The following is a 57,671-nucleotide window of genomic DNA, read 5'->3' on the forward strand; positions in this document are numbered from 1 at the left end:
GCTTGTGGCCAATGAAGAACATAGATAGAAGTAAGAATACAAGTTATCAAAGAATTATCCTGGCGGCGATAGTGCGGTGGAACCACCTGACACCATACCGAACTCAGAAGTGAAACGCTGTAATGCCGATGGTAGTGTGGGGTATCCCCATGTGAGAGTAGGGCACCGCCAGGTTACCAAATACATAAATAGAATAAAGCAGAGTAGAATAAAAGATAAGAACCCCAGTTGAAAAGCTGGGGTTTTTATTTTTGGGAATTTACTTATTATTTAAAGAAATAAGAGTCTAATTTTAGTTTTCAATAAATATATCTATGTATATCATTTAGAGTCTTGATTTCTTATATTTTTCAAATAGACTTTATATACTCATTTCTAATTTCCTCCATTATGCTTAAAAATTTAGATGAAATAACTTCAAGTATTATCGCTGACCCTCAAAATAAAGATTTTACAGATCGTGGAATTTTTCCTTTATTTTCGGCTCCTAAAACAGCTCGAATTAATATTGTAGGTCAAGCTCCGGGGTTAAAAGCTGAGCAATCTCGTTTATATTGGAATGATAAAAGCGGTGAGCGTTTGCGTGAATGGTTGGGAGTGGATTACGATTATTTTTATAATTCTGGGATGTTTGCGGTTCTTCCCATGGATTTCTATTATCCTGGAACAGGTAAATCTGGTGATTTACCACCTCGTCAAGGTTTTGCAGAAAAATGGCATCCGATGATTTTAGAACATCTCCCTAATATCCAGTTAACAATTCTTATTGGGCAATATGCACAGAAATATTATTTACCTGAAAATAAAGATAATGTAACTGACACGGTTAAAAATTATCGTCAATTCTTACCGCACTTTATTCCTCTCGTGCATCCTTCCCCTCGCAATCAGCTTTGGATAACAAAGAATCCTTGGTTTGAAGAACAAGTTATTCCTGAATTACAAATTTTAGTCAAACAGATAATTAATAAAGACTAAGTTTTTCATTTCTTATGCACACATAGTAATAACAATCTCTTTTACTTTATGGATATAATAAAGCCTGTATGTATAGGCTTTTTTATAACGATAATAATGTTTTAGGAGATTTGATGAAAAATTTCAAATATTTTGCTCAGAGTTATGTGGATTGGGTTATTCGTCTTGGGCGCCTTCGTTTTTCTCTTTTAGGCGTGATGATTCTCGCGGTTTTAGCACTTTGTACTCAGATTTTATTTAGTTTATTTATTGTTCATCAGATTTCTTGGGTAGATATTTTTCGTTCGGTAACTTTTGGCTTACTCACTGCGCCTTTTGTTATTTATTTTTTCACTTTATTGGTCGAAAAACTTGAACATTCTCGCCTTGATCTTTCTAGCTCGGTTAATCGATTGGAAAATGAGGTCGCCGAGCGAATTGCCGCTCAGAAAAAATTATCCCAAGCATTGGAAAAGTTGGAAAAAAATAGCCGTGATAAAAGTACCTTACTTGCCACAATAAGCCATGAATTGCGCACGCCATTGAATGGTATTGTGGGGCTTAGCCAGATTTTACTTGATGATGAATTAGATGATCGTCAACGTAATTATTTAAAAACTATCAACATAAGTGCGGTCAGCTTAGGCTATATTTTTAGTGATATTATTGATTTGGAAAAAATTGATGCCAGTCGAATTGAATTAAATCGACAGCCAACAGATTTCCCCGCCTTATTAAACGATATTTATAATTTTGCTAGTTTCCTTGCCAAACAAAAAAATCTTATTTTTTCTTTAGAGCTTGAGCCTAATTTGCCTAATTGGTTGAATCTTGATCGTGTGCGCTTGAGCCAAATTTTGTGGAACTTAATTAGTAATGCGGTGAAGTTTACGGATCAGGGAAATATTATTCTGAAAATTATTAGAAATCAGGATTGTTACCATTTTATTGTGAAAGATACAGGAATGGGGATTTCTCCTGAGGAACAAAAACATATTTTTGAAATGTATTATCAAGTGAAAGAAAGTCGCCAGCAAAGTGCGGGTAGCGGTATTGGGTTGGCTATTTCTAAAAATCTCGCTCAATTAATGGAGGGGGATTTAACAGTTGAAAGTGAGCGAGGAAAAGGCGCAACTTTCCATCTTACTCTCCACGCTCAAGAAATTTCTGAAAAAGAATCCGTTAAGAAAAATATTCCATCCTTGAACATTCTTTTAGTGGAAGATGTTGATCTTAATATAATGGTTGCAAAAACCATTTTGGAAAAACTTGGGCATCATGTTGATGTTGCGACAAATGGCAAGCAGGCGATCACTTTATTTGAGAAAAATATTTACGACATTTTATTGCTAGATATTAAATTACCAGATATGAGTGGTTTTGAAATTGCCCAATATTTGCGAGAGAACTATGAGAACGGTATTTATGATTTTTTACCGCCAATGATTGCTTTTACTGCCAATGTTATGCAAAGCGAGCAAGAATATTTAGAAATGGGCATGGATGGCGTATTACGCAAACCCATTTCAATTAAGGATTTACACCATTGTCTGCAGCAATTTTTTGCCGATGAAAGCGAATCTATTATAGAAATGAATGATGATAATGAGCTTTCAGAACAGTTTGATTTAGCGCTGATAGAAACGCTTGGAAAATCCCAAATTTTAGAAAATTTATCTTTATTCAAACAAACGATGCCAAATTATCTTACTCAATTATCAAAAGATAATATGAAAGAAACAGAAGATACTGCCCATAAAATTAAAGGGGCTGCGGCATCGGTAGGGTTAAATCATTTACGTCAATTAGCGGATGCTTTAGAAAGTGCGGCTAAAAATTCTGATGTTTTTAATTGTGGGGAATTGATTGATGAAATTGGAAATCAGTGGTTAGAAGATGTAGAAGACTTAGCTAAATTTTGTGAATACCAATGAATTTTTATTATGGACAAATAATAATTACATCCAGCAGTTTTTAGGAGCAATCTACTGGATGTAATTGTTGATAGATTAAACTTTTCCCCCAATACCTTTAAATTTTTCAACAAATGCGGATATTTTTTGGAAAACATTCTGCTTTTTAGTGAGGTATTGTGGATTAAGCGGGCTCATTTTAGGGAGAGCCTCATTTAAATCCGTACCTTGTTCACTTGCATATCCACGTTGTAATGACACATTAATATAACGTTTGGCATCTTCAATATTAAGTCCTTCGGTACTTATCAATTCATTGGCTTCTTGTTGTTGCTCTTTTTGGGCAAATTGGAAGAATGACTCAATAATGCCAGCTTTATCGGCAATGTTATCTAAATCAGTTTGATTAATAAAATCCACAATCAAACTTTCTTTCGCTCGATTTCCAAGGCTGGAGCGGATAATGGCACGAATTTCATCAATAAGCTCAGATTTGTTTTTAGTTTTTTTATTGTGCTCAAATATTAATTCTAAAATGTAATCTAAATTGATTTCTTGGGATTTTAATAAATCCACTTCAAACACCACATCGTCCCAATCAATGGTCGATTTTGCTTTTTCCTCGCCATCTTTTTGACGACGGAGCCAATCCCGAATATCGTTGTAAGTCGAACGGTAATTTTGAATACTACGTTCGCTTGGCATATTAATAGGTTGCATTTCAGCAAAAGCCTCATCCGTTAAATAATATTTTTCTTTAAAGGCTTCAACGGCTTTTGCATCACTGGTATCGAGCGATTGAAATGCTTGTAAAGCAGCGAACTCATCATAGTTTTGCAGAATGTTTTCAACTCGCAAATATTCACCAAATAATTTCACAAAATCTTTCTTGTCTTTTTCCGTTTGAATTACATCTGGATCCGAGAAGCGTTCTTGTAACTCTGCAATAACGTCTAAATACCCACGACGGGCCACGCCAGCATCGGTAAAGCCTTCCATATATTCTTGGTAACTTTTTTCCAAAACGACATTACGCGTATTGGATTTACCGAAAAGGGTAATCGCATCAATGGTATCTTGTTCCAAATCACGGAAAGTGACGATATTGCCAAAACTTTTGGTGCTGTTATAAATGCGGTTTGTGCGTGAATAAGCTTGAATCAAGCCATGGTAACGCAAGTTTTTATCCACAAATAACGTGTTTAAGGTTGGGGCATCAAAACCAGTTAAAAACATTCCAACAACAATCAGTAAATCCACCTCTTTGTTTTTAACGCGTTTAGCAAGATCACGATAGTAGTTTTGGAAGGATTTACCATCCACATCATAATTGGTGGCAAAATAGCCGTTGTAATCATCAATGGCAGATTTTAAAAATTCCTTGGCTGAGGAGTTCATCGCCTCCACTTCAAAACTTTCATCGATAATATCGCCAATCGCATCTTGTTCTTCATTTGCCGCAAAAGAGAAGATTGTTGCAATTTTAAGTGGATTTTTGACCGCACTTTGTAACTGTTTAAACGTTTGATAATAAGCTTTGGCTGCATCCACACTACTTACCGCAAACATGGCATTAAAGCCATTGTTACCGGCATTAAAGCGATGGGTCTTTTGTTTGAAATTATTTAAGACATATTGGGCAATTTGCTCAATACGTTTAGGCTGTAAAAAGGCTTGTTTCTTCTCAAGTGCGGTCAGTTTTTCAAGATTTTTTTCGGTTTCAATACTCTTAAATTGTGGGCGGACATCGTTGTAGTCCACTTTAAATTTCAGCACTTTTTCATCACGGATCGCATCGGTGATAATGTAAGAGTGGAGTTCGATGCCAAAAACGCTCGCAGTAGTTTCGGCACCTAATGCGTTAGTTGGAAAAATAGGCGTGCCGGTAAAACCAAATTGATAGTATTTTTTAAATTTTCTCGTTAGATTTTTTTGCGCTTCACCAAATTGAGAACGATGGCATTCATCAAAGATAAAAACAACCTGTTTATCGTAAATAGGTAGTTTATCTTCCGATTTCATTAGGTTATTGAGTTTTTGAATGGTGGTGACAATGATCTTATTGTCGTCTTTGTCGATATTGCGTTTTAATCCTGCCGTACTTTCTGAACCATTCACGCTATCCGGTGAAAAACGTTGGTATTCCTTCATGGTTTGATAATCCAAATCCTTTCTATCGACCACGAAGAATACTTTTTCAATAAAGTCTAATTCTGTTGCAAGGCGTGCGGCTTTAAAACTGGTGAGGGTTTTGCCTGAGCCTGTGGTATGCCAAATATAGCCTCCGCTTTCTTTATTGCTCCAATTTTTCGCCAGATATGAACTTTTAATTTTCCATAAAATACGCTCGGTGGCGGCAATTTGATACGGGCGCATAATCAGTAGGGTGTCGGAAACATCAAACACGCAGTAATTTACCAATACATTGAGCAGGGTATGCTTTTGCAAGAAGGTCGCTGTAAAATCTTTTAAATCTTTAATTAAGGTATTTTTTGCCGTTGCCCAATTCATTGTGAAGTCGTAGCTATTCTTATCGCGCTTGGTAGTGTTGGCAAAATAGCGGGTGTCTGTGCCATTAGAAATGACAAAAATCTGAATATATTTAAAGAGCGAATTTTCTTTATTGAAGCTTTCTTTGCTGTAGCGATGAATTTGATTAAAGGCTTCACGAATAGCCACGCCACGTTTCTTCAGTTCGATATGTACAAGGGGTAAACCATTCACCAAAATCGTCACATCATAACGATTATCATAGCTGCCGGTTTGCTCAAATTGATTGATGACTTGCAGGGCGTTATTGGCAAGATTTTTCTTATCTAACAAATAAATATTCTGAATACGTCCATTATCAAACACAAAATCATAAATATAGTCATCATGAACTTTGCGGGTTTTCTCAATCAGACTATCACTGGGTTTATCCAAATATTCCTCTAAAAAACGTCGCCATTCCGCATCAGAAAAAACTACGTTATTTAAACGTTGTAATTGTGTCCGTAAGTTTTTAACTAATGCATCATGGCTATTGAACCCTTGCAAATACTCATAGCCTTGAGCCTGTAAATCGCGGATAAATTCACGCTCAAGGCTTCCTTCCGTTTGATAACCCGCGTTAGGCTCTTCCACAAACTTTTTGTATTGATCTAAAACGATAAAATTATTGGATTCAGCGATGGTTTTGTATTGGGTCATGAATTTTCCTTAATTATTGATTTTTTTTGCTTTTTCAGATCTTTTTGCCATTTTTCTAAAATTTCTAAATCTTCATTATCAGCCTGTATGCGTTTTTGCTGTTTTCTGACTTGATCAAATAAGGCATATTGTTCTTTGGTAAAGGTTTCCATTTGTTTTGCAGTTCGAGTTCCATTGCCGATAAGCAACGGGAAACCGTTAAATTCAATTAAATTATCGACATTATTACGCCAGAAATTTAATGTCAGATCTTGACGGTTTTTAACACGTAATTCAGCACTTTCTAAAAAGATCATCACTAAACGATTCAAAGAATCTAATTCATCATGAGTTAAATAGTTTTTAGCGGTAATAATATCGCCTTTACGTACAACAGTACCTTTCCAAGAGGTGAGGCCCATATTAGGCAATTCAGCATTTGCACGAGTACAAATGAGTTCTGCAGCGGTTTGTTGTGTAATGGCATAGACCAACTTATTTTGTGTCTCGGCAAAAAACATTTGAGTGACTTTATCTGTTTTATCGTAGTCACTGGATAATTTAAATAACTCTCGTACTTTTTGATAAAACCGCAATTCACTGGCTCGAATTTCACGAATTTGCTCCAGTAATTCATCAAAATGATCAAATCGACCTTGCGGATTTTTCAACCGCTCTTTATCTAATAGAAAACCTTTATCTAAATAAGTACGTAATTGCGTATTCGCCCAACGACGAAACTGTACACCACGAGGGCTACGCACACGAAAGCCGATGGCGAGAATCATATCAAGGGAATAATGTTTTACTTGATATTGCTTGCCATCTTGGGCAGTTATCAAGTAATCCTTGATAACTGAATTTTCATCTAATTCATTGTCTTCTAATATATTTTTTATATGTAAGGCGATATTTTGTACAGAGGTGTCAAAAAGTTCCGCAAGCTGATTTTGGGTCAGCCAAGCCTCGTTTTCAACAACTAATAAAGCAACGTGAGATTTACCGTCGTCGGTGTTGTAGATGATTAAGTTGTTCATTCTTTCTTCTCAAATTTGTAGAGTGAGCTTTAACCCACCGTTTGTTGTGATTAATTGGTGGGCTGAAGCCCACCCTACGGGTTATGAAAATTTAATAACAATTCTCTATAATATTCATACCGCTTTTGGCTTTGCTCAATCGCTAAAGGCAATCCTTCGGTGATGGAATTGGTTAAGCTTTCAAATTTGTCCAAAATTTTTACGATTTTGGTTTGGATGGAGAGTGGGGGGATAGGAATCTTAATTTTTTCCATTTGGTGACTCATCAGCTTTGGGTTTCCCATGCCAGAATAAACATGTTTTTTAGCTTCTATTGAAAGCCAATAAAATAAAAATTTATAGTTGAGCTCAGGGTTATTTTTAATTTTTATTAATCCACACACGTTTGTGATTGAAAATTTCCCTGAGCGGTAGAATACAGTTCCAGCATTGGCACCGTCTGTTGTCCAGCTAACAAATTCACCATCGAAGTCGAATGAGTCTATTTTTCCAATTTCACCATTATCTACAGTTTGAGAACTATATACCGGATAATCCCCTACATTATCAGAGAGATACTCTTTTGATATAACTCGTCCTCTAGTTAAATCTGCTACTTGGGTTAAATATTTCCACTCAAACCCAACCTTTTCAAGCTCTTCTTCACTTAACAATTTTTCCCGATAGTATTCATACTGCTTCTGGCGTAGTATAAGCTCGCTGGTAAGCTCGCTGGTAAGCTCGCTGGTAAGCGCTGTCAATGCGTCCAAAATTTTTACGATTTCGGTTTGGACGGAGAGTGGGGGGATGGGGATTAGAAATTTTCTAAATCCATTCATATCAACGGAGGCAAAACTAGACATAGTGGTATTTTTCTGACACCAATCATCAAGCGTAAAACAATAATGGTATAGAAAATAAATATTAAATTTATCAATATATTCAGGTTTTAAAGATAAAACCGTAAATCTTTGATTTGCTAGAAATGGTATGGTTATTAAAGCGTGCTCACCAATAGTTGCAGAGGTTGCAATAATAATTGAATTTGCGGGAAAAAGTTTTCCACCTTTAACCGCACTTTCTGAAACCTTTTGTAATGCTGTATTTAAAACGCGTCCATTTTCTCGAATATCTTCCATTCTAAACCAAGGGATTGAGCCATTTTCCCAATATTCTTTTACTCCTTTTGATGGGGTATAGCCATTTCTTAAATGGAATATTTCGTCTAGCGTTTTCCACTCAACCTCAGCCCCATCTAATAATTTTTCTAAAAAAGTGCGGTTGTTTTTCATTGTGTTTTTTACCCCTCAATCTCCGCCACAATCTTGTCAATTTCTGCACGCAAGCGGTCAATATTAGCAACAGTTTGTTTAATTTCAGCATTGAGTTTATCGATATCAATGACTTCACGGGTGTCTTTTTGCTCCACATAAGAACTCACCGCAAGGTTGTATTCATTGTTAACGATGTCTTCAAAGGACACGGATTTAGCCAAATGTGGCACATCTTCTTTATCGGCAAACAGTTTGAGAATTTGCTCAATATGTTCCTCTTCCAAAATGTTGTTATTGGTGGCGGATTTAAATAAACCGCTGGCATCAATAAATTGGGTTTGGGTATTGGGTTTATGTTTGGAAAGCACTAGAATATTCACTGCAATACTGGTGCCAAAAAATAGATTTGGCGCTAAAGCAATAACCGTTTCCACGTAGTTATTATCCACCAAATATTGACGAATTTTTTGTTCCGCACCACCGCGATAAAAAATGCCAGGAAAGGAAACAATCGCCGCACGACCTTTTGCTGAAAGATAGCTCAAAGCGTGCAAAATAAAGGCGAAATCTGCTTTGGATTTCGGTGCAAGTACGCCAGCAGGGGCGAAACGTTCATCGTTAATCAGTGTGGGATCGTCTGAACCAATCCATTTCACAGAATAAGGCGGGTTAGAAACGATAGCATCGAAAGGTTTATCATCGCCAAATTGCGGATTCATTAAGGTGTTGCCTAAAGCAATATCAAACTTGTCGTAGTTGATGTTATGCAAAAACATATTCATACGGGCAAGGTTGTATGTGGTGTGGTTTATTTCCTGCCCGAAGAATCCTTCTTCAATGATGTGTTCGTCAAATTGTTTTTTCGCTTGCAATAATAAAGAACCGGAACCTGCAGCGGGGTCATAAATTTTGTTGACCTTGTCTTGTCCATACAAAGCCAGTCGAGCAATCAGCTTGGAAACGCATTGTGGTGTAAAGAACTCGCCACCTGATTTACCGGCATTAGCAGCATAATTGGAAATTAAAAATTCGTAAGCATCACCGAATAAATCAATATGATTATCTTCAAAGTCACCAAAATCTAACTCGGCAACGCCTTTTAATACTGCAGCTAGACGGCTGTTTTTATCGGCAACAGTATTGCCCAGACGGTTGCTGGTGGTATCAAAATCGGCAAATAAGCCTTTGATATCCTGTTCGGAAGGGTAACCAGTAGCGGAGTTTTCGATATCAGTAAAAATACTTTTTAGATCTATATTTAGATTCGGATTAGTATTGGCTGTCGCCACGACATTTTTAAATAGCTGGCTTGGGTAAATAAAATAGCCTTTTGCTTTGATGGTGTCTTCTTTGATCGCTGCAATAATAGGGTTGTCATCATTAAAAGTAGAATAATCAACGCTATCATCTCCACCTTTAATATAGTTGACAAAATTTTCACTGATAAAACGATAGAAAAGTGTACCCAAAACATACTGTTTAAAATCCCAACCATCGACGGAACCGCGTACATCATTAGCGATTTGCCAAATACGTCGTTGAAGTTCAGCGCGTTGTTGCATTGCTATTGTCATAAAATCCTCAGAATATTTTGTGTAATGAGTTGAATAGATATGTGAAAAATTATACAGGAAATTAGTCTATTCTGCGTGAATTTCTATGAGTTTATCTTGCGGCTATTTGTAAAAATAATATCTCGTTTGCAGGTTTTGTCTTGATAAAGTGCGGTTGAAATTTGCAATGTTTTTATGAAGGGCTTTTTTAGCGGAAAATATTTGAGAAAGGGCATGTCGTGCATGCCCTATAGTTTGACGTATTAGTTCATAATTCCTTTATGTCTTAACAACGCATCTAATTGCGGCTCACGGCCTCGGAAGCGTTTGAAGAGTTCCATTGGTTCTTCTGAGCCACCACGCGTGAGAATTTCATCTAAGAATGATTTGCCAGTGATTGGGTTGAAAATACCTTCTTCTTCAAAGCGTGAATAAGCATCAGCCGATAACACTTCTGCCCATAAATAGCTGTAATAACCTGCGGCGTAGCCCCCTGCAAAAATATGGCTGAAGCTGTGTGGAGTCCTTGCCCAATCTACACCTTTTATGACGGCAACTTGTGATTTCACTGCTTTAAGTGTTTCTAATATTTGATTGGTTTTTTCCGCATCAAAGGTGTGATGCAGACGGAAATCAAAAATCCCAAATTCAAGCTGACGTAAAATAAACATCGCCGCTTGGAAATTTTTCGCTTTTAACAATTGCGTGAGTTTTTCTTTTGGCAACGGCTCGCCTGTTTCGTAATGCCCTGAAATAAACGCCAAAGCCTCTTCTTCCCAGCACCAGTTTTCCATAAATTGACTTGGTAATTCCACTGCATCCCAAGGCACACCGTTAATACCCGCCACATCGGAGACATCAATTTGCGTGAGCATATGATGGATGCCGTGACCAAATTCGTGGAATAGCGTGGTGACTTCATCGTGCGTAAATAAGGCTGGTTTATTCCCTATAGGTGCATTGAAGTTGCAAGTTAAATAAGCCACGGGAGTTTGAATGCTGCCATCCAGTTTACGCTTGCGCCCAATACAATCATCCATCCACGCACCACCACGTTTGTGTTCGCGCGCATATAAATCAAGATAGAAACTGCCACGGAGTTGATCGTTTTCATCAATTAAATCAAAGAAGCGCACATCTTTATGCCAAGTGTCCACGCCTTTGCGTTCCACTGCACGAATATTGAAAATGCGTTTAATTAATTCAAACAACCCTGAAATCACGCGATTTTCAGGAAAATATGGGCGAAGATCTTCATCATTAATGGCGTATAAATGTTGTTTTTGTTTTTCGCTGTAAAAACCAATATCCCAAGGCGCAAGTTCAGTAACACCAAATTCTTTTTCGCAGTAATCTTTCAATTCTTGCAATTCTTTTTCGCCTTGTGGTTTAGCACGTTCGGCAAGATGATCTAAGAAATTAAGCACTTGTTGTGGGTTTTCTGCCATTTTGGTGGCAAGTGAAAGTTCGGTGTAAGTATTAAAACCGAGTAATTTCGCCAATTCCACGCGTAATGTAAGAATTTCTTCCATGACTTTACTGTTATCCCATTTGCCTGCGTTAGGGCCTTGCTCTGAGGCGCGTGTTGCATAAGCACGGTACATTTCTTCACGCAATGCACGATTTTCGCAATAAGTCATCACAGGCAAATAACTTGGGATTTCTAACGTAAAACGATAGCCTTTTAATCCTTTACTTTCGGCAGATTGTTGTGCTGCTTGCAGTGCGGATTCAGGTAAACCAGCAAGTTCTGCTTCGTTTTCAATGAGTTTTTCCCAACCCATTGTTGCATCTAATACGTTATTGCTAAATTGTGAATTTAATTCGGATAAGCGCGCCACAATTTCGCCATAACGTTGTTGTTTATCTTCTGAAAGCCCGATACCTGAAAGTTCAAAATCACGCAGTGAATTTTCAATGGCTTTCTTTTGCGCAATAGAATAATCGGCAAATTCAGCACTATTTTTTAACGCTAAATAGGCATTATAAAGCCCTTTATGCTGACCAACCCAAGTGCTGTATTCAGAAAGTAATGGCAAGCACGCTTGATAGGCTTCACGTAATTCAGTGCTATTTTTTACTGAGTTGAGATGAGAAACGGGTGACCAAGCACGATTTAAGCGATCATTGGTTTCCATTAAAGGTAAAATGAAATTTTCCCAAGTAAAGTGCGGTTGTTTTAACACTTGTTCTATCGTATCGCGACAATCTTGAATTAATTTTTCAACAGCCGGTTGAATATGTTCTGGCTTGATTTGTGAAAATGGCGGTAAGCCTTGAATGTTAAGTAATGGATTTGACATAGACATAAATGTTCCTTTTTTGAAAACTGTTCTTTATGTAACGGCAAATTCTATAATATCAAGGTTGAAAAATCTAAAAAATCAGTAATAATGGTTCGCATTTTCTTTTTATTAGGAACATTATGAAGTTTATTTACATTGTTTTAGGTTTTCTTTCTCTTGCACTTGGCATTATTGGAATTTTCCTTCCTATTTTACCTACCACGCCTTTTTTATTACTTACTTTATTTTTCTTTGCAAAAGGTTCAAAACGCTTAGAACAATGGTTTTTAGGCACAAGTATTTATCAAAAACATCTTAAGTCTTTTAATGAAAATCGATCATTAAAGAAAAATACCAAAATTTGCATTTTGAGTTTTGCGACAACCATGCTACTCATTGGCTTTTACTTTACGCCAAGCGTGGTGGGGAAAAGTATTATTGCGGTATTAATTTGCATTAAATTTTGGTTCTTTTTATTTTGGGTTAAAACCGAGAATGAATAATTTTCTAACTTTGTGCCAGCGAAGTGCGGTTATTTTTTCCATTATTTTTACTATGGTGGCTTGTGATAAATTGGATAATCCCAAGCCTGTTTCGCCACAAGTTGAAGCACCGAAAAATCCTCAATTAGAGCCCAACCGTGTTGAATTAAAACGTGGAGTTTATGGCGATCTTACTTTGCAACCTTGGCAAGCTAAAAACGAAGAACAAACGCAATTATTACGCGATCTTTTTGAAGGCTTAACGGCTTACGATGCACAAGGCAATCTTGTTCCTGCCGTAGCAGAAAGCTGGCAAACTAAAGATAATAAAACGTGGATTTTCACTTTGCGTGAAAATGCCAAATGGTCAAATGGTGAAGCGGTGACTGCCTCTGATTTTGTAAAATCTTGGCAAGCACTTTCCCAATCTGAAAGCCCGCTAAAAAATTATTTGGCTTTTATGAATTTGAAAAATGCGAAGGCAGTATTGAAAAAAACACTGTCTGTGGAATCACTTGGATTATTCGTTGAAAATGACCGCACTTTACGCATCGAATTAGATAAAGCATCACCATATTTACCTTCTATGCTGGCGCACGTCAGCCTCTTGCCTCGCTATACGAAATCGACTGAAACCCTTATCAGCAATGGAGCCTATCAATTACAAAGTCAGGCTGAAAATCAGCACATTTTAACTGCCAATCCTTATTATTGGGCAAAAGAAAAAGTAATATTTCAGCAAGTGAAGTATCAAAAAATTGCAGCAGATGCAGATTTGTCCGATTTTGATGTGGTATTGAATCCGAAAAAAGCTGATCAGAATATCCAAGATTATCCGCAGCTTTGTACTTACTTCTATGAGTTTAATTTTGCCGATTCTATGTTGCAAAAAAATACGGTAAGAAAAGCGATTGTTTCGATGATTTCAACCAAGAATTTGGTTGCAGATATTGCTCATCTTCATCCTAGCAATACTTTTCTGCCAAAATCTATGCTAGGTGAGCAAGAATCTATTTGGGAGCCTGTTGTTGCAGAACAGCTTCTTTCCCAAAATCAAATTAGTGAAACTCACCCGTTGAAATTACGTATTCGTTATGATGATTCGTCTCTGAATCAAACCATTGCAACGCGATTAAATCGCCAATTATCGCAATCAGATTTATTACGAGTTGAAAATCAAGGGATGAGTTGGCAAGAATTGCAAACAGCTCGCACAAAAGGTGATTTTCAATTAATTCGTTCTGGCTGGTGTGCTGATTTTAATGATCCCGTCGCTTTCTTAAATTTGTTCTATTCCAAAAGCCCTGATAACAAAAATGGCTATAAAAATGCTGAATTTGATCGTTTATTTGAAGCAGCAATGACGACGACATCCGAGAAAGGGCGGTTAGAAAATTACACGAAATTAAAAGGGATAATTCAACAAGAATATTTAGTATTACCTATTTTTCAATACAGTATGCCAGTTTATCTCGCGCCAAGTATAATGGGCGCACAAGTAAATTCTGTTGGAACCATTTATAGCAAAGATTTATGGCGAAAGGTTAAAAATTAGTAATCGCACTTGCAATCAAGGAAAGAATTCTTTAAGATTGGAGGTATTGGGGACAACTCCTACATCGTCCCCGTAGCGATTATCTTAGATAACTGTTCCGGAACAGCTAACTAAACAACAGATAATCAAGAAAATGAAAAAGAGCGTTTTTTTCATTTTACTTACTCCTGATAAGCCCCGATCTTTGGAATACGAGACGGGGTTTCTCGTTTTTAGCAATATGCTAAAAAATCTTTTGATTATTCCATGGCATAAAGTTTAAATAAAAAAGCCATACTGTTCAATACAACAGTATGGCTTTTTTAACATATATTATTTTATTAAATAATCTCTTCTTGGCAATGTGGACAGGTCATTAAATGTTGTTCATCATTGTTATGCACAATGTAATGACCCATTTTTTTCGCTTTTGTATCAAGATATTTTGTGTTGTAGCGGTTTTCGCCTACATTAAGCGGTACTCGTTCAACCACGTTGATACCTGCTTTTTTCATGGTTTCTACTTTTTCTGGGTTGTTGGTCATCAAGCGAACTTTTTTTACACCAAGTAGCTCAAACATATCGGCACAGACTTCAAAGTTGCGTTCATCTGCTTTGAAACCTAAAGCAAGATTGGCTTCAATCGTATCCATTCCTTTATCTTGTAAAGAATAAGCACGGATTTTATTAATTAAACCAATTCCGCGGCCTTCTTCACGATGATAAATTAAGACACCGCGACCTTCTTCTTTAATTTGTTTCAACGCTGTCGCCAGTTGGAACCCACAATCGCATTTTAAGCTGTGAAGCGCATCGCCAGTTAAACATTCAGAATGGATGCGTGCTAACACAGGTTCATCAGCATTAGAAATATCACCCATCACTAAGGCTACATGTTCTTTTTTGGTATCTGGGAATTCAAATCCCACCATTTTGAAAATGCCGTATTCAGTGGGTAAATTAGCTTGCGCAACTAGCTGAATTTTTGCCATAAAGTGATCCTTATTCGTAGTCATTTCTGTTAGAATGCGCGCGTTATTTTTTATTATTAAGGGGCGAGCATGTTTAAAAGGCTGTCATTATATACGTTATTACTTTGTCTTGTACCATTTTTTATTTGGGGTATTTCCTATCAGTGGCATGGCAATAGCCAATTAACTGAAGCTGATTATTGGCTTTATTTGCTCACTGAAACGGGTAGCGTACCTTATGCGTTGATCACCTGTGTGTTGTTTACGTTTTTGTTCGCATTTTTATTCAAAAATCCAAAACAATGGATATTAGGTGTAATTGTGATGGGGATTTCAGTTATTGCCACTCAAGCCGCAAAAACGGGGGCAAAAGCATTGTTTGAAGAGCCTCGTCCCTTCACCGTGTATCTAGCTGAACAAACTCATTCAACGCCTGAAAACTTTTATAAAAATGACCGCACTTTGCGTGCAGAAATGGCTAAGAATTTTTATTCGATAGATGCCATCACACCAGCTTGGTTAGTTCATCATTATGAAAATGAAACGGGGTATTCATTCCCCTCTGGACATACGATTTTTGCGGCAACGTGGCTTATGCTTGCTGTTGGCTTTACCCAATTATTGGGTAACCGTTCTTTTAAAGCAAAATTGCTGGTGGCGGGCATTGCGGTGTGGGGCTTATTGATGTTGATTAGCCGTGTGCGATTAGGCATGCATTACCCAATTGATTTATTGGTGGCGACATTACTGGCATGGTTGATTAATAGCATTATTTTTTCTTTTTTGAAGAAAAAGGCGATCTTCGTCATAAAATAATGATTTAAGTGCGGTTAAAATTTTGGCTAATTTTAACCGCACTTCTTTATATAGGAGCAGATTATGTATTATGGTTTAGATATTGGTGGCACGAAAATAGAGCTTGCTGTATTCAATGAAAAATTAGAAAAATTATATTCTGAACGGGTGCCAACACCTAAAACCGACTATGAAGAATGGCTTAACACGATTGTGGATTTAGTGAATCGTGCTGATGAAAAGTTTGGTGAAGTGGGCACCGTAGGTTTGGGCGTGCCTGGTTTTGTTAATCAACAAACTGGATTAGCCGAAATTACCAATATTCGTGTGGCAGATAATAAACCAATTTTACGCGATTTGTCTGCACGTTTAGGCCGTAAAGTGCGGGCAGAAAATGACGCAAATTGTTTCGCATTATCTGAAGCATGGGATGCCGAAAATCAGCAATATCCGACTGTACTTGGTTTAATTCTTGGAACTGGTTTTGGTGGCGGCTTTGTCTTAAATGGTAAAGTTCATTCAGGTCAAGTGGGAATGGCGGGAGAGCTTGGTCATTTACAACTAAATTATCATGCTTTGAAATTATTGGGGTGGGATAAAGCCCCGATTTATCAATGTGGTTGTGGCAACAAGGCTTGTTTGGATAATTATCTGTCAGGTCGCGGTTTTGAAATGCTTTATCGAGATTTGAAAGGTGAAACATTATCTGCTCGAGAAATTATTGATTTGTTCTATCAAGGCAATGAAAGTGCGGTAGATTTTGTGAATCTTTTTGTTGAATTGGCGGCGATTTCTATTGGCAATATCATTACGGCATTTGATCCGCATATGATTGTGCTAGGTGGTGGATTATCTAATTTTGATTACCTTTATGAGGCTTTACCAAAAGTATTACCACCTCACTTGATGCGGACAGCAAAAGTTCCACCAATTAAAAAAGCGAAACACGGCGATTCCGGTGGTGTGCGTGGTGCGGCGGCGTTGTTTTTAACCAAATAATTCAGCAAACTAACGGGCGTATTCGAATAATACGCCCTTTATTTTGAAAAATATTTAGAATATTCTAAATTTATTAGATTTTTTCTTGTTTGTATTTCTTTTCTTTAGAGAAATTTTTAAAAAATCTCGCCTTTTCATTAAAAAACCATACAATCAAATTATTTATCGTTTGAGGGATGATTATGGAATTTGAATTTTCAAAAATGTTAGAAGACGTGCTAACTTGGATAGTCGCACACCTTGATGGACCTTTATGGGATGCCACAATTATTATTTTGCTTGGGACGGGTCTATTTTTTACCATTACAACAGGATTTGTACAGTTCCGTTTATTCCCAGCAAGCCTTCGTGAAATGTGGTTTGGTCGTGCTGTGGAGGGAAGTTCGTTAACGCCTTTCCAAGCGTTTACGACAGGTCTGGCGAGCCGCGTTGGTGTGGGTAACATTGGTGGGGTTGCAACGGCAATTGCCTTAGGGGGCGAAGGCGCAGTGTTTTGGATGTGGGTAACGGCATTTATTGGTATGTCGAGTGCTTTCGCTGAATCCACTCTTGCTCAATTATTTAAAATTCAAGATAAAGATGGATCATTCCGTGGCGGCCCTGCTTATTATATTGTGCAAGGTTTAAAATCACGTTGTATGGCAGTGGCTTTTGCGCTTGCATTAATTTTTACATTTGGTTTTGCCTTTAATTCTGTACAGGCAAACTCCATTGTTGAAGCGACGAGCAATGCGTGGAATTGGAAAGGGGAATATGTCGGTATTTCATTAGTAATTTTGACCGCACTTATTATTTTCGGTGGCGTTAAGCGTATTGCGGTTATTTCGAGTAGTCTTGTGCCAATGATGGCACTTTTCTATTTGATTATGGCAGTGATTATTCTTGGCATGCATATTGATATGATTCCTTCCGTGATTCATCGTATCATTCAAAGTGCATTTAGTTTTGATGCCGCAGCTGGTGGAATGTTTGGTGCGCTGGTATCAAAAGCAATGATGATGGGGATTAAACGTGGACTATTCTCTAACGAGGCAGGAATGGGGTCTGCGCCTAATGCGGCAGCGGCTGCTCACGTTAAACATCCTGTTAGTCAAGGTTTAGTACAGATGTTGGGGGTGTTTGTTGATACCATGATTGTTTGTTCTTGTACTGCCGTGATTATTTTACTTTCAAATAATTATGGTAGCGAAACGCTAAAAAGTATTTCACTTACGCAAAATGCCTTGCAATATCACATAGGTGAATTTGGGGTGCATTTCCTGGCATTTATCTTATTGTTATTCGCTTATTCTTCCATTATTGGTAACTATGCTTATGCGGAAAGCAATATCCGTTTTATCAAGAATAAACCTTGGTTTGTATTTTTGTTCCGTTTAATGGTGCTATTTTTCGTGTATTTTGGTTCTGTTCGTTCAGGCAATGTGGTGTGGAATTTCGCAGATACGGTAATGGCAGTCATGGCAATCATTAACTTGATTGCAATTTTGATGTTGTCGCCAATCGTATGGAAATTGATGAAGGATTATCAACGTCAGCTTAAAGAAGGAAAAACACCAGAGTTTAAAATTGACGACCACCCTGAATTGCGTAAGAAAATATTTGATTCCCGCATTTGGAAATAAAGATAAAATGGCTAGAAAGAAATTTTTAGCCATTTTTAGTTTATTTATATATTGCGTTTTATCATTAATATCGTGATAAATTGAAAATAATCCCCGATAGCTATTGTTCTACGTGGGTAAAAAGGGTATATTCCGACCCAAATTTTTTCTTTTTTACAGAACGGAGTTTATTATGTTTGGTTTATCCCCTGCTCAAATGATTATCTTATTAGTGGTCATTTTATTGGTTTTCGGTACGAAAAAATTAAGAAATGCGGGTTCAGATCTTGGCGCAGCTGTGAAAGGCTTTAAGAAAGCAATGCAAGATGATGAAAAAGCAAAAGATGCAGAATTTAAGTCTATTGACAATAATGCAACATCTGCAAAAACTGAAACTACAAAAGAGAAAGAACAGGCTTAATCCGTGTTTGATATTGGTTTTTCAGAACTTGTTTTGTTAATGGTAGTTGGCCTAGTTGTGCTAGGGCCGAAGCGTTTACCTGTCGCTATTCGCACAGTGATGGGTTGGGTGAAAACGATTCGTGGTTTAGCTGCCAATGTGCAAAATGAGTTGAAACAAGAACTAAAATTGCAAGAATTACAGGATAGTATCAAAAAAGCTGAATCTTTGAACTTGCAAACCCTTTCACCAGAATTGAGTAAAACGGTGGAGGAATTAAAAGCTCAAGCAGATAAAATGAAAGCAGAGCTAGAAGATAAAGCGGCTCAAGCTGGTACAACAGTGGAAGAGCAAATTAAAGAAATTAAAAGTGCGGCTGAAAATGCAGAAAAGTCTCAAAATGTGGCATTAACTGAGGATTCTACAGAAACTTTACCTGAAGTAGAAAAAACACCTGCAGATTTAACCGCACTTGAAGCCCACGAGCAAGCAGAATTGACCGAGCGTTTATCTGATTATTATCCGCCGGATGATATTGAAATTGCGCCAGCACCAAAATCTCAATCTTCAAAAACTGAATCATAGCGAGTTTTTATGAGTAATGTGGATGAATCTCAACCTCTAATTACACACCTTGTTGAGCTAAGAAACCGTTTATTACGCTGTGTGATTTGTGTGGTATTGGTTTTTGTCGCATTGGTGTATTTTTCCAATGATATTTATCATTTTGTTGCAGCACCTTTAACAACGGTTATGCCAAAAGGTGCGACGATGATCGCAACCAATATTCAAACGCCTTTCTTTACGCCAATTAAATTGACAGCGATTGTTGCTGTTTTTATTTCTGTTCCTTATTTGCTTTATCAAATTTGGGCTTTTGTTGCGCCTGCATTGTACCAACATGAAAAACGGATGATTTATCCGTTGCTATTTTCAAGTACAATTTTATTTTATTGTGGCGTGTCTTTTGCTTATTACGTTGTATTTCCGTTTGTATTTAGTTTCTTTACACAAACTGCACCAGAAGGCGTTGCTATTGCAACAGATATCAGCAGCTATTTAGATTTCGCTTTGGCATTGTTTTTAGCTTTTGGTGTGTGTTTTGAAGTACCGATAGCTATCATTCTACTTTGCTGGACTGGCGTAACAACAGTAAAAGCACTTTCAGGAAAACGTCCTTATATTATCGTGGGGGCATTTTTTATCGGCATGCTTTTAACGCCTCCTGACGTTTTTTCACAAACTTTACTCGCGGTGCCGATGTGCTTGCTCTTTGAGCTTGGCCTGTTAGTAGCTCGTTTTTATCAACCCAAAGATGATGAAAGTGCGGTTGAAAACAACAATGAATCAGAAAAAACAGAATAGTGAATCGATTAATATATAAAATGGGGGCTTAGCCCCTTTTTTATTGCATTGATGTCATCCTCGTGTTTTTTTTCATAAAACAATATCTTTTGGTTTATTCGCGACTAAATGTGATTTATAGCTTAGTAAAAGTGTCGTATTTTCACCTAAAACATCATCATTTTATTAGGTTATTATCTTTGTTTTTATTTTCTATTTAATAAATTGGGTAATTTTTTAGATAATTTCTTTCTGTTTTGTTTTTCTTTAAATTTCCTTCATAAAAGTTATTGCAACGTTAAATTGCTCATTGCATATTGTCATTGCGCCCTATGAGGCGAACATAATAAAAAACACAATACACACAACATCAACAACAAAGAAGGAAATTCATTATGTCAACAGTTGCTTCCTTAGATGCATTCTTAGCACAAGTCGCTCAACGTGATGGTCATCAACCTGAGTTTTTACAAGCGGTTAGAGAAGTGTTTACTTCTATTTGGCCTTTTTTAGAAGCTAATCCTAAATATCGTTCAGAGGGATTGTTAGAACGTTTAGTCGAGCCTGAACGTGCATTTCAATTCCGTGTAGCTTGGACCGATGACAATGGTCAGGTGCAAGTCAACCGTGCATTTCGAGTGCAATTTAATAGTGCAATTGGTCCATTTAAGGGCGGTATGCGATTCCATCCATCAGTAAATTTATCTATCTTAAAATTCTTGGGTTTTGAGCAAATATTTAAAAATGCTTTAACTACATTGCCTATGGGCGGAGCAAAAGGTGGTTCGGACTTTGATCCAAAAGGAAAATCAGATGCAGAAGTCATGCGTTTTTGCCAAGCATTGATGGCTGAACTTTATCGCCATGTAGGGGCTGATACTGATGTACCAGCAGGTGATATAGGTGTTGGTGGGCGCGAAGTTGGTTATCTAGCTGGCTATATGAAAAAATTATCAAATCAAGCTGCATGCGTCTTTACTGGGCGTGGATTATCTTTTGGTGGTAGCTTAATTCGTCCAGAAGCAACGGGATATGGGTTAGTTTATTTTGCTCAAGCCATGTTAGCTGAAAAAGGCGATAGTTTTGCGGGTAAAGTTGTATCGGTTTCTGGTTCTGGTAACGTTGCGCAATATGCTATTGAAAAAGCATTATCGCTTGGCGCAAAAGTGGTGACTTGCTCTGACTCATCAGGCTATGTTTATGATGCTGAGGGATTTACTACTGAAAAATTAGCCGCACTTTTAGAAATTAAAAATGTAAAACGGGGTCGAGTAAAAGATTATGCAGAACAATTTGGTTTGCAATATTTTGAAGGTAAACGCCCTTGGGAAGTGAAAGTTGATATTGCGCTTCCTTGTGCAACTCAAAATGAATTAGAACTTTCTGATGCTCAACTTTTAATTAAAAATGGCGTGAGATTGGTCGCTGAAGGCGCCAATATGCCAACTACCATTGAAGCAACCGACGCGTTACAGGCTGCAGGTGTATTATTTGGACCTGGTAAAGCGGCTAATGCAGGTGGCGTGGCGACTTCTGGTTTAGAAATGGCGCAAAGCTCACAACGTTTGTATTGGACTGCAGAAGAAGTGGATGCAAAATTGCATCGAATCATGTTAGACATTCACGCAAACTGTAAAAAATATGGCACGATTGAAGGTCAAGAAAATATCAACTATGTAGTAGGTGCAAACGTAGCAGGTTTTGTCAAAGTTGCTGATGCTATGTTGGCACAAGGTGTTTATTAATCCTCAAAATTTCAAATAGAAAATAACCGCACTTTAAAAAAGAGCGGTTATTTTTTCGGATAAAATTTGAATATAAGAAAGGCGACATTGAGTCGCCTTAGAGATGTTATTTATTTGAATTGTTTTCATCGCACTTATTGATATCACTACATTTACCGTAAAGATATAAACTGTGTGCTTTTAACTTAATACCATATTGTTGGCTAATTTCACGTTGACGTTGTTCGATGATATTGTCACTGAATTCAAATACTTTTCCGCAATCCTCGCAGATAATATGATCATGGTGTTCAGTTGGTGCTAGCTCAAATACAGATTTGTTACCTTCAAAATTGTGACGAATCAAAATACGAGCCTCGTCAAATTGATTTAATACTCTGTAAACAGTCGCTAAGCCAATTTCACTCCCTTGATCAAGTAGGATTTTGTATACATCTTCTGCTGAGAAATGTTCGTTTTTATGCTCTTGCATTAAGCTAAGAATCGTTAAACGAGGTTCAGTGATTTTTAATCCAGCTTTTTTAAGTAATTTAATGTTTTCTTCAGACATAAAGTTCCCTTCCTTTTATGTGAAAAATTCTAAGCGAGCTCGGCTAAACACATTTCATCGTAAATTTGTTTACACCATTTTTCTACACGTTCTGCCGTGAGTTCAGGTTGGCGATCTTCATCAATACACAACCCAATGAAAGTTCCATCTTCTAATAATGCTTTTGATGCTTCAAAAGTATAGCCTTCAGTTGGCCAGTTACCCACAATGATTGCGCCGCGCGGTTCTACGATGTCGCGCACGGTGCCGATAGCATCGCAGAAATAATCAGCATAGTCTTCTTGATCGCCACAGCCGAAAATACCTACGAGTTTATCTGTAAAATCGATTTCTTCTAGCGTTGGGAAAAAATCATCCCAGTCAGCTTGTGCTTCGCCGTAATACCAAGTCGGAATACCGAAAAGTAAGAAATCGTATGCTTCAATATCTTCTTTACTACTTTTTGCAATATCACGAATATCGATTAAGTCATTACCTAATTGTTTTTGGATCATTTTCGCGATGTTTTCGGTATTGCCTGTGTCACTGCCATAAAATAGACCAACAACTGCCATTTTTCTTTCCTTTTAAAATTTAATGTATTGATTATAAATAGGGGATATCCCCTAAATTATGTGGGAGTATACTACAAAAGTATTCTCATTTAAATGAATTAATTCTTATTTACAAATCGCTCTATCGCACGTATAACAAATTCAGGTTTTTCAGCATGCACCCAATGCCCACAACCACTAATAGTAAAAGACGTCGCATAAGGAAATTGTTCTAAAATTTTTTCGCTATTCTCTATTTTTATATAAGAAGAATTTCCGCCTTTGATAAAGAGCGTCGGCGTGAGTACATGCACCTTTTCCCAATCCATAATGTTAGCGTAATTGTTGAAAAGTGCAGTGAGATTAAACCGAAAATAATCAGTTGAATTGGGGGCAAAAGATTTCAGCATAAATTGCACGACATCCTGATCATCAATTTCCTTTTCTAAGAGCGGTTTGGCTTCTTGACGAGTTTGAGGGGCTGCATTTTTGACAGCGAACAAGCCATTAAACACATCTTTATGTCCAAATCCTTCGTAAGGCAGGGGAGACATATCAATTACAATTAATTTTTCGACTAATTCTGGGCAAAGTGCGGTGATTTTCATGGCGGTTTTTCCGCCCATAGAATGACCAATTAATATCACTTTGGATAAATTTAAGTGGAGAATGACTGCAATAACATCTTCAGCCATAAGTTGATAATTCATTTTTTCCGAATGAAAACTATGGCCGTGATTACGCAGATCTATACGTAAAATATTATAATTTTCGCTAAAAGCTCTGGCGATGATGCCAAGGTTATTCATATCCCCGAATAAACCGTGAATAAAAACTAAAGTTGGAGAATTAATCGTTTGTTTTACTTGATGATATTGATAATTGAGCAATGAATTTGCCATAATTTTTGCGTGAGAATTTGTAAAGAAGTCGTTATAATTAAAAAAAATTCTAGCAAACAGAGAGAAAAAAATGAAGATCATTGAAGTTGATGAAGAATTATACCAATACATTGCGAGTCAAACCCGCTCTATTGGGGAAAGTGCTTCGGATATTTTACGCCGTTTGCTTAATTTACCGGCACATGCGAGAGTTTTCGCCGATGACTTAACATTTGCTCCGGCTGAAAATAACGAAAAAACAGAATCAAAAGTAGAAGTACAGACTGAACCAGCTAAGTCAGAAAGTGTAAAACCGACGAAAAAACAGCCGATAACTGCAATTAATCAGATCGTAGAAAAAGTTCAAACGTTGTTGAACTCGACAGAATTTCAAGAAGAAGGCAAAGCTGTTACGCGTTTCTTAGCTATTTTGCGCGTGCTTTATCGCACTAATCCTGAGAGTTTTGCGCAAGCCACAGAATCTTTACAAGGCCGTACTCGAGTTTATTTTGCGCGTGATGAAGCAACATTGTTAATGACCGGCAATCATACAAAACCAAAACAAATTCCAGATACGCCTTATTGGGTTATTACTAACACAAACAGTGGCCGTAAAATGCTGATGTTGGAAGGTGCAATGCAATCAATGGATTTGCCTGAAAGTTTAATTGACGAAGTGCGGGCATATTTCACGGTAAATTAATGATGTATCCTTGGCAAGCATTTGCTCTCCAACCTAAGTTTTCTCATAAAATCGCCTTGCGCACTGCACAGGGCGATATTTTTAATTGGGCGCAAGTAGCCGAGAAAGTGAATCAAACCGTTTCCTTTTTACAAAATAAAGGTGTAAATCCAGAAAGTGCGGTTGCTTTTGTTGGAAAAAATACAGAAAACATTTTATTTTTATATCTTGCTACAATCCAACTTGGTGCAAAAATTTTAGGTATTAATCCAGCTTTTCCTCAAGAAAAAATTACAGAATTATGTGAGATTCATCAAATTGATTTTTGTTTTTATGATGAAGATTTGAGGGATTTTCCAAAAGCTGATGTTGTAATCCAAAAAGCTGATTTCTTTCGCCCAGCTACAATGACGCTCACGTCTGGCTCGACAGGTGTGCCAAAAGCGGTAGTGCATAATGTTCAAGCGCATTTAGATAATGCGAAGGGCGTATGTGAATTGATGAAGTTTGATAGCGAACATTCTTGGCTACTTTCCTTGCCGTTATATCATGTTTCAGGACAAGGTATTGTTTGGCGTTGGTTGAGTTGTGGTGCTGAATTGCATTTTCCGAAAACGGATTTTTACGCTTCATTATTGGAGGCAACTCACGTTTCTCTTGTGCCAACGCAATTACAGCGTTTATTAGATTATTTACAGAAAAATCCGAGCATTTCATTTGCTACACGCCATATTTTACTGGGCGGTGCGCATATTCCGATAGAACTTACACAAAAAATGGTGAAATATGGTATTAAAACTTATTCTGGTTATGGAATGACGGAAATGGCGTCTACGGTTTTTGCCAAACAATCTGATAAAAAACAAGGCGTAGGGCAACCTTTATTAGGTCGAGAATATCGTTTGGTGAACGATGAAGTTTGGCTAAAAGGTGCGGGTTTGGCGATGGGGTATTGGAAAGATCGACAAATTTTTCCATTAACGAATAGTGACGGCTGGCTTCAGACAAAAGATAAAGGTATTTTGCAAGAGGGCGAACTGGTAATTATCGGACGACTTGATAATATGTTTATTTCAGGCGGTGAAAATATTCAGCCAGAAGAAATAGAGCAAGCGATTTTGAAAAATTCTATGGTGAAACAAGTTTTTGTTTTACCCAAAGCCGATCATGAATTTGGCTATCGCCCAGTTGCGATTGTTGCTTTGAATGAACCCTTTAATCAAAGTGCGGTCGAAAAACTCATTAAATTTTTACAAGATAAATTGGCTCGCTTTAAACAGCCAATAGCTTATTATGAATTGCCAGTAGATTTATCTGCTGGAGCAATAAAAATATCACGTAAAGTGCTTGCCGATTGGTTAGCCAAACAAATAAACGAACAATAAAAAATACAGGTAACTTATGAAAACATCACGTTTTTTCACCGCACTTTTAGCTACAGCTTTAATTGGTTGGGCGACGGTGCATCCAACACTGGCTGCAAACAAAAGCAAAATATTATTACCTACGGAGCAAGAACTCACTGCAGATTTAGCTGATGTGCAAAAAATGGCTGATGGTGATGTAAAAACAGCACTTATTAATGAATTGCAAACCTCTTTAGATTTATTGCAACTCATTCAAACTCAACAAAAAAATAATGAAGATTTACATGATGTTTTAGCCCATGCTGATAGTGAAATTAAGAAAAATAATGCAGATTTATTGGCGTTTAAGAAGCAGTTAGAACAATCTAAATCTGTCGATTATCAAGCACAAAATTTAGCAGATTTACAGGCTACATTAAGTAAATTTAATGTTCAACAGCAGGAAACCCAAACTGCATTAAGTAAAGCGAATACTCAATTAGCGGGGCAAAGTTCTGTATCTGAGCGTGCACAAACCAGTCTTACTGAGAATTTGAAACGCACACAAGAAATTAATCAACAATTAGCCGATAGCAATCTTACAAAAACTTTACGTCAAAAAAATCAAATAGAATTACAGTTGATTGATTTAAAAAACGCTTACAACCAAGATTTATTGAAAAATAGCGATCAGCTGACATTGCTCTATCAAAGCCGTTATGATTTGTTGAATGCTCGTTTGCAACTGCTACAACAACAAATTGTGGCGATCCAAGAAGTGATTAATCAGAAAAACTTGGCGCAAACTCAAAACCAAGTCGAACAAGCTCAGCAACAGCAACAAAATAGTGCGAAAAATGCTTATATTCAGAAAGAATTGGCACGTAATGCAGAGTTGAGTCAATATTTGTTACAACAAACGGAAAAGACGAACATCTTGACGCAAGATGATTTAAGAATGCGTAATGTGTTTGATAGCCTAACTCAAACTCAACATACCATCGAGGAGCAAATTAGCGCATTACAAGGTACGTTGGTGCTTTCTCGTATTATCCAGCAACAAAAACAAAAATTACCGACGAATTTAAATATTCAAGGTTTATCAAAACAAATTGCGGATTTGCGTGTTCAAATTTTCGATATTACTCAAAAACGTAATGAGCTTTATGATTTAGACGCGTATATTGCTAAAGTCGAATCAGATGAAGGTGAAAAATTTACTAACACCGAAAAAATACAATTAACTAATTTATTGACTGAGCGTCGTAAAATGAGTTCTGACTTAATTAAGTCATTGAATAATCAACTTAATTTAGCCATTTCTTTAGAACTCACACAACAGCAAATTACTCAGATAAGTGATCAAATTCAATTAAAACTAGATCAACAGAGTTTCTGGGTTAAAAGCAATAGCCCTATAAATTTGGATTGGTTTGCTGAATTGCCGAGGGCATTTATAGCGCAAGTCGATGGTATTGTGAAAAAAATTGGTTTACCCACAAATTACAGTAACTTGCCTTACTTACTGATGTACTGCTTGGGCTTGTTTGTCGTGGGTGGCGCTATTTTTAAATTCAAAGATCGCATCAAACAACGTCTGTCAAAAATTAATGGTGAAATTAACCGATTAAAATATGATAATCAGTGGAATACACCACAAGCTTTATTGCTTACTGCATTTTTAACGCTTTCTGGAACTTTATGGTTCTTAGCCATTTGTCAAATGCTTGGCTTTTTCTTGATGAAAAATCCAACTGAGTTTTGGGATTGGTCGTTTAGTATGGCGGGCTATTGGTGGTTCTTCACGTTTTGGCTTTCTTTATTTCGCCCGAATGGAATTTTTGTCCGTCACTTTGAATTTTCTCAACAAAGTGCGGTGCGTTTTCAAAGTGTAATTAAACGTATTGTTGTAGCGGTTGTTTTATTACTGAATACATCAGTATTTAGTAATGTGACTGATTATGGATTAGCAAATGATGTGATTGGACAGGTGAATACGATAGTTTCATTGTTGTTTTGCATTATTATCATCGCACCACGTTTCAAAAATGTGCTACGTTCTTACGAAGATGAGAAAAAAAGCCATAATCACATTATTGTCAAAATCGTTCAATTCGGTTTACAGATTATTCCTGTTGGCTTAGTCATATTAGTTGCGTTGGGATACTATTACACTGCGTTGAATTTAATACAGCATTTGATTAATTCTTATATTGCATGGTGTGTGTGGTGGTTAATTCGTCAAGTGATTTATCGTGGTATAACTGTATCTTCTCGTCGCTTGGCTCATCGTCGTTTAGAAGAAAAACTCCGTCAAAAACAAGCAGGCTTTAATGATGGTTCGACATCCGATGATGTTGTTGTTCTGAATGAAAAAGAAGAAGGTTTAGCGTTAAATGAAGTTCGTAGTCAATTATTACGTTTTGCTGATCTCTTTATTTGGACTGCGTTGATTGGAATTTTCTATTACGTTTGGTCAGATCTTGTCACGGTGGCAAGTTATTTGCGTGAAGTGACCTTATGGCAGCAAACAACAACTACTGAAGCAGGTACAGTGACAGAAAGCATTACTTTATTTAATCTTCTTGTTGCCTTAGTTATCGTAGGGATTACTTATGTATTGGTACGTAACATTTCGGGTATTTTAGAAGTATTGATTTTCTCTCGCGTGAATCTTTCACAAGGTACGCCCTATACCATTACGACGTTGCTCACTTATATTTTTATCGCTATTGGTGGCGCGTGGGCATTTGCAACCTTGGGTATGTCTTGGTCAAAATTACAATGGTTATTCGCCGCACTTTCTGTTGGCCTTGGTTTTGGTATGCAAGAGATTTTTGCTAACTTTGTTTCTGGTATTATTTTGTTATTTGAACGCCCAATTCGAGTAGGTGATACCGTTACAATTAATGGAGTGAGCGGGACTGTTGCGAAAATTCGTATTCGTGCAATTACGTTGATTGATTTTGATCGTAAAGAAGTGATTGTGCCAAATAAATCTTTTGTAACAGGGCAGGTAATTAACTGGGCACTTTCTAACACTATGACGCGTTTAGTGATCAATGTTGGTGTCGCTTATGGTTCTAATCTTGAATTAGTGAAGAAATTATTGCTACAAGCCGCAAATGAGCAGACAACAGTATTAAAGGATCCTGAACCAAGAGCCTATTTCTTGAATTTTGGTGCCAGCACCTTGGATCACGAATTGCGCGTTTATGTTGCTCAACTTGCTGAACGTACAAATACGATTGATGCACTTAATCGCCGTATTAATGAGCTCTTTGCAGAAAACAATATTGATATTGCATTTAACCAACTTGATGTTTTTATCAAAAATAATGATACTGGCGAAGAAATGCCTTTTATTGAAGTAAAAAATAAGTGAGAAATTATGGCGGGTAACACAATCGGACAACTTTTTCGTGTGACAACTTTTGGGGAGTCACATGGTATTGCATTAGGCTGTATCGTTGATGGGGTACCGCCAAATCTTGAATTATCAGAGAACGATATTCAGCCAGATTTAGATCGTCGTAAACCCGGGACATCTCGATATACCACGCCGCGTCGTGAAAACGATGAAGTTCAAATTTTATCTGGTGTGTTTGAAGGAAAAACCACAGGCACAAGTATTGGAATGATCATTAAAAATGGTGATCAGCGTTCGCAAGATTATGGTGACATTAAAGATCGTTTTCGCCCAGGACATGCTGATTTTACCTATCAGCAAAAGTATGGCATCCGTGATTACCGTGGCGGTGGGCGTTCGTCAGCGCGTGAAACAGCGATGCGAGTTGCAGCGGGAGCGATTGCAAAAAAATATTTACGCGAACATTTTGGTATTGAAGTCCGCGGTTTTTTAAGCCAAATTGGTAGTGTAAAAATTGCTCCGCAGAAAGTGGGGCAAATTGATTGGGAAAAGGTAAACAGTAATCCATTCTTTTGTCCTGATGAAAGTGCGGTAGAAAAATTCGATGAATTGATCCGTGAACTTAAAAAAGAAGGGGATTCTATTGGCGCAAAACTTACCGTTATTGCAGAAAATGTTCCAGTCGGATTAGGTGAGCCAGTATTTGACCGTTTAGATGCGGCTCTTGCCCATGCATTAATGGGAATTAATGCAGTAAAAGGCGTCGAAATTGGAGATGGTTTTACAGTGGTTGAACAACGTGGCTCAGAACATCGTGATGAAATGACCCCCGATGGCTTTGAAAGCAATCATGCGGGCGGTATTTTAGGTGGAATTAGTTCTGGTCAACCGATAATTGCCACTATTGCGCTAAAACCGACTTCAAGTATTACGATTCCTGGTCGTTCAATCAATCTTAATGGAGAACCCGTAGAGGTTGTCACAAAAGGTCGACACGATCCTTGTGTGGGTATTCGTGCTGTGCCAATCGCAGAAGCCATGATGGCGATTGTCTTATTAGATCATCTATTACGTTTTAAGGCACAGTGTAAGTGATCTTAATGTAATATTTAAGACTAGGTTGCCATCTCCTAGATAAGCTTTGATGTTACCCCTTTGAGCAATGCATATTCCTCAAAGGGGAGTTATTTTTTTATCGTGGGTATATTTATCGACGATGAAACTATTGATGATAATATTAAAATGAATAAAATTTTATTAAAAATAACCATAATTTTTATCATACTTTTCTCTCTGAACGTTGTTGGGGCTCCTCTCGATTGGCAAAAAGTGAAACGTCCTATTCCAAGTGACGATGGTAAAGCAAAACCTATTGGTAGTTATATCAATGGGTGTATTATTGGGGCGCAAGCACTACCACCTAAAGGGGAAGGTTACCAAGTGATTCGTATGAATCGCAATCGCTATTATGGTCACCCAAATATGATTCAGTATCTTAAACGTTTGGGACAACGCGCTAAAGCTGCTGGGTTGCCAACGATGTTAGTAGGCGATATTGCCATGCCTGGTGGCGGACGATTTTTAACTGGTCATGCTAGCCATCAGATGGGATTAGATGCAGATATTTGGTTAAGAATGGGCGAAATGTCCGATGCCGATGCGCTGAATTCTGATGGTAAAGGTTTATTAGTTGTAGATAGAAAGGCGCAACGAGTGGATGAACGCGTATGGAATAGCAATCATGCGACGTTAATCAAGTTAGCCGCGCAAGATCCAAGTGTGACACGTATTTTTGTTAACCCCGCGATTAAGGTAAAATTATGCCAAACCGCTGGCAATGATCGCGGTTGGCTACACAAAGTTCGTCCTTGGTATGGCCACGACTCTCATTTTCATGTTCGTTTAACTTGCCCAGCAGATGCGCCTTATTGTGAAAATCAAGCACCTGTTCCTGCCAGTGATGGTTGTGGAGACGAATTATATTCTTGGTTTGAACCGCCAAAACCAGGCGCTTCAGTGAGCAAACCTAAAGTTACACCACCAGAGCCGTTTTTGTGCCAACAAATTTTGAACTCACCGAATCGGAGTGAATGGTTAGAATAGCATTAAGGTAAATCAATATGGATATCGGAATTGATCTTTTAGCAATATTGTTTTGTGTTGGTTTTGTCGCATCATTTATCGATGCAATTGCTGGTGGTGGTGGATTAATCACTATTCCAGCGTTGCTCATGACAGGTATGCCACCTGCAATGGCGTTAGGCACCAACAAATTGCAAGCTATGGGGGGCGCATTATCTGCAAGCCTTTATTTCTTGCGAAAAAGAGCGGTCAATTTACGCGATATTTGGTTTATTTTGATTTGGGTTTTCTTAGGTTCTGCCCTAGGTACATTATTAATTCAATCAATTGATGTGGCGATTTTCAAAAAAATTCTACCTTTTTTGATTTTAGCCATTGGTCTATATTTTTTATTTACCCCTAAATTAGGTGATGAAGATCGTAAACAGCGTTTAAGTTACATGTTATTTGGTCTTTTAGTTAGCCCATTTTTAGGTTTTTATGATGGCTTCTTTGGTCCAGGAACTGGCTCAATCATGAGTTTAGCCTGTGTTACTTTACTAGGATTTAATCTCCCGAAAGCGACAGCACATGCAAAAGTGATGAACTTTACGTCTAATCTTGCTTCTTTTGCGCTTTTCTTATTGGGCGGACAAATTCTTTGGAAAGTGGGTTTCGTGATGATGGCTGGGAGCATTTTAGGTGCAAATTTAGGCGCCAAAATGGTGATGACGAAAGGTAAAACCTTGATTCGACCGATGGTTGTTATCATGTCTTTTATGATGACTGCTAAAATGGTTTACGATCAGGGTTGGTTTCATTTTTAATTCGGAAAGCGCGCAAAAGTGCGGTTAAAATTAATTACATTTTATTATGTCGGATAATCAACAAAATTTACGTTTGACGGCGAGAGTGGGCTATGAAGCGCACTTTTCATGGTCGTATTTAAAGCCTCACTATTGGGGAATTTGGCTCGGTATTTTCTTTTTATTATTGTTAGCATTTGTGCCTTTTCGTCTGCGAGATAAATTGGCGGGGAAATTAGGTATTTGGATTGGACATAAAGCAAAGAAACAGCGTACGCGTGCACAAACTAACCTGCAATATTGTTTCCCTCATTGGACTGAACAACAACGTGAGCAAGTCATGGATAAAATGTTTGCGGTTGTTGCACAAGTTATGTTTGGTATTGGTGAGATTGCCATCCGTTCAAAGAAACATTTGCAAAAACGCAGCGAATTTATCGGTCTTGAACATATCGAACAGGCAAAAGCTGAAGGCAAGAATATTATTCTTATGGTGCCACATGGCTGGGCGATTGATGCCTCGGGCATTATTTTGCACACTCAAGGTATGCCAATGACTTCTATGTATAATCCACATCGTAATCCATTGGTGGATTGGCTTTGGACAATTACACGCCAACGTTTCGGCGGAAAAATGCATGCTCGCCAAAATGGTATTAAACCTTTTTTAAATCATGTTCGTAAAGGTGAAATGGGTTATTACTTACCTGATGAAGATTTTGGAGCCGAGCAAAGCGTATTTGTTGATTTCTTTGGAACTTATAAAGCGACATTGCCGGGATTAAATAAAATGGCAAAACTTTCTAAAGCCGTTGTTATTCCAATGTTTCCTCGTTATAACGCTGAGGCTGGCAAATATGAAATAGAAATTCATCCTGCAATGAATTTAAGTGATGAGCCTGAACAATCAGCCCGAGCAATGAATGAAGAAATAGAATCTTTTGTTACGCCAGCGCCAGAGCAATATGTTTGGATTTTGCAATTATTGCGTACAAGGAAGGATGGCGAAGATCTTTATGATTAAGAGTAGGTTTAAACTTCATATTCTCGAAAACGGATATTCAACAAGGTAAATAAAAATGGAAGAAAAAATTCGGCTGACGCAATACAGCCATGGTGCGGGTTGAGGTTGTAAAATTTCGCCTAAGGTGTTAGGGACAATTTTACATTCAGAACTGGAAAAATTTTATGATCCAAATTTGCTCGTCGGCAATGAAACAGCTGACGATGCAGCGGTGTATGATCTTGGTAATGGAACTGCAATTATCAGTACCACCGACTTTTTCATGCCGATTGTGGATGATCCTTTTGATTTTGGACGAATTGCCGCGACCAATGCCATTAGTGATATTTTTGCTATGGGCGGTAAGCCGATTATGGGAATCGCCATTTTAGGTTTTCCAACCAATGTATTGCCCGCAGAAGTTGCACAGAAAATTGTTGATGGTGGTCGCTTTGCTTGCCATCAAGCGGGTATTGCTTTGGCGGGGGGACATTCCATTGATTCGCCTGAACCTATTTTTGGTTTAGCCGTGACAGGCGTAATTGACACTGAAAAAGTGAAACGTAATGCGTCTGCAAAATCAGGTTGTAAGCTTTATATGACGAAACCGCTTGGTATTGGTATTTTGACGACGGCGGAGAAAAAAGGAAAACTAAAATCAGAACATCAAGGTTTAGCCACTGCCGCTATGTGCCAAATGAATTCTATTGGCAGCCAATTTTCCCAAGTGGAGGGCGTCACTGCAATGACGGATGTTACAGGATTTGGTTTACTCGGACATTTAATTGAAATCTGTGAAGGTTCAAATTTAAGTGCGGTAGTTTTTGCGGACAAAATTAAAACCTTGGACGGTGTTAAAGATTATATTGCTCAAGGTTGCGTACCAGGCGGAACGGGGCGTAATTTTGAAAGTTATGGACATAAAGTGGGTCTATTAAACGAAGAACAAAAAGCGATTTTGTGTGATCCTCAAACATCAGGCGGCTTATTAGTGGCAGTTGAGCCTAATAGTGTTCAAACGGTCATTGAAATAGCCAAAGATGCAGGCATTGATTTATATGAAGTGGGGGAATTAAAACCTAAATCAGAATCCGATGTTGTCGTTGAAATAGCTTAATAAAAAAGCGTGGAAATTTTGAAATCCACGCTTTTTTATTTTATAGAAGGATTATTTTTCGATAACTTCTAATCCGCCCATATATGGACGTAGTACTTCTGGCACGGTGATTGAACCATCCGCATTTTGATAGTTTTCAAGCACTGCCACTAAAGTACGACCAACCGCTAAGCCAGAACCATTTAAGGTGTGCACTAAGCGGGTTTTCTTATCACCTTTCGCTTTACAACGTGCTTGCATACGGCGAGCTTGGAAATCCCACATATTTGAGCAAGAAGAAATTTCGCGATAAGTATTTTGTGCAGGCACCCAAACTTCTAAGTCGTAAGTTTTACAAGAACCAAAGCCCATATCGCCTGTGCAAAGTAAAACTTTACGGTATGGTAAATTTAATAATTGCAATACTTTTTCCGCATGACCAGTTAATTCTTCGAGTGCTTCCATTGATTTATCTGGATCAACGATTTGTACCATTTCCACTTTATCAAATTGGTGCATACGAATTAAACCGCGAGTATCACGACCGTAAGAGCCTGCTTCAGAACGGAAACATGGCGTATGTGCGGTCATTTTTATTGGTAATTCTGCTTCATCAATAATCACGTCACGCACTAAATTAGTGACGGGCACTTCTGCAGTTGGAATTAATGCGTAAGGTTGTTCACCTTCTAAGGCTAAAGTATGGAATAAATCTTCACCGAATTTTGGTAATTGACCTGTTCCATAAAGCGTTGCGTGATTTACTAAATAAGGCACGTAGGTTTCCAAATAGCCGTGTTGTTCAGTATGAAGATCTAACATGAATTGCGCTAATGCACGGTGCATTTTAGCGATTTGACCTTTCATCACAGCGAAACGAGCACCAGCTAATTTAGCCCCTGCGGCAAAATCTAAGCCATTGGCGTCTTCGCCCAAAGTGACATGATCTTTCACTTCAAAATCAAATGTATGCGGAGTGCCCCAACGTAAGATTTCTTTATTTTCGGTGTCATCTTTGCCTAATGGCACTTCGTCTGCGGGGAGATTTGGAATACTTAATGCAATTTGATTGATTTCTGCAAGTACCGCATCTAATTGTGCTTTTGCTTCAGTCAATTGGTTGCCCATATTATCCACTTCAGCCAATAATGGTTCGATATTTTCACCGCGTGCTTTCGCAGCACCAATAGCTTTTGAACGAGTATTACGTTCAGCTTGTAAATTTTCGGTAGTGACTTGTAAGTTCTTGCGTTGTTCTTCTAATGAGGTGAGTTTTTCTGTATCAAGAATAAAGTTACGTTTTACTTTTAATTTTTCTGCGACTTCCGCTAAATTATTACGGAGCAAATTTGGATCGATCATAGAATTTCCTTACTTTTTTCGTTGAAATGAAAATAACTTTATTCTAGCGTGCTTTATTCAAATAAACCAGTTAAAAGCTGAGGGAAAAGCAAGATTCTGAAAATAAAGAAAAATACACCGCACTCAGACATTAAATAATGAATTGATTACAAAATGGAAATCGTTATTTGAACAAGTGAAAAATGCAGCGGACGCTAAAATTGACGTTTCTTGGGAAAACAAATTGAAAATGATGCAATCTGTTCAACCGTTAGATAATAATTTGGTGGCATTTCATTTTGTTCAACAGCCTAATCTTGTAATGGCAGAGAAACCTTATGTTATTTCAACGGGGATTGGTGCTGGCTTTGGAATTATTCTTAGTTTGTTAGCTATGTTGGTTTTAGGTGCAGGAAGAAATAAAAAAGCAAAAGAGTAAAGGATCATTTGAGAGAAATAAATTTTTGTGATCGTTGTCAAATTTTTAAGATCGTCTTCTGTTTATTTGGGGCGAATGTAGTAAACTGAAACCAGTTAAAACCACTATAGGAGCAATGCTATGTTTCCCGAATACCGAGAATTAATCACCAAACTTAAAAGTAATGATGCTTATTTCGATCGTCTTTTTGAAAAGCATAACGAATTAGATCATGAAATTAAGAATATGCAGGAAAATATTCAGCTCGCCACTCATATGGAAATTGAGGCTTTGAAAAAAGAAAAATTACGGATTAAAGATGAGCTTTATGAATACCTCAAGAAAAAATCACAAGAATAGTAGAAAGCCGACAAATGTCGGCTTTTTTGTTGCACTGTTTTAGGTTACACAACAGGTTTTTGTCGATAAAACAATAGGCCCGGTAAAGCCAATCCAAATACTATTGCGCCTAGGATAAAACTGGTATTAATAAAGGAACTAATCATTTGTTCAAATAAAGCATCGGAAAAGCCGAAATGATGGATTTGTACCATTGAAATCATTGCTTTATAGGCATGAACACCGGGGATCATCGGGATAATTGCGGCAACGGTGAAGGCTTTGGGATGGGCTAAATAACGATGGGAAAGATGTACCCCTAAAAATCCAATCACGCAAGTTGCAAAGAAGGTGGCAAATACAATAGGCATATCAATATGCAGTAATAATGTGCGTGTAACATGCCCAAGTGCGGCTAAAATTGCGCAATATTTTAAGGCCTTGGGCGGTACATTAAATACTAGAGCAAAGCCCACGGCTGGAATGGCGGCAAATAACATATCATCAAGTAATTTGAAGATAAATATTGTGATGTCTAATAACATTTTAATGCCCCCAAGTTGTAATATGTAATACGCTTAATGCGAATACAATGCCAAGACATGCGCCAAAAGTGAGAATAGTCGCAATCGTCCAACGGCCTAATCCCATATTGACGTAACCTTTTAATATATCCGCCAAAGAATTAATCAGAGGAAACCCCGGCACAAGTAATAACACACTAGATGCTAAAGCAATTTGAGGATCGTTACCTAAGTTATATTTTAAGCTCACGCCAGAAATCAGCGAGGCGACAAAAGAGGTGATGGAAAAGACGATAAGGGGATTATAGTGCCGTTTAGAAAATTCTTGTCGCACAAACATGGCAATGGCTGCCGCCACAAAGGTGATGCCACAAATCACCCAGTCTCCACCAGATAAATGGGCGAACGCCGCACAAGATAAGCCTATCATGAATACAACTAACCATCGGTTATATTTAAGCGGTTTTAATTGATCCAGTTTTCTTTGTGCGATTTCTAAGTCATACAAATGATGTTCAACAGCAATCACAATGCGCTGAACATCAGTGACCATTTGCATATTAATGCCTTTATCCGTATTTTTTCTTGCGGTGGTAATGCAATGATTATCGGATAAGGTCGTCAGCACCACCGCATTTGCCGTAAGCGCACATTCTACACTTTCTACGCCAAGTGCTATGCCTAAACGCTGTGCCATTTGCACCACCACGGTACTTTCTGCCCCATGTTGTAACAAGAGCAGTGCCGTTTGTACGCACACGCGAGTCACCGCCCGTTGATATTCGTGCTCCATATCTTTCTTCTCTATCAAAATATACCTATAAATAATTATAAAAATGTTTTCTGAAAAATGCTCAAAAAAAGAACCGCACTTATGATCCAAGTCAAAAGTGCGGTTCAATTTGTCTGAGTTTTTATGATTAAAGTTTGACGACTTTCGCTTGTTTAATCATATTATCGCCCACTTCAAGAATGGTAATTTGCAAGCCATCAATTTCGCAAACCGTGCCTTCATCGGGAATTTCTTCTAAGTGTTCGAGGATTAAACCATTAAACGTGCGGGCATCTTCGGTATCCAATTCCCAGTTAAACATTTTGTTGAGATCGCGTAGGTTGGCAGAGCCATCGATAATCATGGAACCATCGGATTGTTGAGTTACTTCCTCATCTATGCTTGGGGCAGTGGAAGTGGTAAAATCACCAACGATTTCTTCCAAAATATCTTCCAACGTCACAAGGCCTTTAATATCACCGTATTCGTCCACCACTAAGCCAATGCGTTCTTTATTTGCACGGAAATTCGCAAGTTGCGTTTTTAATGGCGTGCTTTCAGGAATGAAATACACTTCATCCGCGGCACGAATTAAGGTTTCTTTGGTAAATTCATTTTTTTCAAGCAGTAAGCGGAATGCTTCACGCACGCGCAAAATGCCAAGCACTTGTTCATCAAGGCTGCCTTTGTAAAGCACCACGCGGTTATGTGCCGCATGATTGAGCTGGCGCATAATGGCTTTCCAGTCATCATCAATATCAATGCCGCCAATTTCGTTGCGTGGAACCATAATGTCATCAACGGTTACTGTTTCCATATCTAAAATAGAAAGCAACATTTGTGGATGTTGTTCATCAGGTGTGGCTTCGCCTGCTTCTGATACGATACTACGAAGTTCCTCACGGCTAATTACTTGTTTTTGCATATCGGGTTTTAGCCCGACCAGATGCATTAATGATTTGGTAAAAATATTCATCAGCCAAACTAGTGGATAGAAGATTTTAAGTAATACCGTCAAAATATGGCTGGACACAAAACCGACTTTTTCCGCGTGCATTGCAGCCACAGTTTTGGGGAAAATTTCAGAAAAGACAAGCATCACGAAAGTGAGCAAACCCGTTGCAATCGCCACGCCTGCATCACCGTATAAACGCATACCAATCATGGTCGCAATCGCCGATGCGCTGATATTCACAAGGTTATTAAAAATAAGAATAAAGCTTAACAAGGTATCTGGCTTTTCTAGCAGTTTTTCTGCTTTTTGTGCGCCTTTATTGCCTTGTTCGGATAGAAAACGAAGACGATATTTATTGAGAGAGAGTAGTCCGGTTTCTGAGCCGGAAAAATAGGCAGATAGCACTAAACAGATAATGAGAATAATAAATAAAGTACTAAGGGGAATACTGTCCAAGGGAAAATCCTTTTGTTCGTTAATCAACAAAAAGTGCGGTCATTTTTCACCGCACTTTTTACCTGTTATTTGATTTTGCTAAATCAAATGGCTACTGAAATAGCCAAGAGTGGGCAGAATGATACCTGAAATTGGCTAAATAATCATTCTTTTTCCTTATCTCCTATGCTTTCTTCATGAAATTGCCTACTCAAAAAGCCATTTTCATTTGAAATGATGAAAAACGCCTAAATTTCGGTATAATCAGCGCAATTTTTTAAGAAAAACAGGATTGTTAGCCATGTTTGAGAATTTATCGGATCGCCTTTCCAAAACTTTACGTAATATCACAGGAAAAGGCCGTTTAACGGAAGATAATATTAAAGAAACCTTACGCGAAGTGCGTATGGCATTACTTGAAGCAGATGTTGCTTTACCTGTGGTGCGTGAGTTTATCGCAAAAGTAAAAGAAAGCGCGCTTGGGGAAGAAGTCAATAAAAGTTTAACGCCGGGGCAAGAGTTCTTAAAAATCGTTCAGCGTGAGCTTGAAAAAGCCATGGGCGAAGCGAATGAGAGTTTAAATCTTGCAACTCAACCACCAGCAGTTATCTTAATGGCGGGTTTACAAGGTGCAGGTAAAACCACCAGTGTGGGTAAATTGGCAAAATTCTTGCGTGAACGCCATAAAAAGAAAGTGTTAGTGGTGTCTGCCGACGTATATCGTCCTGCTGCGATTAAGCAACTTGAAACCTTGGCTCAATCCGTTGGCGTGGATTTTTTCCCATCGGATGTTAAACAAAATCCAGTTGATATTGCTAAATCGGCGCTTGCTGATGCAAAACTGAAATTCTACGATGTGTTGATTGTGGATACGGCGGGTCGCTTACACGTTGATACAGCGATGATGGACGAAATAAAGCAAGTCCATGCAGCATTAAACCCAATCGAAACCCTTTTCACCGTAGATGCGATGACTGGTCAAGATGCGGCCAATACGGCAAAAGCCTTTAATGAAGCATTGCCGCTTACGGGGGTTATTTTGACGAAAGTGGACGGTGATGCGCGCGGTGGTGCGGCATTATCAATTCGTCAAATCACAGGTAAACCAATTAAATTCTTGGGTGTGGGTGAGAAAACAGAAGCGCTTGAGCCTTTCCATCCTGATCGTGTTGCTTCCCGTATTTTGGGCATGGGCGATGTGCTTTCCCTTATCGAAGATCTTGAACGTTCTGTAGACCGTGAAAAAGCAGAAAAAATGGCGCAGAAATTCAAGAAAGGAGATGATTTCACTTTAGATGATTTCCGCGAGCAGCTTATTGAGATGAAAAAAATGGGCGGCATGATGTCTATGCTTGAGAAATTACCGGGTGCAAAAAATTTGCCTGATCATGTTAAAAATCAAGTAGATGACAAAATGTTTATCAAAATGGAAGCGATCATTAACTCCATGACCTTAAAAGAACGTGCAAACCCAGATATTATCAAAGGATCTCGCCGTCGTCGTATTGCATTAGGCTCTGGCACTCAAGTGCAAGATGTCAATAAATTACTTAAACAATTCGATGAAATGCAACGTATGATGAAGAAAATGCGTAAAGGCGGTATGGCTAAAATGATGCGTGGAATGCAAGGCTTAATGGGCGGTGGCTTAGGCGGTCTTGGCGATTTAGGCGGAATGTTTAAACGATAATTTCAGAAGATAAAAGTGCGGTTAAAAAAGAGATATTTTTAACCGCACTTTTGTATTTTACGCTGGATTATCTATATCTTTAAATTCTACATCAAAGCCATATTCTTTCGCCAACCATTCACCTAATGCCTTGATGCCATATCGTTCTGTTGCGTGATGGCCGGCAGAGAAGAAATGTAATCCTTGCTCACGGGCAGAATGAATTGTTTGTTCTGACACTTCACCAGTAATAAATGCGTCGCAGCCTTGTTCTGCAGCAAGATCAATATAACCTTGTCCGCCACCGGTACAGATGCCAATTTTTCGGATTAAGTGCGGTCCGTTTTCAATGCAAATTAATGGTTTTCGATTTAACACTTTTTCTATTTTTTCTGCAAAGTCTTTACCTGTAATAGGTTCTTTTAATTCGCCCCAAACAGGGATACTCACGGAGCCTTTTTCTAATGGTTGTAAATTTTCAATGTCGAGCAGTTTGGCTAATTGTGCATTGTTGCCTAATTCTGGGTGCACATCTAATGGCAAATGATAGCCATATAAATTAATGTCGTTCACTAAAAGGGCTTTAATTCGCTTGCCTTTCATTCCTCGAATACAAGGGTTTTCACTTTTCCAAAAATAGCCATGATGAACCAAAATCGCATCGGCGTTTTGACTGATTGCGTAATCAATTAGAGCCTGACTCGCCGTTACGCCAGTAATGATTTTTTTGATTTCTGTTTTACCTTCGACTTGTAAGCCGTTGGGCGCATAGTCATTGATTTTATCGGAAGAAAGTTTTTGATTAATGAGTTGTTCAAGTTCGAGATTATTCATAATTGATCGTTGATTGGAAACAGGTGAGATATGGTACAAAATTCCAAAAAAAATGACTAGTGCGAAGGAGTGGGGGAATGCACTAGCCAAGTTTCATTACTATTAAATTACTATCTAGTATCTAAAACAGGATTCATTATATACATAAATTTATAGCGATCAAGGGGAAATAAGAAATTTTTTATTTTATTTAAAGTGCGGTTTAAATTTCTTACGTTTTTTAATAGTTCAATAAGTCAAATTTGTCAGTAAAGAAGGGAAGCTTGGCTTTGGTGAGAGGTGTTAATGATTGCAAGGAAAGCAAAATATTTCGTTGGGATGTGGCATCGTTGTGCTACAATTCGCAGGTTTTTTAATTTAGCAAAAAGGTTTACTTATGAAAAAATGGTTATTCATTATCGCTGGGGCATTGATTATTACAGCTTGTGCAAATAAAGATGTGTATTTTAACGGCGCAGAAGGTTCTCATTCAGGTGTTAAATTTGATAAAGATTCTCGCCAATGGGGATTGAATCAATAAAAAAGTGCGGTTATAAAGAAGCCTATCTTACAGAATTGTAGATAGGCTTTATTGTTTATATTCTTTAGTTTTCGCCCTTATTGAGGTTATTAATAAAATTTCATAGTTTTATTTTGATTTTAATAGTTCAATAATCTCTTTTAATGCCTTAATTTCATCATCTTTTTGAGCTAATAACGTATCTTTCATTGCCAGTAAACTATTTAATTTTTCATTTTCAGCTGTTAATACTTCATTAGTACCGAAATGACTGTTAGTTAAGTTATAAGAATTATCACCGCCTACCGCAAAGAAAATTGATCTATCCTTACAAGTAATTAATTCGCCCATATCAATATTAAATACATTCGCAATTTGCTGTAATTTATCTAAATTAATACTGCTTTGTCCACGTTCAATTTTTGCATAGCCATTCGGCGACATCGAAAGTTTTTCTGCCATTTCTTCTTGCGACCATTGATTGATTTCTCTCATTACGCGAATTTTATCGTGGACTTCCATTTTGTTTCCTTAAAGTGCGGTTTTAGAAAGTGTCAGATGAGTTTTTGACACTGTTCGGTTGTGGTGAAAAATTGCGGTTGAGTATAACATTTACACGAAATTTATCCAATCTTGAGGACTTTTTTATGACAATGACATTTACTAGATCATTATTAGCAACAGCCGTAATTGTGGGATTAACTGCTTGTGGTTCAGGTGGTGGTAATGGTATGAATAACAACACAACTAGTCAAGTTACAGGAAAAACGGGCGCAATGTATACCGTTTCATTAACTAATGATAATAAAATAGGGACGGTCACGAAAACACCATTAAATAGTTCTGATATTAATTCTCTGAATTTAGATAGCGCATCAACACAACGTATTAATGAAGCTATGAATAAAATTTCAGAGGAATTTAAATCAAAAACAGGATTAGATGTTGTTACTGGAGCAGCAATTGTTTCTAATGGAGAAAAGTTTCATATTATCTATAACGGTAATCCCACAGAAACAATGCCAGTACAAGGTTCAATCCATTATAAAGGTTCTGCCGTTTTAGGGGGATGGTCTGCGGATGCTCCACTCTCAATTGAAAAAGGAACCTCTCAATTTGATGTGAATTTTGCTGATAATACTTTAACTGGAACATTAAATGTTCCGAATTTTTCTCTTGTTTCCATATCAGCTAGCGTATCAGGAAATGGTTTTTCTGGTCGAGCTACATCCCCTGATGCTCCTGATGGTGCTGTTGTAGAGGGAAAATTTTATGGAAAAGATGTGCTTAGTTTATCAGGAATGTTAAAAACAAATACATTTACAGATAATTTTGGTGGGGCAGGGATCTTTAGTGCTATTGATGAAACGAAAATAACACAATAATGTTATTTATTCAGATAATGAAAAATATAATAGTCTTTTTATCACTATGTTTAATTAGTTCTAATATTTATAGTGAAACGAGAGCAATTAATTATAATTCATCTGACATAAAACAAAATCCAGCAATAATAGAAATGTTATTGCTGGATGCCATCGATGAAGACAATATTAATATAATAGAATCATTATTGATAGATTATCAGCAATTATATAATGCTAGACTTGATCTAATTGCTATTGCCAAATTTAAAATTGGTCAATACCAGTTTAATAATTATCAAAATAATGAATCTTTAAAAAATTTTCAATTAGCTAAATTAATATTTAATTTTCCGCCACTTCATTTTTACATCATAGAACAGTACCTATCCGTTTTAACAGCAAGAGATAGTTGGCAATTTTCCTTAGGTGGGAATTATTTACAAACTAAGAATGTGAATAATACGTCTAATGAGCGACATATTGAAAACACGGGTTTTGTGAAAAATGATGATATGTTGCCACAATCAGCACACGGCTTTGCTTATTATTTTGATGCTCAAAAAAATTGGAACATAGCGTGTTCGCACTATCTGCATTTTGCGAATAACCTGTATGGCAAAAATTATTGGGATAATCACGATTATGATGAGATCACCAACCGTACTTATTTAGGCTATCAATATCAAAATGCTAAATATAAATTGGTGTTAAAACCGTTTTATGAGCGTCAATGGTTGGGCGGGCATCGGTATAACTGGGCAAATGGTGCTAGAGCGGAATATAGCTTAAATCTTTCAAAAAATTGGCAGATTTCAACTGCACTTGAATTAAGTCAGCCACGTTATTTTACTCAACCAGATCGTAATGGAACAATTAAGTTAGCTTCTGTAACCTTTATTTGGCAGCCATCTGATAAAGGTTATTATTACTTAGGTTCAGATTTTATTCGCGAAACCACGCGTATAAAACAATATAGCAATGATATGAAAGCATTACGATTAGGTTGGCGGCAAAATTGGGGTTATGCAATTGCAAGTCAAATTAATGGCTCTATTGCGTTGAAACAATATAAGGATTTTGCTTCTCTTGGTGGGATTTTGCCATTAAATAAAATTCGTCGAGATAAAATCTATTCTCTGAATTTAACTTTATGGAAACAAGATTGGCAGTATTTAGGCTTCGTACCAAAAGTGCAATTCCGTTGGAAAAAACAAGAAAGTAACATTCCTTCAATATTTTCTTATTCAGAAAAATATGTGCAGATGTTAGTAGAAAAGGACTTTTAGTTATTTTATAAAAAATAAAGCGATAACTTTTAGGAGAGTTATCGCTTTTTTATTTCAGGAAAGATTATTCCACTTTCACAATCCATCCTTCAGGTGCTTCAACATCACCGAATTGGATGCCAGTGAGTTCCTCATAAAGGCGACGTGTTACTGGGCCAACTTCAGTTTCAGAATAGAATACATGGAACTTGCCTTTATGTTGGATTCCTCCAACAGGTGAAATGACCGCTGCAGTACCACAAGCGCCAGCTTCAGCAAATTGATCTAGCTGATCGATATAAACATCGCCTTCAATTGCTTCCATACCTAAACGCTCTTTTGCGATATGTAAAAGAGAGTATTTGGTAATACTTGGTAAAATTGATTCTGATTTTGGCGTGATAAATTTATTGTCTTTTGTGATCCCAAAGAAGTTTGCCGCACCGACTTCTTCAATTTTAGTGTGAGTTTTTGGATCTAAATAAATCGCATCAGCGAATTTACGTTCTGGCGTACCTTGTTCTGCCGCTAATACATGTGGCAGAAGGCTTGCAGCGTAGTTACCACCCACTTTTACGCCACCTGTTCCCATTGGTGCAGCACGATCGTATTCTGTGGTAATAAAGTTAGATGGTGTCAAACCACCTTTGAAATAGGCACCCACTGGGCAGCAGAATACAGAGAAAATAAATTCTGGCGCAGCTTTCACACCAATATTTTCACCCACACCAATTAAAAATGGACGTAAGTATAGGGTTGCTCCTGAGCCGTAAGGTCCGACCCATTCTTCGTTCGCTTTCACCACTTCTTTACATGCACGGATAAATAATTCAGTGGGCACTTGTGGCATAAGTAAACGATCTGAAGTATGTTGCATGCGCTTTGCATTTTCTTGTGGACGGAATAAGTTGATTGAGCCGTCTTTGCAACGATAAGCTTTTAAGCCTTCAAAGCATTGTTGACCGTAGTGAAGTGCGGTAGAACCTTCGTGAATATGTAAGGTATTGTCTGTGGTGAGTTTGCCTTCGTCCCATTTACCATCTTTCCAGTGAGCAATGAAACGGTAATCTGTTTTAATATAACTAAAACCAAGGTTATTCCAGTCTAAATCTTTCATTTTACTTCCTTAATATTATTTTTTTGAATGAAATGCTGTTTAATCTACACCATTCCAGAAGTGATTTAAATAATAAATTCTCGAAATTACGCAATTTTTAGCCAATTAAAAAGGAATAATGAAATTTTGGAAACAGGGCAGGAAATAAAGATATAGTTATGCTAAAATCAGGATGAAAAAAACGCCACTCAATGAGAGCAGCGTTTAACCAAATCGGTTTAATAATATACAGGAAGTAAATGAGTAACATATTTGTTACTCAAGTTCGGTTACCCGAACTATATGCAAACACAACATCATACTTAAGTCCGAAACTCATTAACTAGTAAGGAATTACCAATCATTAAGTATGGTTGTATTGTAAGGAAAAAGGGTAGAAAATAACAAATGACGTTTTTTTATTTGAAGTATTAGAAAAACTAATCCGAATTAAATCTTGTCTATTATAGACAAAAATTTTATGAATGGAAATACTTATGTATAAACGTTTGCCACCATTGAATTCGCTAAAATCTTTTGAGGCAGCTGCTCGCCATTTAAGTTTTACTAAAGCAGCAGATGAGCTTTGTGTCACACAAGCGGCAGTTAGTCATCAAATTAAATTATTAGAAGAGTTCTTAGGAATTGAATTATTTAAGCGAAAGAATCGTTCTTTAGAATTAACAGAGCTTGGAAAAGCATATTTTGTTGATATTAATAAAATTCTACGTCGTTTAAATGAAGCAACAGATCGATTATTAACGTTAAAAACGGATCCGCATTTAAATATTAGCGTGCCACAAACTTTTGGTATCCAATGGCTCGTGCCACATTTAAGTGAATTTAATCAGCTTTATCCGCAAATTGAGGTGCGTTTAACAGGCGTGGATCAAGATGAAGGCTTGTTAAATAAAGAAATTGATCTTGCTATTTATTATGGTTTGGGAAATTGGCAGAATCTTCAAGTAGATCGTCTTTGCGAAGAAAATTTATTGATTTTAGCCTCACCCGAATTGCTAGCGGAAAATCCAATTATTCAGCCTGAAGATTTAAAAAAACACACATTAATTCACATTCATACACGTGATAATTGGCAAGCGATGGCAAATCATTTACAGTTAGATGATTTAAATATTCAGCAAGGGCCGTTATTTAGCCATACATTTATGGCATTACAGGCAGCAATTCATGGGCAAGGCATTGTATTAGCTAATCGCCTATTAGCCTTGCAAGAAATTGAAAATGGCTCATTAAAAGTGGTATTACCAACCAATTTACCTGATCCGAAATCATTTTATGTGGTTAATCATCTTGATCGCCTTGATGACCAAAAAATTCAAGCATTCCGTCAGTGGATTATTAACTCAATTAAACAAGAAGAAAATGAATAAACTCGCATTATATTGTCGCCCAGGTTTTGAGAAAGAAGTTGCCGCAGAGATTACCGATCAGGCAAGTAATTTAGGTGTATTTGGTTTTGCACGAGTACAAGATAATTCGGGCTATGTCATTTTTGAATGTTATCAACCTGATGAGGCTGATCGCCTTGCCCGAGACATTCCTTTTAACCGTTTGATTTTTGCTCGTCAGATGATGGTTATTTCTGATTTATTGGAAGATTTAGATCCTGCTGATCGTATTAGTCCCATCGTGGCGGCGTTTGAAGCATTATCACAACAAGTTAATTTTACTCAATCTAGCGAGCTTTTTGTAGAAACTGCAGACACAAATGAAGCGAAGGAGCTTTCCACTTTTTGTCGTAAATTTACCGTGCCTTTACGTCAGGCATTGAAAAAACAAGGCTGGCTTTCGGCAAAGGCGAGTCAAAAGAGCGGTCAATTTTTACATTGTTTTTTTGTAAAACCGAATTGCTGCTATGTGGGATATTCTTATGTGGATAATCATTCCCCCCATTTTATGGGAATCCCTCGTTTAAAATTTCCGGCAGATGCCCCAAGTCGATCTACGTTAAAACTAGAAGAAGCTATTTTGACTTTTATTCCGCGTAAAGAAGAGCATAAACGTTTAAATGAAAATATGGTTGGCGTTGATTTAGGGGCTTGCCCTGGCGGTTGGACGTATCAATTAGTCAAACGTGGTTTATTTGTTTATGCGGTTGATCACGGAAAAATGGCAGCAAGTTTGCATGATACGGGGCGTATTGAACATTGCGCGGAAGATGGTTTTAAATTTCAGCCTCCCAAAAAGAAAAAAGTGGATTGGTTAGTCTGTGATATGGTGGAACAACCAAGTCGTATTTCTTTATTGATTGGTAAATGGTTGTTGAATGGTTGGTGCCGAGAAACGATCTTCAATTTAAAATTACCCATGAAAAAACGTTATCAGGAAGTTGTATTATGTTTAGAAAACTTGGCTGTTATGTTGGCTGAGCAGAATTTGAATTTTGAGATTCAAGCAAAACATTTATATCACGATCGTGAAGAAATCACGGTTCATATAGCATTAAAATCTTGAGTGAATTGTTTTCATAACCAAAAAGGACGTCGCGAATGAATTTACACGAATACCAAGCCAAACAACTATTTGAGCAGTATGGATTACCCGTAAAAAATGGGGCGGTCTGTCAATCTGTTGATGAGGTAGATTTGGTACTAGCTCAACTTTCAGACGATAAGTGGGCAGCGAAATGCCAAGTTCATGCGGGTGGGCGTGGTAAAGCGGGTGGCGTTAAATTGGTACAGGATGTAGAGGAAGCAAGATCTTTTGCAGAAAAATGGCTAGGACAACGTTTAGTCACTTTTCAAACGGATAAATTGGGTCAGCCAGTAAACCAGATTTATTTTGAAGAAACTTGCGATATTGATAAAGAATTTTACTTAAGTGCGGTTGTTGATCGCGCCTCTCAAAAAGTGGTGTTTATTGCTTCTCCTGCTGGTGGAATGAATATTGAAGAAGTCGCGCAAAATTCACCGCACTTACTTCACAAAATCACCATTGATCCTTTATTTGGAGAATTGCCTTATCAAGGGCGTGAATTAGCTTTTAAATTAGGGTTAAGTGGTACGCAAAACAAACAGTTTACCGATATCTTTATGGGTTTATCTCGTTTGTTTTTAGAAAAAGATTTATCTTTAGTGGAAGTCAATCCGCTTGTTCTGACTAAACAAGGCAATTTGGTTTGTCTCGACGCCAAAATATCTGTCGATGATAACGCTTTATTTCGCCATAAAGATCTCTTAGAACTTCAAGATTTAACTCAAAATGATGCCCGTGAAGCAGAAGCTGAAAAATTCCAGTTAAACTATGTGGCTTTAGAGGGCAACATTGGTTGTATGGTAAACGGGGCTGGGCTTGCAATGGGAACAATGGATATTGTGAAACTCTATGGTGGGAAGCCTGCGAATTTTCTTGATGTCGGTGGTGGTGCAACGAAAGAGCGGGTTGCTGAAGCATTCAAAATCATTTTAACCGATCCTTCAGTGAAGGTGATTTTAGTAAATATTTTTGGTGGCATTGTTCGTTGTGATTTGATTGCTGAAGGCGTGATTGCTGCAGTAAATGAAGTGGGCGTGAGAGTGCCTGTGGTTGTTCGATTAGAAGGAACAAATGCTGAAATCGGTCGCCAAATTTTAGCGGAAAGCAATGTTAATATTCTTACCGCACAGAGTTTACAACAAGCCGCAGAATTAGCCGTGAATGCAGCAAAAGGAGAACACTAATGGCGATTTTAATTGATAAAAATACCAAAGTGATTTGCCAAGGTTTTACTGGTGGACAAGGGACTTTTCATTCTGAACAAGCATTAGCCTACGGAACGCAATTAGTCGGTGGCGTATCACCAAATAAAGGTGGAACCACTCATCTTGGTTTGCATGTATTTAATACAGTTCATGAAGCTGTCGAAAATACGGGGGCTACAGCGACAGTCATTTATGTACCAGCACCATTTTGTAAAGATGCCATAATTGAAGCTATTGATGCAGGGATTAAGTTAATTGTCTGCATTACTGAGGGCATCCCTACATTGGATATGCTTAAGGTGAAACAAAAATTAAATGAAACTGGCGTTGTGATGATTGGACCAAATTGCCCAGGCGTGATTACACCTGATGAATGTAAAATTGGTATCATGCCAGGACACATATATAAAAAAGGCAAAGTGGGGATTGTTTCTCGTTCTGGTACTTTAACTTATGAAGCGGTAAAGCAAACTACAGATGAAGGCTTTGGACAATCTACTTGTGTGGGTATCGGTGGCGATCCTATTCCAGGCTCGAGTTTTATTGATATTCTTGAAAGGTTTCAACAAGATCCCGAAACAGAAGCCATTGTGATGATTGGCGAGATCGGCGGTTCCGCAGAGGAAGAAGCGGCAACCTTCATTAAAGATAAGGTCACTAAACCCGTGGTAGCTTATATTGCTGGGATTACTGCACCAAAAGGCAAACGGATGGGACATGCGGGGGCGATTATTAGTGGTGGAAAAGGCACTGCCGCAGAAAAAATTGCAGCGCTTGAGGCCGCAGGTGTGACTTGTGTAAAAAGTCTCGCTGAAATTGGTGCAGCCTTGAGAAAGGTATTAAAATAATTTCATAAAATTAACCGCACTTTAATTTGACAAGGCGTAGATTGACTCTCTACGCCTTTATTTTTATATGCTCGCCATTATAAAGTGAGCGCAAAACTGCTATAATCAGCACACACTTTTTAAGGAAGAAACACATGAGCCAATTTTTCTATATCCACCCTGAAAATCCACAAGCGCGCTTGATTAATCAAGCTGTAGAGATTTTACAAAAAGGTGGTGTGATTGTGTATCCGACGGATTCGGGATATGCCTTAGGATGTATGATGGGCGATAAATATGCAATGGATCGTATTGTAGCGATTCGTAAATTGCCTGAAGGACATAATTTTACGTTGGTGTGTAGTGATTTATCAGAGCTTTCAACTTACGCAACGGTGAGCAATACTGCGTATCGTTTGATTAAAAATAATACGCCAGGGCGTTATACTTTTATTCTTACTGCAACGAAAGAATTACCGCGCCGTTTAATGACATCAAAACGTAAAACCATTGGTTTACGCGTACCAGATAATAAGATCGCTTTAGATTTACTTTCAGCCTTAGGTGAGCCGATTTTATCTTGTTCGTTAATGTTGCCAGGCGAAGAACATACCACGCAATCTGATCCTGAGGAAATTCGAGATCGTTTGGAGCACCAAGTCGATTTAATTATTCATGGTGGATATTTAGGGCAAGAGCCTACAACAGTGGTAGATTTAACGGAAGAATCACCAGTGATTTTGCGCGAAGGAAGTGGAAGTACTGCTCCTTTTATTTAACTTATAGACGCTTGTGAAAGCGACCTTTCCATTATTTAAGGAAAACAATGAAACCTAGTCAAAAACAAACTCAAAAACAACCGCACTTTTCCAAAGATTCAGCAAAGAAAAGTGATTTTTCAGCTAAAAATGATAGACGTTCAGTGTCTCGTAGTGCACGCGCAGAAACGGCAAATTTGAAAAAAAGTGCGGTTAATTCTGACAACAAATTTTTATCTAAGCCAAAAGCGAAACCCGTTGTAAAAGCCTCGAGTCAACCTAAAGCAGAGGGCGAAAAATTACAGAAAGTTTTAGCGCGTGCTGGACAAGGCTCTCGTCGTGAAATTGAAACGATGATTGCCGCAGGTCGAGTGAGCGTAGAGGGTAAAATTGCGACTTTAGGCGATCGTATTGACGTACATTCTGGCGTAAAAGTGCGTATTGATGGTCAAATTATTAATCTTAGCCACGCACAAAAAGAAATTTGCCGTGTATTAATGTATTACAAACCTGAAGGCGAACTCTGTACTCGTAGCGATCCTGAAGGACGTGCCACAGTGTTTGAACGCTTGCCTCGTTTAACAGGTTCTCGTTGGATTGCAGTGGGGCGTTTAGATATTAATACATCGGGTTTGTTGCTTTTCACTACTGATGGTGAGTTGGCAAATCGCCTAATGCACCCAAGCCGTGAAGTGGAACGTGAATATTCGGTGCGTGTATTTGGTCAAGTTGATGATGCAATGTTGGCTCGTTTACGCAAAGGCGTTCAGCTTGAAGATGGCCCTGCCAACTTTAAAGAAATTAAATTTACAGGCGGTGTGGGTATTAACCAATGGTATGACGTAACCTTGATGGAAGGACGTAACCGTGAGGTTCGCCGTTTGTGGGAATCCCAAGGAATTCAAGTCAGTCGCTTGATTCGTATTCGTTACGGCAATATCAAACTGATGAAAGGTTTGCCTCGTGGTGGCTGGGAAGAAATGGATCTTGAAAACGTCAATTACTTGCGTGAACTTGTGGGATTACCGGCTGAAACCGAAACGAAATTAGATGTTACACAACCACGTCGTCGTCCAAAATCTGGACAAATTCGTAAAGCGGTAAAACGTTATTCTGAACTTAGCAAACGTTATAAAAAATAAGGACTTTTTTTATGAAAATGCAGCAACTGCGGTATATTGTTGAAATTGCTAACCATAATTTAAATGTAACTGAAGCGGCTAATGCGCTTTATACGTCACAACCTGGAATTAGTAAGCAAGTGCGGTTGCTGGAAGATGAATTAGGTCTAGAAATTTTTGAGCGTCATGGCAAGCATATAAAATCAATTACGCCAGCAGGAAAAAAGATTATTTCGATTGCACGCGAGTTACTTGTTAAAGCACAAGGTATCCGTGCCGTAGCCGATGAATATACTCAGCCAAATCACGGTGTATTACGTATCGCGACGACAAATACTCAGGCACGTTATATGCTGCCAAGTGTGATTGAACGTTTTTCCAAAAAATATCCTGATGTGAGTTTGCATATTCACCAAGGTTCCCCAACACAAATTCATGATGCATTAATGTCAGGTGAAGTGGATTTGGCGATTACTACCGAAGCGCCTTATTTATTTGATGATTTGGTTCAGATCCCATGCTATTGGTGGAATCGTGCAGTGATTGTTACGCCAGAACATCCACTTGCCAAAGCGAAAGAATTGACGATTGAGGAATTAGGTAAATATCCGCTTGTGACCTACACTTTTGGTTTTACAGGTGTTTCTGATTTGGATTACGCATTTAATAGCGCAGGAATTTTACCGAATATAGTCTTTACTGCTACCGATGCCGATATCATTAAGACTTATGTACGCTTAGGCTTAGGGGTGGGCATTATGGCATCTATGGCTCATACACCGTCAGATACGGATCTTGTGGCGATTGATGCCAGTCATTTGTTCCGCCCGAGTATGACGAATATTGCATTTAAATATAGCACGTTCTTACGTAATTATATGTACGATTTCATGGAATATTTTTCACCGCACTTAACTCGTAGCGTCGTAGAAAAAGCTGAGCGCTTGCGTGATAACAATTCAGTGAAAAAATTATTTGAAGGCATTGAATTGGAAACAAAATAACAAGGTATAAATGAAGTGCGGTTGAAATTTAATAAGAATTTCAACCGCACTTTTTTATACTAAAAATAGAACTGGAACAAGGTTCATCACACCGACTGTCGCGATGGAAAGTAATAATCTAGATGCGCCAAAAATAAAGCCACGATTGGTGCCATTATCAAATTTTACTAATAAGTTTGCCATCGCAGTGAGGGCATACACCTCAATGACTGTAAAAATGACGAGATAGGCATAGGCAGAAAATACGGAAAGATAACGTAAGGTGATAAACCAAGGCACGATAATTCCAATAGCCAACAGAGGGGCAACCCATGCCGCTTGTTTGAGCGTTAAATTAATTTTTCGGGAAAAATAGCTTTGTAATAGGACGGTGAGTAAGCCATTGCCAAATAATGCTATCGGCGAATGTTCAGGCATGCCAAGTTTATTGTTAAATAAAAATGGGAAAATGGCAAAGAAAGAGCTCGCAATGGCAAGAGGTAAAAAGAGCATTAAATGCACCATGAGGAATTCTTTTGTAATAATTTCTTTGATTTGTGTAAAGCGAAATTTTACCAATATTTGTAAGGTTTGAATTTGATAGAAAGGATTTACCATTAAGACGAATAATACGGCTTCCATTGAAAAACAGACCCAAATGAGCAAGTCGATATGTTCGTATTTAATAAATGGGATGACTAAAAGCGGCGCAAACATGGATGACATGGAGGTCACTTTTAGATATTTCCCTTGCAAGCGAGTTTTTTCTTTGTATTCATCTCCTGCCAACACAAGTAAACACGCTTTGGCATTGGTTCCAAATAAGCAACTACCTAAACCAAAACAAGTGGTCGCAATAAGAAGCAATAAATAATTATCTGCTGCGAGAAAGAAAATATAAGCTATCACATCTAAAAAACAGCCGAGCAACATCATTTTGGCTAAACCATAGCGATCGCCCCAAATACCGGCAAGAATGGAAAGGGCTTGGTTTGAGAAAAAGAGTAGTGATAAGGAAAAGGCAATTTCACTGTTGCTCAATCCTTTACTTTGTAGATAAATCAGAAATACCGTTTGCACAGAAAAAAAGGCAAGGGTGGAAAAGAAACGCCGAGTAAGTAAAAGTTTTTGTAAATTCATAGGGTCAAATGATAAAAAAGAAAAGCACGCGTTGAATAACGCGCGCCATGAGTTTTATAAGTGCGGTTGAAATTGATATTAAAATTTTACCGCACTTGAAAGATTAAAACAGATCGTGATATTTCACTAAATCTTTACGCTGAATAGCAAATACGCCTAGTCCGCCATTTTTAAGTTCTACCCATTCAAATGGTACATCTGGATATTGCTCAATTAAGCTCACCATGCTATTGCCCACTTCACACACCAACACGCCATTTTCGGTTAAGTAATCTGGCGCAAGTTTTAAAATTTGTTTGGTAATGTTTAAGCCATCATGGCCAGAACCTAAGGCTAACTCTGGCTCAAAATGGAATTCTTCTGGCATATCGGCGAGATCTTCTTCGTCCACATAAGGTGGATTGGTCACGATAAGATCGTATTTTTGTCCCAAAATATTTTCAAATAAGTTTGATTGAATCGGGAATACGCGATGTTCTAATTGATGGCGTGAAATATTGATCTCAGCGACATTAAGTGCATCAACCGATAAATCGACAGCATCTACTTCCGCATTCGGGAAAGCATAAGCACAAGCAATGGCAATACAACCGCTGCCTGTGCATAGATCGAGAATATGATGAGGTTCTTGCGAAATTAAATTTTCAAAACGATCTTGAATTAACGCACTAATTGGAGAACGTGGAATAATGGTTCGTTCATCAACATAAAATTCGTGACCGCAGAACCAAGCACTATTTGTTAAATATGCCACTGGTACGCGTTGTTCGATTCGGGTTAATACAAGTTGAACTAAGGTTTCTTTTTCAGATGGGGTTAATCGACTGTTAAATAATTCGGTAGGTAAATCAATGGGTAAATGTAAGCCACTTAAAACGAGTTGCAGGCTTTCATCCCAAGGATTATCGTGCCCTTGCCCGAAGTAAATATCAGAACGATTGAGAATGCTATACGTCCAACGCAGAAAATCTTGAATGGTTTGCAGTTCGTTTGCAACATTATCTTCCAAGATAGTTGCAACTAATTCTTGGTTATGTGAGGTTTCCATCGCATTTCTCCATAAAAGTGAGTAGAAAAGTTAGCATAAAATTCGGTATGAAAATTTGGCGTAGTTATACCACAGATGAGAATGTAGAACTATGATATGATACGCAAAATTTGAAATTAATGAGAAAAAATGCAAGACGAATTTGATTTATTCCGTGCGGAAACCAAAGGCATTAAGCCAATTAAACAAGATACTTTTGTTGCCCCTCGCCAAAAACGTGATCAGAAACAAATAGAATTGAAAGAATTACGAGCGAAAGAAGATACATTGTTCTATTTTTCTGATGAATATGAGCCGTTACTGAATGAGCATGATGGTGTTGTGAAATATTTACGTGATGGGGAAGATTCCCATTTATTAAAACAACTTCGTCGTGGAGATTTTTCGCCAGAATTGTTTTTAGATTTGCACGGTTTAACCCGTGAACAAGCTAAACAAGAATTAGCCGCACTTTTACTGGCTTGTGAAAATGAGCATGTTGATTGTGCCAGTATCATGACGGGCTATGGCACTTTTACATTGAAAAAACAAATTCCACGTTGGCTAGTACAACATCCTAAAGTTCGGGCATTGCATCAAGCTCCAAGAGAATGGGGCGGTGAAGCCGCCATTTTGATTTTGGTTGATTTGTAAAAAAACGTTATAAAAAATACCGCACTTTTACTGCCTGGGGCAAAGTGCGGTATTTTCTTTTATGTTTTTACTTGAACTATTGTGTTGCTTGAATTGCGGTTAAGGCAATTGTGTACACAATATCATCAACCAAGGCACCACGAGATAAGTCATTGACTGGTTTGCGCATACCTTGAAGCATTGGGCCAATAGACACTAAATCTGCAGAACGTTGTACTGCTTTGTAAGTAGTGTTACCAGTATTTAAGTCAGGGAATACGAATACCGTTGCTTTACCTGCTACTGGTGAATTTGGTGCTTTAGAGCGAGCCACATCTTCCATCACAGCCGCATCGTATTGTAATGGGCCATCGATTAATAAATCAGGGCGTTTTTCTTTCGCAATACGGGTTGCTTCTTTCACTTTTTCTACATCAGCACCGCTACCAGATGTACCCGTTGAGTAAGAAATCATTGCGACTTTTGGATCAATACCAAATGCTTTCGCAGAATCCGCAGATTGAATTGCGATTTCAGCAAGTTGTTCTGCTGTAGGATCTGGGTTTACCGCACAGTCACCATAAACAAGCACTTGATCTGGTAGTAACATAAAGAAGATAGAAGAAACAATTGAACTACCAGGTGCAGTTTTGATGATTTGCATTGGTGGGCGAATGGTATTTGCAGTAGTGTGAACAGCACCAGATACTAAACCATCTACTTCATTTGCTTCTAACATCATAGTACCAAGCACTACGGTATCTTCTAATTGTTCACGAGCTGCAGTTTCTGTCATACCTTTAGCTTTACGTAATTCAACTAAACGAGCAACATAGTTTTCACGAACATCTGCAGGATTAATGATTGTAATGCCTTTACCTAGTTTAACACCTTGTGCTTCAGCTACACGTTGAACAGATGCTGGATCTGCTAAAAGCACACATTCCGCAATGCCACGTTCTGCACAAAGTACAGCTGCTTTGATTGTACGAGGTTCATCACCTTCAGGAAGCACAATGCGTTTTTTTGCAGCACGAGCAAGTTCAGTCAATTGGAAACGGAACGCTGGTGGGGATAAACGACGTAAACGAGTAGAATCCGCAACTAGGTTATTGATAAAGTCAGCATTAAAGTGCTGGCTTGTGTATTGTTTGATGTTTTCAATACGCTCTTTATCATCAACGGGCACTTCAAGGTTGAAGTTTTGTAAATTTAATGCTGTTTGCCAGGTGTTACCTTCAATACGGAAGATTGGCAATTTTGCTTTTTCAAAAGCCGGTTGGCAAAGTTTATTGATTTGAGCATCAATTTTGTAACCGCCAGTTAATAAAAGGCCACCGATTTCAATACCATTTGATGCTGCGAGAGCGGCAGCCACAAGTACATCTGGACGATCCGCTGAGGCGACTAATAAGCTACCTGCACGGAAATGTTCAACCATATTTGGTAAACTTCTTGCGCAGAAAGTGATACCACGGATACGACGGTTAATATCTCCTTCAGTGATAATTGATGCACCTAAGTATTTCACTAAATCGATAGCACGTGTTGCGATTAAATCTGCAGACCAAGGCACACAAGCTAATAATTTGATTGAGC

Annotated in this window: 52 protein-coding genes and 1 rRNA gene (1 of these 53 running past the window's edge); 34 read left to right on the plus strand and 19 right to left on the minus strand. The window is 37.9% G+C overall.

Annotation, left to right across the window (positions count from 1 at the left end; all coding sequences use genetic code 11):
* Window positions 1-58 precede the first annotated feature (58 nt).
* The 3 genes from rrf (at window position 59) to DV417_RS04255 (ending at window position 2,891) form a co-directional block, all read left to right on the plus strand.
* Window positions 59-174, plus strand: a 5S ribosomal RNA gene (gene rrf / locus DV417_RS04245).
* A gap of 216 nt (window positions 175-390) precedes the next feature.
* A complete protein-coding gene (locus tag DV417_RS04250; protein ID WP_118878742.1) occupies window positions 391-978 on the plus strand; it encodes a uracil-DNA glycosylase family protein in 588 nt (195 codons plus the stop codon).
* A 113-nt stretch (window positions 979-1,091) separates the two neighbouring features.
* Window positions 1,092-2,891, plus strand: coding sequence for an ATP-binding protein (locus DV417_RS04255; protein ID WP_118878744.1), 1,800 nt, complete (start codon window positions 1,092-1,094; stop codon window positions 2,889-2,891).
* 75 nt (window positions 2,892-2,966) lie between these two features.
* Here the strand turns inward: DV417_RS04255 and DV417_RS04260 are convergent, their stop codons facing one another.
* The 5 genes from DV417_RS04260 to prlC form a co-directional block, all read right to left on the minus strand.
* Complete coding sequence (locus DV417_RS04260; protein ID WP_118878746.1) at window positions 2,967-6,062, minus strand: type I restriction endonuclease subunit R; 3,096 nt, start codon at window positions 6,060-6,062, stop codon at window positions 2,967-2,969.
* Entirely contained in the window at window positions 6,059-7,078 is a 1,020-nt protein-coding gene (locus DV417_RS04265) for a virulence RhuM family protein (RefSeq protein WP_118878748.1), read from the minus strand. The genes DV417_RS04260 and DV417_RS04265 overlap by 4 nt, the downstream gene beginning before the upstream one ends.
* A 74-nt stretch (window positions 7,079-7,152) precedes the next feature.
* Complete coding sequence (locus DV417_RS09525) at window positions 7,153-8,349, minus strand: restriction endonuclease subunit S (protein WP_118878750.1); 1,197 nt, start codon at window positions 8,347-8,349, stop codon at window positions 7,153-7,155.
* An 8-nt stretch (window positions 8,350-8,357) separates the two neighbouring features.
* A complete protein-coding gene (locus DV417_RS04275) occupies window positions 8,358-9,905 on the minus strand; it encodes a type I restriction-modification system subunit M (protein WP_118878752.1) in 1,548 nt (515 codons plus the stop codon).
* Window positions 9,906-10,147: 242 nt separating this feature from the next.
* Window positions 10,148-12,187 (minus strand): oligopeptidase A, encoded by a 2,040-nt coding sequence (prlC, locus tag DV417_RS04280; RefSeq protein ID WP_118879067.1) that lies wholly within the window; start codon window positions 12,185-12,187, stop codon window positions 10,148-10,150.
* Between the two features lie 122 nt (window positions 12,188-12,309).
* Between prlC and DV417_RS04285 the strand changes: the two genes are divergently transcribed.
* Window positions 12,310-12,672: a YbaN family protein gene (locus DV417_RS04285; protein ID WP_065265262.1), complete on the plus strand. Its 363-nt coding sequence runs from the start codon at window positions 12,310-12,312 to the stop codon at window positions 12,670-12,672.
* Window positions 12,665-14,206, plus strand: coding sequence for a peptide ABC transporter substrate-binding protein (locus tag DV417_RS04290; protein WP_118878754.1), 1,542 nt, complete (start codon window positions 12,665-12,667; stop codon window positions 14,204-14,206). The genes DV417_RS04285 and DV417_RS04290 overlap by 8 nt, the downstream gene beginning before the upstream one ends.
* 320 nt (window positions 14,207-14,526) lie before the next feature.
* Here DV417_RS04290 and ribA read toward each other — a convergent pair whose 3' ends face one another.
* Entirely contained in the window at window positions 14,527-15,177 is a 651-nt protein-coding gene (ribA, locus tag DV417_RS04295; RefSeq protein WP_118785846.1) for a GTP cyclohydrolase II, read from the minus strand.
* A 69-nt stretch (window positions 15,178-15,246) separates the two neighbouring features.
* Between ribA and DV417_RS04300 the strand changes: the two genes are divergently transcribed.
* The 7 genes from DV417_RS04300 to gdhA all read left to right on the plus strand — a co-directional run bounded on the left by DV417_RS04300 (window position 15,247) and on the right by gdhA (window position 22,040).
* Entirely contained in the window at window positions 15,247-15,972 is a 726-nt protein-coding gene (locus DV417_RS04300) for a phosphatase PAP2 family protein (protein ID WP_118878756.1), read from the plus strand.
* A gap of 63 nt (window positions 15,973-16,035) precedes the next feature.
* Entirely contained in the window at window positions 16,036-16,950 is a 915-nt protein-coding gene (nagK, locus tag DV417_RS04305) for an N-acetylglucosamine kinase (RefSeq protein WP_118878758.1), read from the plus strand.
* A gap of 182 nt (window positions 16,951-17,132) precedes the next feature.
* A complete protein-coding gene (locus DV417_RS04310; RefSeq protein ID WP_192878549.1) occupies window positions 17,133-18,572 on the plus strand; it encodes an alanine/glycine:cation symporter family protein in 1,440 nt (479 codons plus the stop codon).
* A 172-nt stretch (window positions 18,573-18,744) separates the two neighbouring features.
* Entirely contained in the window at window positions 18,745-18,972 is a 228-nt protein-coding gene (tatA, locus tag DV417_RS04315; protein WP_005629124.1) for a twin-arginine translocase TatA/TatE family subunit, read from the plus strand.
* A gap of 3 nt (window positions 18,973-18,975) precedes the next feature.
* Window positions 18,976-19,536: a Sec-independent protein translocase protein TatB gene (tatB, locus tag DV417_RS04320; protein WP_053466164.1), complete on the plus strand. Its 561-nt coding sequence runs from the start codon at window positions 18,976-18,978 to the stop codon at window positions 19,534-19,536.
* Window positions 19,537-19,545: 9 nt separating this feature from the next.
* The gene (gene tatC / locus DV417_RS04325) at window positions 19,546-20,316 is read left to right on the plus strand and encodes a twin-arginine translocase subunit TatC (RefSeq protein WP_118878760.1); all 771 of its coding nucleotides are present in this window, start codon (window positions 19,546-19,548) and stop codon (window positions 20,314-20,316) included.
* 374 nt (window positions 20,317-20,690) lie between these two features.
* Window positions 20,691-22,040 (plus strand): NADP-specific glutamate dehydrogenase, encoded by a 1,350-nt coding sequence (gene gdhA / locus DV417_RS04330; protein ID WP_118878763.1) that lies wholly within the window; start codon window positions 20,691-20,693, stop codon window positions 22,038-22,040.
* Window positions 22,041-22,146: 106 nt separating this feature from the next.
* On the opposite strand, the gene fur is transcribed toward gdhA, so the two are convergent.
* From fur to DV417_RS04345, 3 genes are all read right to left on the minus strand, one after another.
* Window positions 22,147-22,590, minus strand: a complete 444-nt coding sequence (gene fur / locus DV417_RS04335; RefSeq protein WP_118776475.1) for a ferric iron uptake transcriptional regulator — start codon at window positions 22,588-22,590, stop codon at window positions 22,147-22,149.
* 29 nt (window positions 22,591-22,619) lie between these two features.
* Window positions 22,620-23,144, minus strand: coding sequence for a flavodoxin FldA (gene fldA, locus DV417_RS04340; RefSeq protein ID WP_005629135.1), 525 nt, complete (start codon window positions 23,142-23,144; stop codon window positions 22,620-22,622).
* 98 nt (window positions 23,145-23,242) lie between these two features.
* Entirely contained in the window at window positions 23,243-24,025 is a 783-nt protein-coding gene (locus DV417_RS04345; RefSeq protein ID WP_118878765.1) for an alpha/beta fold hydrolase, read from the minus strand.
* A gap of 70 nt (window positions 24,026-24,095) precedes the next feature.
* Here DV417_RS04345 and seqA point away from each other — a divergent pair, with 70 nt between their 5' ends.
* From seqA to selD, 8 genes are all read left to right on the plus strand, one after another.
* A complete protein-coding gene (seqA, locus tag DV417_RS04350) occupies window positions 24,096-24,707 on the plus strand; it encodes a replication initiation negative regulator SeqA (protein WP_118878767.1) in 612 nt (203 codons plus the stop codon).
* Window positions 24,708-24,709: 2 nt separating this feature from the next.
* Window positions 24,710-26,071, plus strand: a complete 1,362-nt coding sequence (menE, locus tag DV417_RS04355) for an o-succinylbenzoate--CoA ligase (protein ID WP_118879068.1) — start codon at window positions 24,710-24,712, stop codon at window positions 26,069-26,071.
* Between the two features lie 16 nt (window positions 26,072-26,087).
* The gene (mscK, locus tag DV417_RS04360) at window positions 26,088-29,417 is read left to right on the plus strand and encodes a mechanosensitive channel MscK (protein WP_118878769.1); all 3,330 of its coding nucleotides are present in this window, start codon (window positions 26,088-26,090) and stop codon (window positions 29,415-29,417) included.
* A gap of 6 nt (window positions 29,418-29,423) precedes the next feature.
* Entirely contained in the window at window positions 29,424-30,497 is a 1,074-nt protein-coding gene (gene aroC / locus DV417_RS04365) for a chorismate synthase (protein WP_118878771.1), read from the plus strand.
* 147 nt (window positions 30,498-30,644) lie between these two features.
* Window positions 30,645-31,505 carry a penicillin-insensitive murein endopeptidase gene (gene mepA, locus DV417_RS04370; RefSeq protein WP_118879069.1) on the plus strand — a complete coding sequence of 287 codons (861 nt, stop codon included), beginning with the start codon at window positions 30,645-30,647 and terminating at the stop codon, window positions 31,503-31,505.
* Window positions 31,506-31,522: 17 nt separating this feature from the next.
* Window positions 31,523-32,290, plus strand: a complete 768-nt coding sequence (locus DV417_RS04375) for a TSUP family transporter (RefSeq protein ID WP_005635409.1) — start codon at window positions 31,523-31,525, stop codon at window positions 32,288-32,290.
* A 46-nt stretch (window positions 32,291-32,336) separates the two neighbouring features.
* Window positions 32,337-33,293 carry a lauroyl-Kdo(2)-lipid IV(A) myristoyltransferase gene (gene lpxM, locus DV417_RS04380; protein ID WP_118878773.1) on the plus strand — a complete coding sequence of 319 codons (957 nt, stop codon included), beginning with the start codon at window positions 32,337-32,339 and terminating at the stop codon, window positions 33,291-33,293.
* Window positions 33,294-33,348: 55 nt separating this feature from the next.
* Entirely contained in the window at window positions 33,349-34,389 is a 1,041-nt protein-coding gene (gene selD / locus DV417_RS04385; RefSeq protein ID WP_118878775.1) for a selenide, water dikinase SelD, read from the plus strand.
* 51 nt (window positions 34,390-34,440) lie between these two features.
* On the opposite strand, the gene serS is transcribed toward selD, so the two are convergent.
* Window positions 34,441-35,730 carry a serine--tRNA ligase gene (serS, locus tag DV417_RS04390; RefSeq protein WP_118878777.1) on the minus strand — a complete coding sequence of 430 codons (1,290 nt, stop codon included), beginning with the start codon at window positions 35,728-35,730 and terminating at the stop codon, window positions 34,441-34,443.
* Between the two features lie 229 nt (window positions 35,731-35,959).
* Here serS and DV417_RS09530 point away from each other — a divergent pair, with 229 nt between their 5' ends.
* Both DV417_RS09530 and DV417_RS04400 read left to right on the plus strand, forming a co-directional pair.
* Complete coding sequence (locus DV417_RS09530) at window positions 35,960-36,148, plus strand: hypothetical protein (RefSeq protein ID WP_239990473.1); 189 nt, start codon at window positions 35,960-35,962, stop codon at window positions 36,146-36,148.
* 120 nt (window positions 36,149-36,268) lie between these two features.
* Window positions 36,269-36,487 (plus strand): HP1242/YdcH family protein, encoded by a 219-nt coding sequence (locus DV417_RS04400; protein WP_005628252.1) that lies wholly within the window; start codon window positions 36,269-36,271, stop codon window positions 36,485-36,487.
* A 44-nt stretch (window positions 36,488-36,531) separates the two neighbouring features.
* Here the strand turns inward: DV417_RS04400 and DV417_RS04405 are convergent, their stop codons facing one another.
* The 3 genes from DV417_RS04405 to DV417_RS04415 all read right to left on the minus strand — a co-directional run bounded on the left by DV417_RS04405 (window position 36,532) and on the right by DV417_RS04415 (window position 39,173).
* Complete coding sequence (locus DV417_RS04405; protein ID WP_118878779.1) at window positions 36,532-37,011, minus strand: threonine/serine exporter family protein; 480 nt, start codon at window positions 37,009-37,011, stop codon at window positions 36,532-36,534.
* A 1-nt stretch (window position 37,012) separates the two neighbouring features.
* On the minus strand, window positions 37,013-37,783 hold the full coding sequence (locus DV417_RS04410; protein WP_005634905.1) for a threonine/serine exporter family protein: 771 nt from the start codon (window positions 37,781-37,783) through the stop codon (window positions 37,013-37,015).
* 127 nt (window positions 37,784-37,910) lie between these two features.
* Window positions 37,911-39,173 (minus strand): HlyC/CorC family transporter, encoded by a 1,263-nt coding sequence (locus tag DV417_RS04415; RefSeq protein ID WP_005626318.1) that lies wholly within the window; start codon window positions 39,171-39,173, stop codon window positions 37,911-37,913.
* Between the two features lie 280 nt (window positions 39,174-39,453).
* Here DV417_RS04415 and ffh point away from each other — a divergent pair, with 280 nt between their 5' ends.
* Window positions 39,454-40,842, plus strand: coding sequence for a signal recognition particle protein (gene ffh / locus DV417_RS04420; RefSeq protein ID WP_118878781.1), 1,389 nt, complete (start codon window positions 39,454-39,456; stop codon window positions 40,840-40,842).
* A 57-nt stretch (window positions 40,843-40,899) separates the two neighbouring features.
* On the opposite strand, the gene DV417_RS04425 is transcribed toward ffh, so the two are convergent.
* Entirely contained in the window at window positions 40,900-41,655 is a 756-nt protein-coding gene (locus DV417_RS04425; RefSeq protein WP_118878784.1) for a Nif3-like dinuclear metal center hexameric protein, read from the minus strand.
* Window positions 41,656-42,031: 376 nt separating this feature from the next.
* Here DV417_RS04425 and DV417_RS04430 point away from each other — a divergent pair, with 376 nt between their 5' ends.
* Complete coding sequence (locus DV417_RS04430) at window positions 42,032-42,175, plus strand: hypothetical protein (RefSeq protein ID WP_118812736.1); 144 nt, start codon at window positions 42,032-42,034, stop codon at window positions 42,173-42,175.
* A gap of 108 nt (window positions 42,176-42,283) precedes the next feature.
* Here DV417_RS04430 and DV417_RS04435 read toward each other — a convergent pair whose 3' ends face one another.
* A complete protein-coding gene (locus tag DV417_RS04435; RefSeq protein WP_009500050.1) occupies window positions 42,284-42,676 on the minus strand; it encodes a helix-turn-helix domain-containing protein in 393 nt (130 codons plus the stop codon).
* 125 nt (window positions 42,677-42,801) lie between these two features.
* Between DV417_RS04435 and DV417_RS04440 the strand changes: the two genes are divergently transcribed.
* Together DV417_RS04440 and DV417_RS04445 are read left to right on the plus strand one after the other, a co-directional pair.
* Window positions 42,802-43,539: a transferrin-binding protein-like solute binding protein gene (locus DV417_RS04440; protein ID WP_118878786.1), complete on the plus strand. Its 738-nt coding sequence runs from the start codon at window positions 42,802-42,804 to the stop codon at window positions 43,537-43,539.
* Between the two features lie 17 nt (window positions 43,540-43,556).
* Window positions 43,557-44,807 (plus strand): surface lipoprotein assembly modifier, encoded by a 1,251-nt coding sequence (locus tag DV417_RS04445; RefSeq protein WP_118879070.1) that lies wholly within the window; start codon window positions 43,557-43,559, stop codon window positions 44,805-44,807.
* A 64-nt stretch (window positions 44,808-44,871) separates the two neighbouring features.
* Here DV417_RS04445 and DV417_RS04450 read toward each other — a convergent pair whose 3' ends face one another.
* Complete coding sequence (locus DV417_RS04450) at window positions 44,872-45,903, minus strand: branched-chain amino acid aminotransferase (RefSeq protein WP_005626306.1); 1,032 nt, start codon at window positions 45,901-45,903, stop codon at window positions 44,872-44,874.
* A gap of 476 nt (window positions 45,904-46,379) precedes the next feature.
* On the opposite strand from DV417_RS04450, the gene DV417_RS04455 reads away from it, so the two are divergent.
* The 7 genes from DV417_RS04455 (at window position 46,380) to cysB (ending at window position 53,293) form a co-directional block, all read left to right on the plus strand.
* Window positions 46,380-47,273: a transcriptional regulator GcvA gene (locus DV417_RS04455; RefSeq protein ID WP_118878788.1), complete on the plus strand. Its 894-nt coding sequence runs from the start codon at window positions 46,380-46,382 to the stop codon at window positions 47,271-47,273.
* Window positions 47,266-48,357, plus strand: a complete 1,092-nt coding sequence (gene rlmM / locus DV417_RS04460; protein WP_118878790.1) for a 23S rRNA (cytidine(2498)-2'-O)-methyltransferase RlmM — start codon at window positions 47,266-47,268, stop codon at window positions 48,355-48,357. The genes DV417_RS04455 and rlmM overlap by 8 nt, the downstream gene beginning before the upstream one ends.
* Before the next feature lie 35 nt (window positions 48,358-48,392).
* Complete coding sequence (sucC, locus tag DV417_RS04465) at window positions 48,393-49,562, plus strand: ADP-forming succinate--CoA ligase subunit beta (protein WP_118878792.1); 1,170 nt, start codon at window positions 48,393-48,395, stop codon at window positions 49,560-49,562.
* Window positions 49,562-50,431, plus strand: coding sequence for a succinate--CoA ligase subunit alpha (gene sucD / locus DV417_RS04470; protein ID WP_118878794.1), 870 nt, complete (start codon window positions 49,562-49,564; stop codon window positions 50,429-50,431). The genes sucC and sucD overlap by 1 nt, the downstream gene beginning before the upstream one ends.
* Before the next feature lie 134 nt (window positions 50,432-50,565).
* Entirely contained in the window at window positions 50,566-51,189 is a 624-nt protein-coding gene (locus DV417_RS04475; RefSeq protein ID WP_118878796.1) for an L-threonylcarbamoyladenylate synthase, read from the plus strand.
* A 47-nt stretch (window positions 51,190-51,236) separates the two neighbouring features.
* A complete protein-coding gene (gene rluB, locus DV417_RS04480) occupies window positions 51,237-52,310 on the plus strand; it encodes a 23S rRNA pseudouridine(2605) synthase RluB (RefSeq protein WP_118878798.1) in 1,074 nt (357 codons plus the stop codon).
* 11 nt (window positions 52,311-52,321) lie between these two features.
* Window positions 52,322-53,293 carry an HTH-type transcriptional regulator CysB gene (gene cysB / locus DV417_RS04485; protein ID WP_118878800.1) on the plus strand — a complete coding sequence of 324 codons (972 nt, stop codon included), beginning with the start codon at window positions 52,322-52,324 and terminating at the stop codon, window positions 53,291-53,293.
* Between the two features lie 54 nt (window positions 53,294-53,347).
* Here the strand turns inward: cysB and DV417_RS04490 are convergent, their stop codons facing one another.
* Window positions 53,348-54,412 carry an MFS transporter gene (locus tag DV417_RS04490; protein ID WP_118878802.1) on the minus strand — a complete coding sequence of 355 codons (1,065 nt, stop codon included), beginning with the start codon at window positions 54,410-54,412 and terminating at the stop codon, window positions 53,348-53,350.
* Between the two features lie 103 nt (window positions 54,413-54,515).
* Window positions 54,516-55,460: a 50S ribosomal protein L3 N(5)-glutamine methyltransferase gene (gene prmB / locus DV417_RS04495; RefSeq protein ID WP_118878804.1), complete on the minus strand. Its 945-nt coding sequence runs from the start codon at window positions 55,458-55,460 to the stop codon at window positions 54,516-54,518.
* A 129-nt stretch (window positions 55,461-55,589) separates the two neighbouring features.
* Here prmB and smrB point away from each other — a divergent pair, with 129 nt between their 5' ends.
* Window positions 55,590-56,093, plus strand: a complete 504-nt coding sequence (gene smrB / locus DV417_RS04500; protein WP_118878806.1) for an endonuclease SmrB — start codon at window positions 55,590-55,592, stop codon at window positions 56,091-56,093.
* 76 nt (window positions 56,094-56,169) lie between these two features.
* Here smrB and pta read toward each other — a convergent pair whose 3' ends face one another.
* Window positions 56,170-57,671: the 3' portion of a phosphate acetyltransferase gene (gene pta, locus DV417_RS04505; RefSeq protein WP_118878808.1), read on the minus strand. Its footprint extends 634 nt past the window's final position; only the last 1,502 of its 2,136 coding nucleotides appear in the window; the start codon falls outside the window, past its right edge; it ends in the stop codon at window positions 56,170-56,172.

The sequence above is a fragment of the Haemophilus haemolyticus genome (assembly GCF_003490935.1).
In the GTDB taxonomy this organism is placed as follows: domain Bacteria; phylum Pseudomonadota; class Gammaproteobacteria; order Enterobacterales; family Pasteurellaceae; genus Haemophilus; species Haemophilus haemolyticus_M.

Excerpts from the sequence above, each read along its gene's own strand:
- seqA (WP_118878767.1), top strand. The coding sequence starts at position 24,096 with ATGAAGATCATTGAAGTTGATGAAGAATTATACCAATACATTGCGAGT.
- DV417_RS04290 (WP_118878754.1), top strand. The coding sequence starts at position 12,665 with ATGAATAATTTTCTAACTTTGTGCCAGCGAAGTGCGGTTATTTTTTCC.
- DV417_RS04455 (WP_118878788.1), top strand. The coding sequence starts at position 46,380 with ATGTATAAACGTTTGCCACCATTGAATTCGCTAAAATCTTTTGAGGCA.
- DV417_RS04405 (WP_118878779.1), bottom strand. The coding sequence starts at position 37,011 with ATGTTATTAGACATCACAATATTTATCTTCAAATTACTTGATGATATG.
- tatA (WP_005629124.1), top strand. The coding sequence starts at position 18,745 with ATGTTTGGTTTATCCCCTGCTCAAATGATTATCTTATTAGTGGTCATT.
- DV417_RS04430 (WP_118812736.1), top strand. The coding sequence starts at position 42,032 with ATGAAAAAATGGTTATTCATTATCGCTGGGGCATTGATTATTACAGCT.
- DV417_RS04450 (WP_005626306.1), bottom strand. The coding sequence starts at position 45,903 with ATGAAAGATTTAGACTGGAATAACCTTGGTTTTAGTTATATTAAAACA.
- mepA (WP_118879069.1), top strand. The coding sequence starts at position 30,645 with ATGAATAAAATTTTATTAAAAATAACCATAATTTTTATCATACTTTTC.
- lpxM (WP_118878773.1), top strand. The coding sequence starts at position 32,337 with ATGTCGGATAATCAACAAAATTTACGTTTGACGGCGAGAGTGGGCTAT.
- DV417_RS04475 (WP_118878796.1), top strand. The coding sequence starts at position 50,566 with ATGAGCCAATTTTTCTATATCCACCCTGAAAATCCACAAGCGCGCTTG.
- DV417_RS04410 (WP_005634905.1), bottom strand. The coding sequence starts at position 37,783 with ATGGAGCACGAATATCAACGGGCGGTGACTCGCGTGTGCGTACAAACG.
- rlmM (WP_118878790.1), top strand. The coding sequence starts at position 47,266 with ATGAATAAACTCGCATTATATTGTCGCCCAGGTTTTGAGAAAGAAGTT.
- ribA (WP_118785846.1), bottom strand. The coding sequence starts at position 15,177 with ATGGCAAAAATTCAGCTAGTTGCGCAAGCTAATTTACCCACTGAATAC.
- serS (WP_118878777.1), bottom strand. The coding sequence starts at position 35,730 with ATGATCGATCCAAATTTGCTCCGTAATAATTTAGCGGAAGTCGCAGAA.
- DV417_RS04250 (WP_118878742.1), top strand. The coding sequence starts at position 391 with ATGCTTAAAAATTTAGATGAAATAACTTCAAGTATTATCGCTGACCCT.
- mscK (WP_118878769.1), top strand. The coding sequence starts at position 26,088 with ATGAAAACATCACGTTTTTTCACCGCACTTTTAGCTACAGCTTTAATT.
- DV417_RS04300 (WP_118878756.1), top strand. The coding sequence starts at position 15,247 with ATGTTTAAAAGGCTGTCATTATATACGTTATTACTTTGTCTTGTACCA.
- fldA (WP_005629135.1), bottom strand. The coding sequence starts at position 23,144 with ATGGCAGTTGTTGGTCTATTTTATGGCAGTGACACAGGCAATACCGAA.
- aroC (WP_118878771.1), top strand. The coding sequence starts at position 29,424 with ATGGCGGGTAACACAATCGGACAACTTTTTCGTGTGACAACTTTTGGG.
- DV417_RS04440 (WP_118878786.1), top strand. The coding sequence starts at position 42,802 with ATGACAATGACATTTACTAGATCATTATTAGCAACAGCCGTAATTGTG.
- DV417_RS09525 (WP_118878750.1), bottom strand. The coding sequence starts at position 8,349 with ATGAAAAACAACCGCACTTTTTTAGAAAAATTATTAGATGGGGCTGAG.
- smrB (WP_118878806.1), top strand. The coding sequence starts at position 55,590 with ATGCAAGACGAATTTGATTTATTCCGTGCGGAAACCAAAGGCATTAAG.
- DV417_RS04345 (WP_118878765.1), bottom strand. The coding sequence starts at position 24,025 with ATGGCAAATTCATTGCTCAATTATCAATATCATCAAGTAAAACAAACG.
- DV417_RS04375 (WP_005635409.1), top strand. The coding sequence starts at position 31,523 with ATGGATATCGGAATTGATCTTTTAGCAATATTGTTTTGTGTTGGTTTT.
- tatC (WP_118878760.1), top strand. The coding sequence starts at position 19,546 with ATGAGTAATGTGGATGAATCTCAACCTCTAATTACACACCTTGTTGAG.
- DV417_RS04310 (WP_192878549.1), top strand. The coding sequence starts at position 17,133 with ATGGAATTTGAATTTTCAAAAATGTTAGAAGACGTGCTAACTTGGATA.
- sucD (WP_118878794.1), top strand. The coding sequence starts at position 49,562 with ATGGCGATTTTAATTGATAAAAATACCAAAGTGATTTGCCAAGGTTTT.
- cysB (WP_118878800.1), top strand. The coding sequence starts at position 52,322 with ATGAAAATGCAGCAACTGCGGTATATTGTTGAAATTGCTAACCATAAT.
- fur (WP_118776475.1), bottom strand. The coding sequence starts at position 22,590 with ATGTCTGAAGAAAACATTAAATTACTTAAAAAAGCTGGATTAAAAATC.
- menE (WP_118879068.1), top strand. The coding sequence starts at position 24,710 with ATGTATCCTTGGCAAGCATTTGCTCTCCAACCTAAGTTTTCTCATAAA.
- DV417_RS04260 (WP_118878746.1), bottom strand. The coding sequence starts at position 6,062 with ATGACCCAATACAAAACCATCGCTGAATCCAATAATTTTATCGTTTTA.
- prmB (WP_118878804.1), bottom strand. The coding sequence starts at position 55,460 with ATGGAAACCTCACATAACCAAGAATTAGTTGCAACTATCTTGGAAGAT.
- DV417_RS04400 (WP_005628252.1), top strand. The coding sequence starts at position 36,269 with ATGTTTCCCGAATACCGAGAATTAATCACCAAACTTAAAAGTAATGAT.
- ffh (WP_118878781.1), top strand. The coding sequence starts at position 39,454 with ATGTTTGAGAATTTATCGGATCGCCTTTCCAAAACTTTACGTAATATC.
- sucC (WP_118878792.1), top strand. The coding sequence starts at position 48,393 with ATGAATTTACACGAATACCAAGCCAAACAACTATTTGAGCAGTATGGA.
- DV417_RS04435 (WP_009500050.1), bottom strand. The coding sequence starts at position 42,676 with ATGGAAGTCCACGATAAAATTCGCGTAATGAGAGAAATCAATCAATGG.
- nagK (WP_118878758.1), top strand. The coding sequence starts at position 16,036 with ATGTATTATGGTTTAGATATTGGTGGCACGAAAATAGAGCTTGCTGTA.
- DV417_RS04255 (WP_118878744.1), top strand. The coding sequence starts at position 1,092 with ATGAAAAATTTCAAATATTTTGCTCAGAGTTATGTGGATTGGGTTATT.
- DV417_RS09530 (WP_239990473.1), top strand. The coding sequence starts at position 35,960 with ATGATGCAATCTGTTCAACCGTTAGATAATAATTTGGTGGCATTTCAT.
- prlC (WP_118879067.1), bottom strand. The coding sequence starts at position 12,187 with ATGTCAAATCCATTACTTAACATTCAAGGCTTACCGCCATTTTCACAA.
- DV417_RS04285 (WP_065265262.1), top strand. The coding sequence starts at position 12,310 with ATGAAGTTTATTTACATTGTTTTAGGTTTTCTTTCTCTTGCACTTGGC.
- DV417_RS04490 (WP_118878802.1), bottom strand. The coding sequence starts at position 54,412 with ATGAATTTACAAAAACTTTTACTTACTCGGCGTTTCTTTTCCACCCTT.
- rluB (WP_118878798.1), top strand. The coding sequence starts at position 51,237 with ATGAAACCTAGTCAAAAACAAACTCAAAAACAACCGCACTTTTCCAAA.
- DV417_RS04445 (WP_118879070.1), top strand. The coding sequence starts at position 43,557 with ATGAAAAATATAATAGTCTTTTTATCACTATGTTTAATTAGTTCTAAT.
- DV417_RS04425 (WP_118878784.1), bottom strand. The coding sequence starts at position 41,655 with ATGAATAATCTCGAACTTGAACAACTCATTAATCAAAAACTTTCTTCC.
- gdhA (WP_118878763.1), top strand. The coding sequence starts at position 20,691 with ATGTCAACAGTTGCTTCCTTAGATGCATTCTTAGCACAAGTCGCTCAA.
- DV417_RS04265 (WP_118878748.1), bottom strand. The coding sequence starts at position 7,078 with ATGAACAACTTAATCATCTACAACACCGACGACGGTAAATCTCACGTT.
- DV417_RS04275 (WP_118878752.1), bottom strand. The coding sequence starts at position 9,905 with ATGACAATAGCAATGCAACAACGCGCTGAACTTCAACGACGTATTTGG.